Here is a 55,783-nt window from a genome sequence, read left to right on the forward strand (position 1 = left end):
CAAGCTGAATGCACAAATCGTGGCGGACTTTGGCGCGCAGGCGGCGAAGGAAGTGGGGGACTACGCCAAGCAGCAGACGGCGAAGTACGACCTTGCCAAGCTGCAGGAGTCGGCCATCCAGGATGCGCTGAAGAAGGAAGGGAAGACCGAAGACGAGGAACAGCAGCTCAAGGCGCAGCTTGCGCAAGTGCAGGCGGTCATTGCGGAGCAAACGCCGACCTATGAAGCCTGGAAGGAGGGGGGAAGCGCGCGTGTGGCCTTGCACGCGGTGATCGGAGGCCTCACGGGTGATCTGGCCGGTGCGCTGGGGGCGGCAGGAAGTGCCCTGGCAGCGCCGGCGCTGAATGACTTCCAGACTGCGGTCAAGGCCGAGTTGGTGGCCGCCGGCATGGATGCCGAGGGCAAGAAAAACGAAGCCACCTTGGCAGATGGGCTGGCCAAGCTGGCGGCCGGACTGGCCGCGGGTGCCACAGGCGCGGCGTTTGGCACGGCCGGGGGCGTGGCGGGGCTGAATCAGGACTTCAACAACCGGCAACTGCACCCTGACCAGATCAGTTTGGTGAAGGAAGAGGCCAAGAAGCTGGCGGGCCTGCAAGGCCTGGATGAAGCCGAGTGGGAGAAGCGCTTGACGCAGCAACTGCTGCTGCAAAACGACAGCGCTTATGAGGCCGGACGGAACGGGCAGGGCAACGATGCCTTGGCTGAGCAGATCCTGAAGAACCTGGAGCGTGAATCCGGGGTGGTGCTGGATTACCGAGGCACGGATGCGTACAGCGACCACACCGCCAACACGGAACACCTGAACCAGACGATTGGCAGCTACGACCTGGCGGGTGTCCGTCCGTCGGACGGCATCGAGCTGGCCGACGGCACCTGGCAGGCCACCAAGCCTGGCACGACGCCGATGCCCAGTGGCGGCGCCACGGTCACCAAAATCCCGGTGGAGGGGTGCTCCACGCCGTATGGCGCCTGCACTTACACCTTCATGTTTGGGAGCGACGTGGCGTACGTCCGGGTGCCGCAGCCCGATGGAGGGTATCGGCTGTATCAAGCGAGTGAGGCGCAGCAGACCACGCTGGCGGCGCTGCAGTCTAAATACGGGTGGTCGGGTGTTGGCGAGGGGGTGGTTAGCACGCTGGGCGGTCTGGTGAGCTTGACCAAGGAACTGGCTTTGTTCCAAGTGGACACGACGCTGGGGACCGTGCGCACGGTCAGCAATGTGGTGGCGAGCGTGAGCGAAGGCCAGGCCGTGACCCGCGATGTACTGGCCTACGAATCGTCGATGGCCCAGTGGCTGCTCAGCGGGAAGGCCAAGGAGATCACCTTAGGCGATGTGCTGAAGGTGGTGGTGGATGCAACGCCCTTGGGTATCGGGTTCTCGGCCGGAGAAAAGCTGAGCTCCACCGACCCCGAGACGATCAAGGCCGGGGGCAGCGAGATCGGAGCCGCATTGACGTATGCGGCGCTGGGGGCTGCCCTGGAACCGGCGGCGATGGCTGCCAAGGGTCTCGTGCAGAAGGTGGACGGGATCGTTCTGTCCAAAGTGGAACAGGTCGAGGTGCCGGCGCTGTCTCATCTGTCGGAGAAGGTGGATGGGGTGCCGGGGAGCAGTGGCAGCAGTGGCGGCAGTGGCAGTGGCAGTGGCAGTGGCAGTGGCATCGGTGCTGCAGGGAAGGTGGAAGAGAGTCTTCCGGAGGTGAAGGGACCGAGCGGGGCGGAGGAGGTGACACCGGAGAAGGTGGCACCGGAAAAGCAGACCGGTGAGGCAACGCCGGACGCCGCGCCGAAGTGCCTGACGCCGCCGAACTGCTTTGTTGCCGGCACGCTGATCCATACGGTGGATGGGCCCAAAGCCATCGAGACGTTTGTGGGTGGCGAGTTGGTGCTGTCGAGGGATGAGTTCACGCAGGCCCCGGGCGTGCGGCCGGTGGTGGCAACGGTGTCCACCGAGGATCAGCCGATCTTTGAGGTGGTGATCGTTGATGCCGATGGACGGACAGAGGCGCTGCAGACGACGTCGGAACACCCGTTCTGGGTGACGCATGTGCCGGGGGATGGTGAATCGCTAGAAGAAGGAGCAGGAACAGCTCAATGGGTGCGAGCGGCTTCGCTGGAGCCGGGGATGAGGGTGATCGACTTACTGGGTCGAGATTTGACCGTTCATGCACAGAGGGCATTGGAACGTAAGGCGACGGTTTATAACATCGAGGTTCATGAACACCATACCTACCACGTGGGGGGAATGGGGGTGTGGGTTCATAATGCGCCGTGTTGTGAGGTTGGTAATGAAGGAACTGCTGCGAATGGCGGAATATCCGCATCTTTTTCGATCAAGCAACTTGATAAGAAGTTTAAGCACGCTGAGGATTTTGGGCTTTCAACAACAAAGAAGAATCCTGAAACGCTTGAGCAATATCAGGCAGCTCTTGAGGCACACTTAAATGATGCTGCTACTTACCAACATGGTACGTATCAGTATGTTCCGGATTCTGTTGTTTATTTCAACTCAACTACAAACAATGTTATTGTCTTGAGCAAGGGCGGTGAATTTGTTACCGGTTGGAAGTTGACCCCAGGCTCTCCACAGTTTGAGAACTTTCTAAAGAATTGGATTTTGCGATGAGTGATCTGCTACTCCGGATGGCGAAAGCATTTGTTGATAACAAGATTGAACCATCCTCGTTCGTTGAAGATTACATTATTCAATGGAAGCGCGAGAGGGACTGCGGGGAGGGTCTTTTGGATTCTCCGCAAATGAGTGAAGTGCTTTCCAGCATTTTTTGTATAGCGGACATGTTCAATCCGAACGAGGATAAGGAAGACTATGAATTTGATGCGGATCAACTGCGACATGAAATTGGTCGTGTAATAGGTGGTATGACTCCGTGAATTTGGCAGTTCCAAAGACGGCGGTGCGCCAAAATTGCTCGCACCGGAGAAGCAGGCCAGTGAAGCAACGCCGGACGCCGCGCCGAAGTGCCTGACGCCGCCGAACTGCTTTGTTGCCGGCACGCTGATCCATACGGTGGATGGGCCCAAAGCCATCGAGACGTTTGTGGGTGGCGAGTTGGTGCTGTCGAGGGATGAGTTCACGCAGACCCCGGGCGTGCGGCCGGTGGTGGCAAAGGTGTCCACCGAGGATCAGCCGATCTTTGAGGTGGTGATCGTTGACGCCGATGGACGGACAGAGGCGCTGCAGACGACGGCGGAACACCCGTTCTGGGTGTCGCATGTGCCGGGGAATGAACCGCTAGAAGAGGGAGCAGCAACAGCTCAGTGGGTGTGAGCGGCTTCGCTGGAGCCGGGGATGAGGTTGATCGACTTACTGGGTCGAGATTTGACCGTTCATGCACAGAGGGCATTGGAACGTAAGGCGACGGTTTATAACATCGAGGTTCATGAACACCATACCTACCACGTGGGGGTAATGGGGGTGTGGGTTCATAATGCGCCGTGTTGTGAGGTTGGTAATGTTGGAATCGATGGGCGGGCGGACTCGGGGTGGACCTCGCGCCAAATCGAATATATTCGGCTCGTGAGTTAATGCGACGTGTTGAGGAACCCGGGTCATTTCACAATTTCCAGGAATCCTTCAATAAGGATATATTTGCTGGCACACGTACTCAGATCAGCGACAGTTATGTTCTGTGCACGAAGGAAGGAACAATAACGCTTCCAGGTGAGCCGATTTGCGGTTGGGTGCATATAAAAATCGGTGAAGGCAAACGGGTTCGAGAGATTGTTGGGTATACTGAACCCCGTGTCATCGAGGGCACATTTGAGATTGGCGTTAAGCCGTCTGCCTCTGGTCGAACCGAGGTTATTACTCGCAGATGCTTCCGTCCGAAGGGGCCGCAATGAGCATTGAATATTTTTTTGGCGAGCATTCTTTCGCGCTTCTGCCCTTCAACGAAGCAGATGAAGCGTTGGAATGTTTTGCGTACCCCGGTTACTTGCCTGACCGGTGGATGAATGGAGCCAGCATTCGATTCGATGCGGCGCCCCGTGCATCATGGGTCGGTCACTTTCTCTCCGGGCGAGAGTCGCCAAATGCAGTGAGCTTCTGCTGTGATCATCCGGATGGGGTTCATGCTTTGGTTATTGCTGGCGGTATTGCCTATCAAGTAGCACCGGCCAACCCGGCCGATTGGATTGAATTACCCATTCGGCCGGTGATGGGGGGGTGTGCATCGGCGTCGGCCAATGCAGTCGCTCTCTTTGACTATTCCCGTATGCTCGTGCTCTATGCGGATGGAGATTCGTGGACGTCTGCCGCAGTCTCATGGGATGGTCTGAAAAATGTTCGAGAGAGAAATGGTGTGCTGTTCGGCGATGGTTGGGACGCCGCCGAAAATGAGCCTGCGCCGTTTGAGGTGGATTTAAGGACCAGACGTACGCTTGGCGGTGCCGCACCGCCGTCCCGTTGACCGCAAGTTCTCGCCGCAAACTGCATCCGGCAATGCCGGAAATGCTCCGACCCAGAACATAGTCTGAACTGGCCGCTGGTTTGCTAGCTCCGGCGGGGTGGACTTCAGATTCTTCCCTCCTACCGCAAACGTGCCTCTGTGGCGCGGTTATCCCATTAGGGAACGCAGTGCGCGCGTTCGAGGGGCAGATGGCAGCGGGCAACCCGGGCCTATCGAGTGATTCTGCGGAACGCTTGACGCAACTATTTAATTCGAAAGGCAACTAAATATGCACGATCTCTTCGAGATTGGCTTCAGAGAGGCCCTTTCGGATGAGGCGCTGGCGGACTTTCTTTCTATACACTTTCATCTCTCTAAAGAATGCATCGTCTCCGAAGATGAATATTGGGCGGAGGCATGGGAGGGGAAGGAACGAATCGGTATCTCCGTCCAAGCTGCGGCAGACGGATTGAAGGCGAACTTATCTGGCGTCTGCTTTCGGGCACTCGATGACATCGCGCTAGGGAACATGGCGGCCGAAGCAGCCAGCAAGCTGGGTTCTGAGGCGGTAGTCGGGGACTACCGCAAACACGGCGCAGAGGCGCAGGGTAGCTTCCTCGTCTATTTCCCAGACGGCTCCGTGTGGGAGGCTGTGGATGCCTCCCGTGGCTCCGTCAGCGACGTCAAGGTTCTACGCCAAATTTAACTTGGCAATGTAGGCGGTGAAGTCGAAGCTCTGCGGGGACTGGGCGGCACGAACGGCCACGCGCTTGCGGAGACGGTCACTCCTGGCGGTAGCGGACAGGCCTTCGCCGGCCACGGCGTCATGAACCGAACAGACACCCTATTCGGGCAAGGGCAGTTTGTTGCGCCCGCAGTTACGACCGTCGTCATGCCTCGCCTGGGCATAACAATCCGGGATTCGACGGGGCGGCTCTTGGAAAATGTAAGTTCGGTTGATGAGCTGAACCAGGCCATCGCCACCGGCGGGGGCCCTAACGGCCAAATTCTGACTCCTCGAAAGCTGGTCAACGCCATCCAGCCCGCTGGTCACGCAGCACGCGTGACGAGGCTGCGATCGCGACGGTCACGCTCAACCCGGAGCGGGATGTGGTCGTGACAGCCGAGCTTCGGAATCAAGATTTTCAGCCAAGAGTTGCATAACTGAGGCGACAACTACCTTGACGCGCGCCGACCTGCGCGGGGCTTCAGTGCTGCTCGACGTTGGCTGTGAGTTCATCGGATTGCGCTCCATCATGTCTGGCCTGCGGTGCCTGCAGGCCGGGACGGGTTTTCACCACCGCGCCCCGTCGTTCACCATCTGCGCGTCCTGCCCGAGTAGCCGCGTTCTTTGTTCCAGCACGACATGACGCTGGGGACCGTGCGCACGGCCAGCAATGTGGTGGCGAGCGTGAGCGAAGGCCAGGCCGTGACCCGCGATGTACTGGCCTACGAATCGTCGATGGCCCAGTGGCTGCTCAGCGGGAAGGCCAAGGACATCACCTTAGGCGATGTGCTGAAGGTGGTGGTGGATGCAACGCCCTTGGGTATCGGGTTCTCGGCCGGAGAAAAGCTGAGCTCCACCGACCCCGAGACGATCAAGGCCGGTGGCAGCGAGATCGGAGCCGCATTGACGTATGCGGCGCTGGGGGCTGCCTTGGAACCGGCGGCGATGGCTGCCAAGGGTCTCGTGCAGAAGGTGGACGGGATCGTTCTGTCCAAAGTGGAACAGGTCGAGGTGCCGGCGCTGTCTCATCTGTCGGAGAAGGTGGATGGGGTGCCGGGGAGCAGTGGCGGCGTTGCTGCAGGGAAGGTGGAAGAGAGTCTTCCGGAGGTGAAGGGACCGAGCGGGGCGGAGGAGGTGACACCGGAGAAGGTGGCACCGGAAAAGCAGACCGGTGAGGCAACGCCGGACGCCGCGCCGAAGTGCCTGACGCCGCCGAACTGCTTTGTTGCCGGCACGCTGATCCATACGGTGGATGGGCCCAAAGCCATCGAGACGTTTGTGGGTGGCGAGTTGGTGCTGTCGAGGGATGAGTTCACGCAGGCCCCGGGCGTGCGGCCGGTGGTGGCAACGGTGTCCACCGAGGATCAGCCGATCTTTGAGGTGGTGATCGTTGACGCCGATGGACGGAAAGAGGCGCTGCAGACGACGGCGGAACACCCGTTCTGGGTGACCCGTGTGCCGGGGAATCAACCGCTAGAAGAAGGAGCAGCAACAGCTCAATGGGTGCGTGCGGCTTCGCTGGAGCCGGGGATGAGGGTGATCGACTTACTGGGTCGAGATTTGACCGTTCATGCACAGAGGGCGTTGGAACGTAAGGCGACGGTTTATAACATCGAGGTTCATGAACACCATACCTACCACGTGGGGGGAATGGGGGTGTGGGTTCATAATGCGCCGTGTTGTGAGGTTGGCAATGATGGCAGTGCTGCCGAGGCCAGTAATTCATTGGCGTTTAAGCCGGGGCAAGATCTCATTCACTTCAACAAACACGGTGGCGAAATCGCGGACGTGCTTGGTCACCAAAACTACACGCTCGAGCAATATTTGTCTGATGCAAACTCGGTGATTCAAAACGGTAAGTTCGTGCCGGAGTTGAACGGATATGCGGCCATACCCGGAGGAGCTGGTTCGGCAAAAGGTTTGTTTGTTGGTCTCGATAGAACGACTGGTGAAATCACCACGATGCACTTGAAGTCGGTTTCTTGGTTCGGAATGAAGGCACCCAGCCTGGGTTGGCTGGCGCAGCCGAGTAGCGTTCTGACCGACATCGTTGGCCCGAAAACAAACTTGGGTTGGAAATGGCCTTATTGAGCAGGAGTATTTAATGCGTGTTGAATATATCGAATGGATTTCCAGGGAGGCCGAAGAGGCTGAAGTTGTCGTGAGCCACGGCCACTTTTCCTGCCGCGCATTCTCGCAACCCTGCTTGCTTTCGGTGGGCCAAGTATTGGAGCAGCCATTGCACGTTTTTGGCGCAAAGAACATCATGCGGTCTGCCGCTGAAGAACAGAGCATAGAGCTTCAGGTGGAAGGTGGGCTCGCTCACAAAGTAACTGGGATATTCAAGGACTCGCAAAGTAAGCGGATTATTGTTGGCGGAATAGAAATGGTTCTAGATGATTACATTCCTGGTGGTCTTCAAGTCGGCGACATGATTGACTTCGAGTGCGCGCGGATTGACGTTTGGTAGTTTGGCAATGGCGGAAGGCCGACACGCCTCGTGGGCACTTCTCAAAACCTCTCTCACACCTGACACCGGAATCGGTCACCATACAGGCCATGATCACACCCCGCATCAAGCCGTCGGCCTTCTGGCGCCGCCAGGCTTCATCTGACCTATTCGTTCAGGACCGACGTCAGGAGAAGATGGGCAGCTTCATCGCCAACCTCGCGGCGATGGACGAACTGGTGGACTTCGCAGCAGTTGCAGCTCAGGTGGAGGCAGCCTGCCCACGGCCCGACCGCAGCAAGGGTGGTCGCCCGCCGTACTCCACCGAGATCATGGTGCGGCTGGTGTTCATCCAGTCGCTGTACAACTTGAGCGACGAGGAGTGCGAGTACCAGGTGCTGGACCGCATGAGCTTCCAGCACTTTTGCCGGCTTGCAGGCGAGCTGCACATCCCGGACGCACGCACGCTGTGGCGCTTCAAGCAGCAACTGGCCCAGGGTGGCCTGGGCGGGAGGGCCATCTTCGAGGCCGTGAGCCAGCAACTGCAGGCTCACGGCTACATCCCGCGAGGCGGGCAGATCGTGGACGCCAGCATCGTGCAGGCGCCGGTCACGCACACCAAGAGCGAGGAGCGCGAAGCGCTCAATGAAGGGCAGGCCCCTGAGGGCTGGTCCTCCAAGAAGCTGCGCCACACCGACCGCGCCGCCCGCTGGACGAAGAAGCACGGCAAGAGCCACTACGGCGACAAGGTGCATGCCAACAGCGACGCGCGCTACAAGCTCATCCGCAAGATCAAGGTCACGCCGGCCAATGTGGACGACGGCCAGACCTTGAAGGACGTGCTGGACCCCAGCAACACCGGCAAACGCGTGCTGGCCGACCGGGGCTATGACAGCCAGGCCAACCGGGACCTGCTGCGAGAGCAGCAACTGCGAGACGGCATCGGCAGAAGAGCCCGGCCTGGGCAGCAGAAGCGTCAGCGGCTGGATGCACGCAACACGGCCATCAACCGCATCCGGGCCAGAGGCGAGCACGTGTTCGCGGGCCTGCAGCAGTTGGGTGGCAAGGTGGTGCGGGCCACGACGCTGGCTCGCAATGAACTGGCGAACACGCTCCAGTGCGTGGCCTACAACGTCAAGCGACTGGTGTGGCTGGCCGCCCATGAGCCGGCGCATTGAGCGCCGCCAAGGGCGAGGTGCGCCCGCTGAGCCCGCAAAGCGGGAGATGAGGGGCCTGGCGGCCAGCTTCGATGGCTGAAACGGGCTTGTGCGGCCTCAATCCGAGGCTGCGGACATGCTCGCGCCTTCAGGTGCGGCGAGAACGGGGTTATGAGAAGTGCCCACCAGGGGCAGTATTACAAATTCACCTATTCAGGTGGTGCCATCGTGAAGGTTATTGACCCGGCCACCTATCGCGTGACAGGCTGGCCTGAAGGAAACACAACTTTCTACAATCAGGCCGGTCAGCCGATTGTCTACAATCAGGCCACCAAATCGTGGAGTTTGAAGAAATGAGCGCGGAGATTGATTGGGAAGCCGCTGTTGAGCCTGGCCACCGCATGCTCGGTTTGACGTTGGGGATGGATTTCTCTTCCGTTCGCGCGTTGCTGGGGCCTGCCGGCGCTGAGGTCCAGTTTCGCGGCTCCCCTCTATTGATCGTGGACGATCAGCAAGAGGGCGCCATCCATCTCCGAGCGGTAGATTTACTGGGGCTGCCGTATGAATGGCAGAACAGCTTGGTGCGTTTGGTATTTAGTGATGGACGGTTAGTCACCATCACCGCCGACGGCATGATGGGCAATGAATTCTACGCGTACCGGGGCAAATTCAAGGGCAAGGTGGGGCTGGGTTCCAAGGTTTCGGAATTGCAGGAATTCGGCACTTTTGAATTTGATGACGCGGAAGAGGTATTTTTCTCGGATGGCTGGAAAGGGATGGAGGTATCTGGATCCAATGCCTGCGATTTGGAGAAAAGCCCCGACCAGACCATTACTTTCATGAAGGTGTGGTGCAGGTGAGGGGGCTCTATCCCGTTCCGTGTGGAAAGCTGCCCGTCAATGCGAGGCAACCCGTGCCATCGGGATGACGGGCAAGTGGGTGAGCTTTGACATCCGCAGGTAGGCCACGGTGATGAAGTTCTTGGTCGGGCCTGCAAAACCCCGCCGACCCGCATGAACACTGGCTTTGCGGGTGATCGCTGATATCCAGAACTCCCAGTTTGCGTTGCAATGGGGTGCAGTTCCTGGGAGTTTGGAGACCACCGCGATGGCGCCCGAAGATTTCTTCCGAGCGCGCTTGGAGACGATGATCGACATGCGCCATGCGCTGGCGGTGCTGGCCACGCGCATGCCGTGGGAGCAGATCGAGGCATCGCTGGCGCCGCTGTTCTCCCACAAGGAACGTGCCGTTCATGTGGTTGAGGGCGCGGACCTGTTCGGCCCGACGCTGGAGATCGCTGGCGCGGGCGTGAGCCAGCGCGGTCGGCCGCGCCTGCCGATCCGGCTGATGGTGGCGCTCCCGTATCTCAAGCATGTCTATGGCGAGAGCGACTAGTCGGTGGTCGAGCGCTGGGCCCAGGACGTGTACTTCCAGTTCTTCAGCGGCAACCAGTACTTCGAGCCACGCCTGCCCTGTGACGCGACACAAATCGGGCGCTTCCGCCGCGCGCTCGGTGAGGCGGGCGTCGAACAGCTGCTGAAGACGACCATCGAAGTGGCCGTGGGCATGAAGGCGATCAAGCCGGCGGAGTTCGAACGCGTGATCGTTGACTCCACAGTGCAGGAGAAGGCCATTGCGGCCTCCCTGGCCACTGCACACCCTCATGCTTAGAAGCGATAACTGCCGCTCACGTAGAAGAACCGTCCGCGCGGATCCGTATAGCTCGGGTCATAACCCGAAATAAAGAAGTAGGCCTGGTTGGAGAACGGCGGCGAGGTGTCAAACAGGTTCTTCACCCCCGCCCGCAGGGACAAGGCCTTGGTGGCTTCCCAGCCCCCGGACAAGTCCCACAGCGAATACGCCTTCACCTTGTTCTTCTCCACCACCGTGCCGGTGTCCGTATCAATGGCGGAGTTCTGATCGGTGTAGCCGCTGTAGAACGTGTTCGCCAGATTCAGGCTCCAATCCCCCCGCGACCAATCCAGATTCAGCCGGTGCCGCCAGCGCTGCACCACGCCATCGGTCACAAACCGCCCGAGATTGCTGATGTAGGGGTCGCCATCACCCGTTTGCCGCTTGGACGTCAGGGTCCAGGTGCCGACCAGTTTGGCCGAGAAGCGGCCCCATTCCGTCGCCGCCGAGCGCAGTTGCAAGGTCAGATCCAGGCCGGAGGCCTTTTCCCGGCCCCGGTTTTCCTTGCGAAGTTCAATGAAGCAGATGCTGGAGTCGGACGCGTCGTAGTCACATCCGGCCAAGCCTTCATCCTCGTTGTAACGGTGCACCAGGGGTTCGTATTTGTCCAGGTTGGACAGAATCACGTCATCGCCCAGTGTGCTGATCAGATTGCGCTTCTGGATGTTCCAGTAGTCCACCCCCACGCTCCACAATGGTGAGGGGTCGGTCAGGAAACCGATGCTGAACTGGCGCGACTTTTCCGGCTTCAGCTTGGGGTTGGATGACGTGCGGGTTTCCCATGCATCCGCACAGAAACTCAAGTCGTTGTCGTTCTCCGCCATGCATACCGGGTCCGGCAGGATGGAGGTGAAGGACACCTTGGTCGGGCGGTACAGATCGTCCATGGACGGGGCCCGGAATCCAGTGCCGGCCGATGCTCTCAGTGTCAGGTCCGGCATCGGTGTCCAGCGCAGGCCCACTTTCGGATTGGTGGTGGAGCCGATGCGTTGATAGCGGTCATGCCGCAACGACAACTGAGCCTCCCATCCCTTGGCAAACGGCGCCAACAATTCCCCGTACGCGGCCCAGACCTTGCGAGAGTTGTTGGTGAACTGCGCGTCGCCGGGGGAGGAGTCGCCCAGGATGTTGTCGGACATCAACAGGTCGCTGGCCGATGAAGCGGCCTTCTCCCGTCGGAATTCGGCACCCAGCGCCACCGCCAAATCCCCGCCATCCAGCCGAGTCAGCGCGCGGGACACCTTGGCATCCACCGAATCCATCACGCCTCGCGCCCGCCGCACCTCCTGGTCGATGTTCAGGGATTTCAACAGCGCCAGCCCCTCGGCGCTGGATGCGCCAAACGGATTGAGCAGGCCGTCCGCATAGGCCTGCAGCGTGGCGTCTTCCGGGTAATAGCCCCGGACGTCGCGGTCGGAGACCCGGTTCACGCTGTGGTTGTAGCCCCAGTCGTAATCCCAGCCGCTCACGGTGCCGTTCATGCCCACCACCACGCGAGTGCCCGTGCTGGTCAACTGGCTGGCCCGATTGCCGCCTTCAATCATCCGGGTGCGCACCAGGATGCTGCGGTCGTCCGGCAGGGCATCGGCCAGGCCGGTGGCGGCCAGTTCCGGAATCTTGGACACATCCAGTTCCGCATCAATCCGGTTGCTGGTGCCGACATACCAGCTGCGCGCGCGGCTGTACGCGTACTCCACAAACGCCTGGTGGCTGTCGTTGATCTTGAAAACCCCACGGCCCAGGAAGCCGGTTTTCTCGGTTTTGGGATACAGCTCCAGGTCACGCATGTAGTCATACGTGCAGGCATCTTCCCCACCAATGCCGCTAGGCAGATACAGCGTGTGCGGCGGCTGGCAGTTGGGGGCACTGAGGTTGATGGTGCGGTTGACAATGGGCTTGCCGTTGATGGTGAAGCCCACGGACTGGAGATAGTCCCGTTGGTCGCTGCTCAGGCGGATGTTGCCGGGGTAGGTGACGCCGGACAGCAAATGCGGCAGGCGCTCAGGAATTCGCAAGTCGGAAATGAACTGGCGCTGCGAGGTGCGCAAGGCATTGGTGCGCTGGAAGTCCAGCACACCGAAAAGGTTGAAGCCGTCTCGCGAGACGTCCCCATAGCCGCCGGAGATGCTGCCGGTGCGCTTGCCTGCGCCGCCTTCGCCGGAGAAGCCGCCATACGCATCCAGCTGCACGCCCTGGAAGTCCTTTCGGGTGATGAAGTTCACCACGCCGCCGATGGCGTCCGTGCCGTAGAGCGCTGAGGCGCCGTCCAGCAGCACTTCCACACGTTCAATGGCTGCGGCGGGGATGTTGTTCAGATCCACGCCCTGGTCGTCACCCGGCGACGCAAAGTTGGCCATGCGGCGGCCATTCAGCAGCACCAGGGTGGAGGAGGTGCCCAGTCCGCGCAGATTGGCGGAGTTCATGCCCATCTGGTCCTTGAACCCGCCCGTGCCGATGCTCACGCCGTCGGTCAAGCCTTTGCTGGCGGCCGAGACGGTGGCCATCAATTCGGCCGCCGTGGTCACGCCGGCCTTGGTGATGTCCTGGCGGGTGATGACCTGAACGGGCAGGGCGCCTTCATCGGCCAGGCGTTTGATGGCGGAACCGGTGATCTCCACACGCTCCAGCTTGCGCGGCGTGGTGTCGGCGTCTGCAGCGGCGCCCGTGGCTTGGGCCAGCGCGGTGAGCGGCACCAGCAGCGATAGACCCGCCGAGAGCCCCAACGCAGCGGCCAGACGATGCCGGGTGGGGCGATGGCGGCCCGGCTGGCGGCGCGCGCGTGTGTGTGAGTGATTCATGACAAGTCTTCCTGGGAGGCCTATGCCCCGTTTGCATCAGTCTAGAAAGACGTGTCCCGGCAGCACACTGGGAGACATACTGTGAAGTCGCGCGGAAACAACTCGGGTACGTTTGTTGACAGTTGGTGCTGAGCGCCTGTGCTTCCATAGCGATCGCGGCAGTCAATACTGCAGCCGGGACTTCCAGGACACCGTGAAGGCCTGGGGCATGCGCAGTTCGATGTCCCGCAAGGGCAACTGTTGGGACAACGCCCCGACCGAGAGCCTTTGGGGACGACTGAAGACGGCCTGCGTCCATGGCCGCCGGTTCGCCACGCACGAGGAAGCACGCCAAGTCGTCATGGACTGGCTCGCCTTCTACAACCATTCGAGGCTACATTCGGCGTTGGGCTATCTCAGCCCGATGCAGTTCGAGCAACGCTGGCTGGCGGCGCAGTGCAAACCTGCCGCCTGATGATCGGGTTATGCACTCCGATTTCCAGGGGCAACCTCAAGCAGCATCTATTTCAAGCGCAATTTGCTGGTGTCCACGTTCAAGCCTCACAAGTTGCTCAGCGCGGAGACGTTCGGCGCACTGGTTCTGGACTTCCTTACCTTCGGCAATGGCTACCTGGAGCTGCAGCGCAGTCGCACTGGCAAGCCGCTGGAGCTGAAGCACGCCCTTGCGAAGTACGTGCGGCGCGGAACGGATCTGGAGACCTACTACTTCGTGCGCGGCTGGCGGGACGAGCACCAGTTCACCCGAGTTCGACACCAAACAGCCGTTTCGAGCACATTCCGCCGGCTGGATCGTTTGGAATCAACGACTTAGACGCATGCTGTCGATTTATTTGTAGTGGCACGTTTGCCAATGTTGGGTATTGGCATGCCATGGGTGAATTGGCCACACTCTGGCCATGTTCATCAAGCTCACCCGATCTGGTTCGCGCACCTACGCGCAGCTGGTCGAGTCGTTCCGCGATGAGCTTGGCAAGCCCCGCCAGCGCACGGTCGCCACGCTCGGCCGCGTCGATGAGCAGGATGGCCAGGTCGATGCGCTGCTCAATGGCCTGCTGCGCGCCAAGGGCCGCCCCGTCGGCGCGACCGAGAGCCCTCAGGTGAGCTTCGAGTCGGCGCTGTCGCTGGGCGATGTCTGGGCACTGGATGCGCTGTGGCGCGAACTGGGCTTCGATGGCCTGGCCGCCGTCTTCCGGCGCGCCCGCTTCACCACCGCTGTCGAACACGCCATCCGCGTGATGGTCTTCAACCGGCTGTGTGACCCGGAGTCCAAGCTGGGCGTGCTGCGCTGGCTACAGACGGTGAGCATGCCGGGCGTTGACGTCGACAAGCTCAGCCATCAACACCTGCTGCGCAGCATGGACGCGCTGATGGACCACCAGACTGCCGTCGATGACTGCGTGGCCCAGTTGCTGCGCCCGCTCATCGATGAAGACCTGTCGGTCGTGTTCTATGACCTGACCACCATCCGTGCCGAGGGCCTGAGCCAGCAGGATGGCGACGTGCGGCACTTCGGCATGTCCAAGGAGGGCGTCATCGCCCGCCAGTTCATGCTGGGCGTGGTGCAGACGGCTGACGGCATGCCGATCTATCACGAGGCCTTCGACGGCAATGCGGCCGAGGCGCCGACGTTGCAGCCCACGCTCAAGAAGGTGCTGGCGCGCTACCCGCATATCCGCCGACTGGTGGTGGTGGCCGACCGGGGGCTGCTGTCGCTGGACAACATCGAGGCGCTGACGAAGCTGCAGGTGGCGGGTGACCGGCCGCTGGAGTTCATCCTGGCGGTGCCGGGGCGGCGCTATGCCGAGTTCGTCGAGGTCTTGCAGCCCTTTGCCCAGAAGGCCGCGCAGGCCACGGACGAGATCGTCACTGAGGCCCAGTGGCAAGGCCATCGCCTAGTGGTGGCGCACAACCCGGTACGCGCCGCCGAGCAGACCCAGGAGCGCCTGGCACGCATCCATGCGCTGCAGCAGCGCGCCGATCAACTCGCCGGCAAGCTCGACGCGCAGGATGAGGGTAAGGTCCAACGCGGGCGCAAGCTCTCGGACTCGGGCGCCAAGGCGCGCTTCTTCCACGAGGTGAGCGACGCCCATCTGGCGCGCATCATTCAGGTCGACCTGAAGTCCGACTTGTTCACCTACGCCATCGACGAGGCCGCGCTGGCCCGGGCGCAGCTGATGGACGGCAAGCTGATGCTGGTGACCAACGTGCAGGACATGGCCGCCGACGAGGTGGTGAGGCGCTACAAGGCGCTGGCCGACATCGAGCGCGGCTTCAAGGTGCTGAAGTCCGAAATCGAGATCACCCCGGTCTTCCACCGCCTGCCCGAGCGCATCAAGGCCCACGCCAGCATCTGCTTCATGGCGCTGATCCTGTACCGCGTGATACGCCAGCGTCTGAAGCTGGCCGGCAGCGATTTGTCACCCGAAGCCGCCTTGGCGGACCTGCGCCGCATCCAGCGTCACACCGTCAGCATCGACAGCAGCGCGCCCATCCACGGCGTGTCCACCGTTCAACCCCGCCAGGCCCAGGCCCTGGCCGCACTGCGCATCAAGAAACCGACTATCGACACCCAGTTGACGCTGCTGTAGTGGCAATTCCGAAGGGCCAACCTATACGGATCAATCACTTACGGCGGTTGGTGTCGAACTCGGGAGTTCATGCCGGGCTCCGTTTTTCACCTGCGGGAGGCCGACATCAACCAGGAGATCTACGGCCTGCCGGAGTACCTCAGCTCGCTGCAGGCGGCTTGGCTGAACGAGTCGGCCACGCTGTGCCGGCGCCGCTACTACAACAACGGCAGCCACGCTGGCTTCATCCTCTACATCAGCGACCCCGCGCAGCAGCAAGAGGATATCGACGGGATCAGGGAGGCGCTGAAGAACAGCAAGGGCCCAGGGAACTTTAGGAACCTCTTCCTCTACTCGCCGAACGGGAAGAAGGACGGCGTGCAGCTCATTCCAGTGAGCGAGGTTGCTGCCAAGGACGACTTCTTCAACATCAAGAGCGTGAGCCGGGATGATGTGCTTGCGGCCCATCGGATCCCGCCGCAGTTGCTCGGTATCGTGCCCAGCAATACGGGCGGCTTTGGGGCGGTCCTTCCAGCGGCCAAGGTCTTCGCTCGCAACGAGATTGAGCCGTTGCAGACTAGGTTTCGAACGCTAAACGAATGGCTCGGCGAAGAAGTTGTGACTTTTGCGCCATACGCTATTGCTTTGACCACTGACGAGGCAGATTCCTGATGCGACAGTACAAAGGCAACAGACCTATGACAGTGAATTCAACGCTTGAAATACTCAATAGTTAGTTGTTTGTCGATTGTTTGGTGGTGAAATGAATAACCTGCTCGAACAAATGCCCAATGAATAACAAAAAATGTTGGAAAGATTAGATTTGGCACCAGCCACGTCCATCCTAGACTTCCAATTAATTTTGGATCGGGGATTCCATAGGTAGGCAGGCGTGCGACCGCTGCTGCCAATAGGCGGGATCGCCACCCGTGCTTAATGAAAATTTTCAAAGGCTGCTGTGCATCGAATGCGGACTTTGCAGTCTTCCCAAAGTTTCTACTGGGGTATCGAAGGTCCATACTATTCAATCACCCTTATTGAAGAGTTTCCGACAAACTGCGTACTGAGCAGTGCATAGGGTGGGGCACCAGGCTGGCATCGCGCTTCGCGCGACGCGAGCACAGCGCCGGGTTGCGCTGGCGAGCAGCATGCCGCCAATACGCCGACGGGGCGATCTGCAAGACGCGGCAGAGCGACTCGACCCCGAACTGCTGGCGATGCTGGTCGACGAAAGCCTTCAGGACTTGAAGCTGCGGTCGAGCTCCGCCTGGGCGAAAAACGCGCTGGCCAGCTTCAGAATCTCATTGGCCTTGCGCAGCTCGCGCACCTCGCGTTCGAGTTCCTTCACGCGCTGGGCCTCGCTGGTCGTCACGCCCTCGCGCACGCCGGTATCGACCTCTGCGCGCTTAACCCATTCGTTCAGCGTCTGCGGCACGCAGCCGATCTTGGGCGCGATGGACTCGATGGCCGCCCACAGCGACGGATACTCCCCTCGGTGCTCCTGCACCATCCTCACCGCGCGCTCACGCACCTCGGGCGAGAACGTTTTCGATTTGCTCATGGCTCAATCCTCTCAGAGTGTTGAGCCTCCTCAAAATCCGGGGCGGTTCATCAGGCTCCTTGAGTGGAGCCTGAAGTAGCCACGAAGGGCATCCAGTTCTGATTGAGTAGGGCGCCTGTCGCGTTCGTTGCTGCGAGCCAGCATGCCCATATGGGCTAGCGCTTCACGGGCGTCATCGACGACACCTCGCGGTGCCTGAATGCGCCATACCGCGCGAGCCATCTTCAGAACCGATCCGAGGTAGGTCAAGTCGATCGAAGCGGTCACACCCCTGACCCGACGGTCCTCGGTGATGTATTGGATGATCCGCTCGACCGTGAGGGCGTTGACGAGTACCGCACCTAATCCACTCTTTCGTTCGGCCATGCGGTTCAGCACCCAGGTCTTGTTCTTCCCGAAAGGTTTGTTCTTGGAGACTTCCTCTGTGTAACGCTTGATCAGGTCCCCGATGGTCGTCTTGGACGTCGGCGCGACCAGGCCGACTAGACCTGCCTCAAGATCAACCTCCACCGATCGAGCCCAAGCCTCTGCAAGCGCCTTCGTCGCGAAGGTCCTCGTCTGTGTCGGGGCGCCCCGTCGGCGCACCTGGGCACGCCACTTTCCGTTCAGCGGGATAATTGACGCCATTGCTCCTGTGAGCCTCCCTCGTACCTGTGATTGCTACGGCCCTTCGACCGAGGGCGCTTCGTAGCACTATCGTAGCAGTCACAAAGTGTTACCTCGGGGAAATCCGTGCAAATTCGTGCTACGGAAACCTTCTAAAAAATGCCAGAAGTCTTAGATAAATCAATAGCTTGGAGCCCATGGCGCCTGTCCGTTGCGCCCATGCTCGATTGGACCGATCGCCACTGTCGCTACTTCCACCGGCTGCTCACCCGCCACACGCTGCTCTACACCGAAATGGTCACCACGGGCGCCTTGCTGCACGGGGACCAGCCGCGTCACCTGGACTTCAGCGAGCAGGAACATCCCGTGGCGCTGCAACTCGGCGGGTCGGAACCCGCCGACCTGGCCGCCTGCGCCAAGCTGGCTGTGAAGTGGGGGTATGACGAGGTCAACCTCAATTGCGGGTGCCCCAGCGAGCGGGTGCAACGCGGCGCGTTTGGTGCCTGCCTGATGGCCGAACCCGCCCTGGTGGCACAGGGCGTCAAAGCCATGAAAGATGCGGTGAGCATCCCTGTCACCGTCAAGCATCGCATCGGCATCGACAAGATCGAGAGCTACGACTTCGTCCGTGACTTCGTCGGCACCATCGCCGAAGCCGGCTGCGACGTGTTCATCGTGCATGCCCGCAATGCGTGGCTGCAGGGGCTCTCCCCCAAAGAGAACCGCGACATCCCGCCGCTACGCTATGAACTGGTGCACCGCTTGAAGCAGGACTTTCCGGCCCTGACCATTGCCATCAACGGCGGCATCAAGACGGATGACCAGATCGCGGAGCAACTGGCGCATGTCGATGGCGTGATGGTGGGCCGTCAGGCCTATCACGAACCCTGGCAGATGGCCGGATGGGACCAGCGCTTCTTTGGCGCGGCCACCTCGCCGGTCGCTGACCGGCAGGCGGTGGAAGCCTTGTGGCTGGACTATCTGGAGCAGCAGGTGGCCCAGGGGCGCCCCTGGGCCCAGGCCATGCGCCATGCGCTAGGGCTGTGGAACGGCTTGCCGGGCGCGCGGCGCTGGCGGCAGGTGTGGTCCGACCATCGGTTCAAGCATCTGCCGGTGCGCGAAGTGGCCCGTCAGGCCACCCTGGCGCGCGAAGCCGCTGCCGAGCTGGCTCGGCAGCATCCGGCCTTCCAGGCCGAATAAGCGGCTCAATCCCAGGGCGCAGCTTCGGTCGCCAGGTCGGCATCCATGGCCGGCGTGCGGTGCGCCTGCACGCCGTCGGCCCCGGCAGCGCCCGTCTCACCCGAAGCGGCCTTCGGTGCATGCTCCGCCGCAATCTTGGCCGACTGCCCGATGAAGTCCAGCTCGCCGCCCAGACCCTCCACAAGCTCCGGAATCAGCTGGCTCAGCTCTCCCGTCGCCAGCGCGGCGTCCACATCAAACGCTTCGTCCTTGGCTGGTTTGTCCCGGCCATCAAACACCACGTCCAGGAACTTGATGCCCTTGACCTGCAGCGTGTCGGTCAGCGTGAACGACACCCGTTCTTTCCAGGTCAGCGCCAGCCGGGTCGGCATCTTGCCGCTGGTGAGATGGGCCTTCACCTCGTCGGTGTCCAGGTTGTGGCGGGCATAACGCACGGCGGCCTTCATCTCGTCGGCAGCCTTCAGCTCGCAGTCCCGGTCGATGACAAAGTCCTTGGGCGGCACCCCGTCCATCAGCCAGGCCGCCATGCAGGCCGCCGGGGATTCGGCGCTTTGCAGCAGGTGCAGATTCAGCGAGGTGTCGGCCTTCACCAGCAGGGTGATCAGCTCGTCGGCCTTGCCGATGGAGCCGGCATCCACCATCAGCAGGTGCTGCTTGGGCGAGATCCACACCCGCAGGTGGGACTGCAGCGTGAAGGCGCGGGGCAGCAGTTCCAGCTCCACTTGTTCCTTCATGTCGCGCTGCTGCTTCTTGCCGGGGCGGCGGCCGGTTTCCTGCTCGATCTTCTCGGCCAGCTCTTCCACATGCTCGCGCACCACCGAGCCCGGCAGCACGCGCTTCTCCAGCCGCAGGTTCAGCAGCCAGTGGCCATCGATGTCTTCCAGCAGACGCGCGCCGGGTTCGCCGCGCGGCGGTACCCAGCCCGCCGACAGCGCCTGCGTGGCGCCACAAGGCTCGAAGCGTTCCTCCTCCAGCGCGTCTTCCAGCTTCTCGGCGTTGGGCTGCCAGTCATTGGCGATGCGGTAAATGATCAGGTTCTTGAACATGGACGGAACTTCAGATGCGCAAAAACAAAAGGGCCCACGCGGACAACGTGGGCCCCGGCTAAACGTCTCGGGATTGTCTCACCATCCCCCTGGCGTCACGCTCCAGCTTCGCACTTGAAGCGTGCAAGTTGTGCCCAACGGAAACCGTGGGCAGCGTCTCCAAGCTCAATATGGGGTGCTTCTTTGATCAAGAAGCGTCTTCTTCTGCCATTTCCTGCATGACCTGCCGTAGCGCCTGCTCAAAGGCCTCCGGCGGCTGCCCGCCGGAAATCAGGTAGCGCTCGTTCAGCACCACCGCCGGCACCGAACTGATGCCGCGGCTCTGCCACAGGGCTTCCGCCTCGCGCACATCGTCGGCGAACTCGCCGCTGTCAAACACACGGGCAGCTTCGGCGGCGTCCAGGCCGATGGTGCTGACCGTGTCCAGCAGCACGCTCCGGTCGCCCGGGTTCTTGCCACTGGTGTGGTAGGCCGTCAGCAGGGCCAGTTTCAGGTCCCGTTGTGCCTGCGGCGATTGCAAACCGGCCCAGTGCAGCAGGCGGTGCGCATCAAAGGTATTGAAGATGCGGCTGCGGGCGCCTTCGGTGAAGGTGAAGCCCACCGAAGCGCCACGGTCCCGCAGATGCTGGCGGATCTGCTGGCGCTGCTCGGGCGTGGAGCGGTACTTGCGGCTCAGGTGCTCTTCAATGTCCTCACCCTCCGGCGGCATGTCCGGATTGAGTTCAAACGGCTGGAAGTGCAGGTCGGCCTTCACGTCCGGCAGCCGCGTCAGGGCGGTCTCCAGGGACTTCAGGCCGACCGCGCACCAGGGGCAGGCCACGTCGGAAACAAAATCGATGCGCACTGCGGCGGAGCGGGGGGTGTCAGTCATCCCTCCACTCTAGCCGCAGGCTCAAACCAATACACGGTCGCTGGGCTTTGCCAGGTAGAACCATTCGTTGCCGGGTTCGGCCTTGCTGTTGGGGAACACGATGCGTCCGCCGAACGGCGCCAGCACGGGTGTCCCGTCGGCGCGGGTACCGATGCGTTCGCCCTCGGCCACGGGGTCGAAGCTGGCCCAGGCACGCTCGAACTGGTCGTCGACATGCTCACGGTCGATCACCTCATACAGCTGCAATACCTCCACCGGCCGTTGCGGGTCGGCGGCTGCTACGCCGGCGCTGCCCGGGGCCACCATGCCCAACAGCATCAGCGTGCGGAGGATGGCCTTGAACGCCACGTCCGGCCCCTGCGCGTCGTCATGCTGGCCACACTCCAGCGTGATGCCGTATCCGCCCTGGCTGCGCATGTATTCGGTGGTGCCGACGCCATAGTGCGGGTCCTGCTGCAGGGCCATGCGCCGGCTGCCGTCGCTGGCCTTGTCGGCCCGTCGCTTCAGGCCCAGCGCGTAGGTGGACAACCAGCCTTCCACAATGCGGCCGGTGCCCACGGCCCAGGCCAGGGCGGTTTCGGCGGCCTGGTGGCGGAACGGCTCCAGGTCACCATCGTTGTTGCGGGGGCCCAGCATCGCAAAGGCCGGGCCCGGGTTGTTGAAGCTGTGCAGGTCCAGCAGCACGTCGCTGGCCGCGAGCCAGGGGCACAGCTGGTTGGCAATGCGGTCCTCGAAGTCATGCGGGATGGGCGAGGGGCGCAGGTTGCGGTTGAGGTTGCGCTCGCCTTCGCGCCGCTGCAGCCGGTGGGCCAGCGGGTTGACGATGGGAATCAGCGTCAACGTCCCTTTGAGCAGCGTCAGGCTGCCGTCGTCCAGCAGATGCATCACCCGTTGGATGGCGCCCACGCCGGCCACTTCGTTGCCGTGTACGGCGGCGCTCACCAGCAGGCGAGGGCCGGGCTTGAGGCCGGCAAACTGGTGGACGCGCAGATGGGTCGGGTGAGGGGTGGGCAGGGGTGTCTGGCTCATGTCAGGGCAGCGACCAAAAAGAGGGGAGCAAGGGCAGGGGGACGTCACAGGCGGCCATGGTGGCCGGCAGGTCGTTGGCGGGCTGCCCGTCGATCCACCGCGAGAGGCGGTAGAGCGTGGCAAAGCCAAAGGCCGGCGGCGTTTCGCCAGCCCCTGCCAGCAACTCGCCACCACGGCGTACGTTGTCGGCCATCCATGCCGGCAGCCGCAGGTGATACGGGTTGCGGGCAATTTCCCCGTGGTGGCAGGAAAGCGCTCGCACCAGGCAGGCGGTGTCGGCGATGCCGGTTTCCACCAGCAAATTGGGTTCGGGCTGGGTGGCCCAGAATTCGGTCCAGGCCACGACGGTGGAGAGCTTGGACTGGTGCAGCGCTTCGGCCACCAGCCGATGCACACCGATGTGGGTGGGAATGCCGTCCCCGGCATGCGGCACGAGGATCAGGCCGGGGCGCTCGGTTTTCAGCAGCGCCGCCACCAGCGCCACCTGCGCTTGCCACAACGGCGTGCCCGCATCGGCGGCTTCCGGTTTGACCTGTTCAAGACCCTGTTCCGCCAGCAGGCGCACCTCAAAGCCCAGCACTTCGCAGGCGGCCTGGAGTTCCGCCCAGCGCTCGGCACGGCGCCCCTGGCGGCTGCCCAATGTGACCGCGATGTTGGTGACCCGCCAACCCGCTTCGCGTTTCAAGCGCAGGGGCAGGGCGCCCACGATGCATTCGTCGTCCGGATGCGGTGCAAACACGAGCGCATGTGGCCGGTTGGCACCGGTACCAACATCGGCCGCAGAAGCATTCATTGCGCTGCCCGCCAGACTGTCCCGGGGGGCCTGCTGCAACACCTCGCACCAGCGGCGAACCCAGGCCTCCCAGGTGTCGGGGGAACTTGTGCTGGTCAGGGAGTGTTGGAGCTCAGGCATTACAAGGGAACCGTACGAGGGTCGAATCCCAAATGGTATTACATTGGTAGTAAGCCTACAGGATCTTGGGCCAGATCCGGGCGCCGTTCTTCGGTCCGGCGGTATGGCTTTTTGTCGGCCGGCTATAAGGCGAAGATCAGGCCGCTGACCCACCCGAACGCTGCGGCCAGGTGGCCAGCACCACACCGCCCAGCGCCAGCCCGTAGGCCAGCGCCTGCAGGCCGGACATCGTTTCCCCCAGGAACAGCACACCGATCAGCGCGGTGGAAATGGGCAGGAACACCATGAACACACCGGCCTTGGGCGCACTGACATGCCGCAGGCCCTGCATCCAGAGCCATACCGTCACCATGCTGGCGGCGACCGCGTAAAACAGCAGCAGGCCCCAGTGCTTGAGATCCACGGCGCCAAAGTCGAAGTCCAGCGCCTGCCACAGGCCCAGCGGTGTCACCAGCGCCAGGCCCCAGAGGTTGATCAGCGCGCTGATGCGTTTGGCGGACAAGGCCTGCGTCAGCTGTTTCCCGATCACCACATAGCTGCCTTCACAAAGCACCGCACCCAGCAACAGCAGGGCGCCCCACTGGCTCTGGGCGGTGTTGTGGTCCTGCTTGTGCAGGGCCACCATGGCAATGCCGGAAACCGCCAGCGCGATGCCGGCCAGCACCCGGCCCCCGATGCGCTCCCGCAAAAACACAAACGACAGCAGCGCCACCGCCGCCGGAATGCCGGCCATGATCACCCCCGCCACCACGGCGGAGCTGTGCCGCACGCCGAACAGCAGGCAGATCGAAAACAGGAAGTTGCCGAAGAAGGACTCCAGAAAGAGCAGGCCCTTGGTGCGGCGGGACAGCGGCGCTTCTCCGGGCGTGCGCACCAGCCACGGCGCCATGATCACCGCCGCCATGCCAAACCGCAGCCAGGCCAGCAGGAACACCGGAAAAGCCGCCACCAGCAGCTTGGAGAGACCCACATAACTGCCGATCAGGCTGGTGCTGGCAGCCAGGCAGCCGTAGGCGAGCCAGGGCACGGCATGGGCAGCGCGGGCGGGGGGCACGGAAGCAGCGCGTGGCGCCGACGGGCGGGCCGAAGAGGGGGAACTTTGCATGGGGACCGCCATCATGCCTGATGGCGCGTCAGGGCCCGATCAAGTCAGCCGGCGAATCGCCGTGCGAATCGCGTCCACCATGCGGTCCAGATGGTCCCGGCTGGCGATCAGCGGCGGGGAGAGCGCAATGATGTCGCCGGTGGTGCGCACCAGCACGCCCTGTTCCCAGCAATCGAGGAAGACGCTGAACGCCCGTTTGGTGGGCTCGCCGGGTCGCGGCGTCAGCTCCACGCCACCGACCAGCCCGAAATTGCGCACATCGATCACATGCGGTTCACCCTTGAGTGAATGCAGGGCCTGGGCAAAGTGGCTCTGCATGTCGGCGGCGCGGGTCAGCAGGTGGTCGTCGGCATAGGTGTCCAGCGTGGCCAGCCCGGCGGCGCAGGCCAGCGGGTGCGCGGAATAGGTGTAGCCGTGGAAAAACTCGATCAGATGATCCGGCCCCTGCATGAAGGTGTCGTGGATGGACTGGCGGGCGAACACCGCACCCATGGGCACGCAGCCATTGGTGAGCCCCTTGGCCACCGTCATCAGGTCGGGGGTGACGCCGAAGGTCTGGGCCGCAAACGGCTGGCCGGTGCGGCCGAAACCGGTGATGACCTCATCAAAGATCAACAGGATGCCGTGGCGGTCGCAGATCTCGCGCAGCCGCTTCAGATAGCCTTCCGGCGGCAGCAGCACACCCGCCGACCCGGCAATCGGCTCCACGATGACGGCGGCAATGGTGGACGCGTCATGCAGTGCCACCAGCCGCTCCAGGTCGTCCGCCAGTTCCGCCCCGTGGGCCGGCAGGCCGACACTGAAGGCATTGCGGGAGATGTCCAGGGTGTGGCGGATATGGTCCACGCCCGCCAGCAGCGTGCCAAACATCTTGCGGTTGGCCACCATGCCGCCCACCGACATGCCGCCGAAGTTCACACCGTGGTAACCGCGCTCGCGGCCGATCAGCCGGGTGCGCTGGCCTTCGCCCCGGGCACGGTGATAGGCCAGGGCGATCTTGAGCGCCGTCTCCACCGCTTCCGACCCGGAGTTGGTGAAGAAGACCTTGTTGAGGCCCTCCGGGGTGATGTCGGTGAGCCGGGACGCCAGCTCGAAGGCCTTGGGATGGCCCATCTGGAACGGGGGCGCAAAATCCAGTTCGGCCGCTTGTTCCTGGATGGCCTTCACGATGCGGGGGCGGTTGTGACCGGCATTCACACACCACAACCCGGCGATGCCATCCAGCACCTGGCGGCCCTTGTCGTCGGTGAAGTACATGCCATCCGCGCCAGTCAGCAGGCGGGGAGATTCCTTGAACTGCCGGTTGGCAGTGAAGGGCATCCAGTAGGCATTCAGATCAGTTGGCTTGGGGTGACTCATGGGCATTCGTCCTCAGGGATGGTCGAAGTCTAGAGAAGGCGGCGCGCAATCGGGGAGCGTTGTGATGTCAGGGAAACCCGGCTGTACGCAATTTCCTGCGGTCATCACTCCGTGGATTCGCAGAAAATGCGGTGCATGAGCGCTGCCCCCACATTGGATTCGATTGACCGTGCCATCCTGTCCGCCTTGCAGCAGGATGCGCGCCTTTCCAACCAGGCCCTGGCCCAGCAGGTCCACCTGTCCCCATCGGCCTGTCTGCGGCGGGTGAAGCGGCTGGAGGAGGAGGGGGTGATCGACCGGGTGGTCGCCTTGCTCAATCCCAAGGCCATCGGCAAGCCGGGCACGAGTTACACGATCATCAATGTGGAGCGCATGACACCGGCGGCCCTGGCGGAATTCGAGCAGGCGGTGAAGGACTCACCGGACATCCTGGACTGCTTTTATGTGGCCGGCAGCAACGACTATCTGCTGCGCTTCGCCTACCGCGACGCCGAAGATCTGGAACGGCTGCACACGCAGGTGCTGATGCAACTGCCGGGCGTGGCGCGCGCCAATTCGATGCTGGTGCTGCGCACGGTCAAGCGCAGCACCGCGTTTGTGCTGGACTGAGGCTCAGGCTCAGGCCGCCCGGGGCCGCAGCACCCGCAGCATCGGCAGCAACTGAATCAGCAGCATCGCCCCCAGGATCAGCCCGCAGCCCAGCAGGCCCGCCGGGGAGAGGCGGTCGCCCATCAGCACATAACCGAAGGCGGCGGTGAACAGCGTTTCGGACGACAGGATGATGGCGGCATCCGCCGCATGCGCATAACGCTGGGCGACGACCTGCGCGGTGAAGGCGACGCCGACCGACAGCACGCCGGTGTAGAGCAGCGGCACCAGCGCGGCCTGGATGCCTTCCCAGCTCCAGGTCTCGAACCCCAGCCCCCAGGCCAGCCCCACCAGGCCGCAGAACAGGAACTGCCCGCCGGCCACGGTGTAGGGCGAATTCATCCGGTCGGCCACGGCCCCGATGAGCAGTACATGCACCGCCCACGGCAGCGCGGACGCAATCACCCAGGCATCGCCCAGGCCGATCTGCAACTCATGCGCGCCGGAGAGCAGGAAGGCGCCCACCAGGCAGGCCAGCGCGCCCGGCCACACCGACCAGTGCGGCCAGTGGCGCAGCAGCAGCCAGCCCAGCAGCGGCACCAGGGGCACATACAACGCGGTGAGAAAACCGGCATTGGTGACGGTGGTGTATTGAATGCCGATCTGCTGCAAGGCCGCGCCGATGGTCAGCAGCAGCCCCAGCCCGAGAATCCGGCCACCGTCGGCAGGAGTGAGCTGCCGGGCGCCGGGCGCGCGACGTTCGTGGATGATCAGGGGCAGCACCACCAGCGCTCCGATCAGAAAGCGGATACCGGTGAACATCATCGGCCCCAGCACCTGCATGGCGTGGGACTGTGCGACAAAGGCGGAGCCCCAGATCACGGCCACGAGGGTGAGCAGGAGGTTGGCTTGGATACGGGTCATCAGAAAGTGAACAGAGCGCTGGTGTGTGGGGCGGCTGGAGCACGCTAGGGGGTGGGCAACTGCAAAGCCGTCAGCTCCTCTTCGCTGAAGCCGGCCGCTTTGCGCGCCTCCAGGTTGAAAGGGGCTCGCAGGCGAGGTGCATCGTAGGCTGCGACCAGCCCAGCGTAAGTGGCGATTGGATCCAGGTCGCGTTGCTCGCAGACGTAGCGATACCAACGATTGCCCAGCGACACGTGCCCGATTTCATCCCGCAGGATGATGTCCAGGATGGCGCCAGCTGCCAGGTCGCCCGCGCCGACGAGTTTCGCCTTGACAGCCGGGGAGGCGTCCAGGCCCCGCGCTTCCAGCGTACGCGGCACCAGGGCAATGCGGGCGAGCAGGTCGCCCTTGGTGCGCTCGGCCATGTCCCACAGGGCGTTGTGCGCGTCGAAGCTTCCATAGTCAAAGCCGAAGGAGCGCAGGTGGTCCCGTAACAGGGTGAAGTGGTAGGCCTCTTCCTTGGCCACCTGCAGCCAGTCCGTGTAGAACGAGGCCGGCATGTCCGGAAAGCGCCAGAGGATGTCGATGGCCAGGTCGATGGCATTCAGCTCGATGTGGGCCAGCGAGTGGATGAGCGCGGCGCGCCCCTGCGGAGTTCGCATGGACGGGCGGGTGAGCGCCGTGTGCGCCACCAGCACGGGGCGGGCGGGACGGCCCGGAATGCCCGGCGGCTCGTCCAGGCGCAGGGCGGTGTCCACCGGCAGGTCGGCGGGAAGGGCCAGGGTGCGCGCGGCTTTGGTGTCGGCGTCCTGTTCAAGAAGGATCGCGAGGGCGGCTTCGCGAAGACCAATATTCATCCGGGGATTATCGACCGGCTCGGGTGTGCGTGCGGTAGACACGTGGGGAGCGGTCTTCGCACCCTGGCACCGTGGCACCGTGGGCCGGTGAAGCCCTTGCCCTTGCCCTTGCACCGGGCTACTGTCCCTGGGGGCAGTGGTGAATGGGTGAAGCCCTAAAATGGCGGGTTTTGCATCGTCGGCAAGCCGCAGGGCGACAGGGGGCGTGCGGGGGCCAACGCGGTGGGCCCGAGCGGCGGGCACGATGCACGCGATGCGCACGATGCAAGCGATGCACGCGATGCAAGTGACAGCCAGCGTCATCCCGAGATATTGACTCGAATCGATTGAAGGACATCCATGAGTGAACTGCACAAGTTCCTGTTTGAAGGCCTGCCGGTGCGCGGCATGCTGGTGCGGCTGGACAGCAGCTGGAAGGACCTGCTGAGCCGCCGCAAGGAGCCCTTGCCGCCGGCGGTCCGTGATCTGGTGGGTGAAATGGCCGCCGCCGGGGTGCTGATGCAGGCCAACATCAAGTTCAGCGGTGCGCTGATCTTCCAGGTGATGGGAGATGGGCCGCTGAAGCTGGCCGTGGCCGAGGTGCAGCCGGACATGAGCTTCCGCGCCACCGCCAAGACCCGCGATGAGGTGCCGGACACGGCCACCCTGCAGCAGATGCTCAATGCCCATGGGCAGGGCCGTTGCGCCATCACCCTGGACCCCAAGGACCGGTTGCCGGGCCAGCAGCCTTATCAAGGCATGGTGTCGCTGGTGGGGCCGGAGGGCGAGCCGCTGAACAAGCTGGCGGAGGTGTTGCAGCATTACATGCGCCAGTCCGAGCAACTGGACAGCACCCTCGTGCTGGCCGCCAATGGCGAGATGGCGGCGGGCCTGTTGATCCAGCGCCTGCCCATCGAAGGCGAAGGCAACCTGGAAGCCGGTGCCAGCTCCGGCGTGGAACGCGAGCTGATGGAAGACGCCTACAACCGCATCAGCATGCTGGCCGCCACGCTCACCAAGGACGAACTGCTCACGCTGGACAGCGACACCATCCTGCGCCGCCTGTTCTGGGAAGAGACGGTGCGTCGCTTCGAGCCACAGACGCCGCGTTTTGCCTGCACCTGCTCCCGCGAGCGCGTGGGCCGCATGCTGCTGGGCCTGGGGCGCCAGGAGGTGGACGAGGTGCTGGCCGAGCTGGGCGGGGTGGAAATCGGCTGCGAGTTCTGCGGCAACCACTACAAGTTTGATGCGGTCGATGTGGGCGAGCTGTTCACCGATCCGCAGTACCAGGCGCCTGGAAGCGGGCAGATTCAGTAAGGCGCCTGCGCTGAGCCCCTCAAAGCACAACGGCCCCTCGAGCGTATCGAGGGGCCGTTGTTGTTTCAGGAGGGGCTCAGTCGTCGTTGTCGCCTTCGTCCACCCGCACCGTGCGGTTGAGGGCGGTGGGTGTCACCGGCGTGTTGCCGTGACTCTTGAAGTAGGCTTCCAGTGCCTGCACGTCGTTCAGGCCCACCTGAATCAGACGGCCCTTGGCCAAGGTCACGAAGCCGTCGCCGCCAGCCTGCAGGAAGCTGTTGATCACCACCCGCACACGCTGGTCCGGCCGGATCGGCTGGCCGTTCAGCGTCAGGCTGCCCGGCACCACGCGCTGGCCCACCGGGCGGCGCTTGTCCCATTCATACCGCAGGCCTTCGGACACCTGCAGGGGCATGAAACGGGTGTCGTTGGCCTGCCACTGCTCTTCCAGCGCCTGCTGGAGCTGGGCGCCGGTGTACTCCATCACCACCAGCATGTTGCTGAAGGGCAGGGCGGCGAACAGGTCGCCAAAGGTGGCGACGCCATCCGGACGGCGGACGATGCTGGTGCGCACGCCCCCGATGTTGGCCAGGGCCATCTGGGCGCCACCCGCCTCCGGGCGCGCGTGGCCGCCAGCATCGAGTCGGCCACGGCCTGGCCGACGGTGGAGCCGCCGCCCCGGTCCTTGTCGTTGCCTTCCTTGCTCAGCGTTTGGGCCAGCAGGCCCACCGGCCGCTCGATCAGCGGGCCGGCCAGCTTCTGGTAGGACTCGATCAGGGCTGTCTGGCGAGGGTCCTTGGCCGTTTCCGGGCGCACGATCAGGTTGTCCGCGCGCGCCTCCGTCAGGCGGCCCGTGGCGCGGTCCAGCGTGAGGTCGATTTCGCTGACCAGGGTGCCGTACTTGTCGCCGCTGGTCACCAGCCGGCCATCAATGCGGCAGTTGTAGGCGCGATGGGTATGGCCCGACACCACCAGACCCACATGCGGATCGAGTTTCTTGACGATGTCCACGATGGGGCCGGAGATGCCGGGGCATTCGTTGTAGCCGCCGGTGGGTGCGCCGCCTTCATGGATCAGCACCACCACCGTCTGCACCCCTTGTTTCACCAGCTCGGGCACCAGTTGATTGACCGTCTCCGCTTCATCGCGGAATTCCAGGCCCTTGACCCCGCTGGGGCTGACCAGTTCCGGCGTGCCCTTCAGCGTCAGGCCGATGAAGCCGATCGGCACGCCTTCAAAGCGCTTGATGCGGTAGGCGGGCAGCACCGTCTTGCCGGTGGCCGTGTCCACCGTGCTGGCGGCCAGGTATTGGTATTGGGCGCCGGTGAACGGGGTGGGGCCTTTGCAGCCATCCTTGGGGTGGCAGCCGCCGTTCTGCTTGCGCAGCAATTCGGTCAGACCCTGGTCGAACTCATGGTTGCCGACGGCCGACAAGTCCAGGCCCATCAGGCCCAGCGACTGGATGGTCGGCTCGTCATGGAACAGGGCCGACAGCAGCGGGCTGGCACCCACCAGATCCCCGGCCGCCACAAACACATGGTTGGGGTTCTTGGCCTTGAGTTGTTGCACCAGCGTGGCCATTCGCTCGGCACCACCGGCCTGGATGCTGATCATGCCGTCAGGGTGAGCCGGGTCCTTGATCCGGATGCCACCCGGCGAGGGCAGCAGGTTACCGTGGAAGTCATTGATGGCCAGCACCTTCACCGCCACGCTGCTGCCCGACGAGGCCGGGGCCTGGGTGGCAGTGGTCGTGCTGGCGGTGGTCGGGCTGGCGGTCTGGACAACGCCTTGAGGCGCGGGCACCGTGGACATCGAACCGCAGGCGGCCAGCCATGCGGCGCTCAATGCTGCCGGTAGCACCGGCAGCAGGCGGGAAAGACGAGCGATCATCAACAGCCTCCAGGCGAAAATTTAGCGTCCGCAAACATTTGCGAGCGCGTCGCGGCGCGGATTGTGCCTGCGCTGATGTGTCAGCGGCGTTGCAGACGGGAGGCGTGTTCGCATGCTGCGTCGTCGCAGTGTTCACAGCGCCATTCACCGCCCAGGCTGTCGTCCCGTTGCATCAATCGGCTGAACAGTCCGTCGCCGGCCGACACCCGCGGGCGCAGCAGCGGGCCCAGCGCGTTCAGCGCCTGGGCGAGGCGGTCCGGCCCTTGTCCGCCGACCACGCTGTAGTCCAGGCCGGCGGTGCGCAAGGCCCGCCGCAGCAACTGGTCGGTGGGGGCCTGGGCATGGGGACCGTCCCGTTGAGGGTCGGCCGCCCAGGGCAGGTCCAGGGCCATCAGCAGATTGGCCTGCATGGCGGCCTGTTGCTGCAGGGCCCAGGCATACAGGCTGCGGTCCTGGAACAGCAGGTCGCTGTAGACGGCGGTCATCAGCGGGGTGGTGTCGTGCAGGACGATGTCATGGTCCCGCGCGGCCGCCTGGCCCCGTGCATGCTGCTCAACGGCGATCGCCATCTGCTCCTGCGCTTGAGGGGTGCGGCCCTCCCGGTCGCACCATTCGCGCAGGTATTCGCTGACCAGGGCTGGCCGCAGGCGCGTGTTGAGGCGCAGATGCTCCAGCAGGGCCTGGCCCAACTGGCTTTTGCCGGTGCTTTCTGCACCCAGCAGCGCGATGTGCAGCGTCATTGGCGGCGCGCCATCGGCCCTCAGGCCGTCACCGGCGTGCTGAGCTGCCGCTGCCAGGCGCGCCAGCCGGCCACCGACATCGGCACAAACACGGCATAGAGCACCACAGTCAGCCAATAGCCCTTGAAGGCGAACAGGGCGATGCTGATCAGATTGACCACCACCCACACCGGCCAGTTTTCCTGGTACTTGCGGCCCAGCAGCCATTGGCCGGTGATGCTGGCCACCGTGGGGAGCGCATCCCAGTAGGGCAGGGGTGAATCGGTGCGGTGTTCCAGAAACAGTCCCAGCAGCGGCCAGGCTGCCAAGGTCACCACCAGCGCCATCCAGCGGCCGCGCCAGCCCAGGGTGCGCACATGCAGGGTGCCGCCGTCGGCGGTGCGCCCGCGCAGCCACTGCCACCAGCCCCACAAGGCCAGCACAGCAAACAGCAGTTGGAGTGTGGCCTCTCCATAGAGTTTCCCGCTCCAAAATAGCAAGAAGTAGAGCAGGGAGCTGGTGAGGGCCAGGGGCCAGGCCAGCACCTGCACCCGCATGTTGCAGACCACCATCCACAGGGCCAGCACAAAGGCCACAAGTTCCAGCCAGCTGATGGGGCTGCCCAGGGCGGTAAAAGCAGGGGAGAGCGCCAGATCGAGCAGCGCTTGCAAAGGATCAACCATGGCCTTCAGCGTCGCAGCGGAACAAACACTTCGTCCGGCTTGACCATGCCCAGTTCCATGCGGGCCTTTTCTTCGACCATTTCCAGGCCTTCCCGCAGGTCCAGCAGTTCCGCCTGCAACTGCTCGTTGCGGGCGCGGGCCTTGTCGTTGGCCTCCAGTTGCTGCTGCAGGTCGGCCCGCAACTGCACGCCGCGGGCCAGGCCGCCTTTGCCCAGCCAGAGCTGAGCCTGGATGGCGACCAGGAAGGCGGTGAGGACGATGGCCAGGGCTTTCACGGCCCGAAGTTTAGCTGGAGTGCGCAGCAAGCCTTGAGGGTGTGGCTACCGCATTTGGGTGGGCCATGCACAAATGCAGGCGGGGTGCGGTGCGGGCGCAACGTACGGGCGGACGGCGGACGAAAAAAAGCGCCTCCGCACAGGGAGGCGCCTTCTGAAGCCAGTGATCAGCGCAGGTTGTAGAACGCAGCGCGGCCGGGGTAGACGGCGATGTCGCCCAGGTCTTCCTCGATGCGCAGCAGCTGGTTGTACTTGGCCATACGGTCCGAGCGCGACAGCGAGCCGGTCTTGATCTGGCCGGCGTTCAGGCCGACGGCGATGTCCGAAATGGTGGAATCTTCGGTTTCGCCGGAGCGATGCGAGATGACGGCGGTGTAACCGGCGCGCTTGGCCATTTCGATGGCGGCGAAGGTTTCGGTCAGGGTGCCGATCTGGTTGATCTTGATCAGGATGGAGTTGGCAATTCGCTTGTCGATGCCTTCCTTCAGGATCTTGGTGTTGGTGACGAACAGGTCATCACCCACCAGTTGGACCTTGTCGCCCAGGCGCTCGGTCAGGTGCTTCCAGCCGTCCCAGTCGCCTTCGGCCATGCCGTCTTCGATGGAGATGATGGGGTACTTGTCGACCCAGGAGGCCAGCATATCGGTCCACTGCTCGGCGCTCAGCTGCACGCCGCCTTCGCCTTCCAGCACGTATTTGCCGTCCTTGTAGAACTCGCTGGCGGCGCAGTCCAGGGCCAGGGCGATCTGCTCGCCGGGGGTGTAACCCGCCTTGTCGATGGCTTCCAGGATCAGCTGCAGACCGGCTTCATGGCTTTCCACATTGGGTGCAAAACCGCCTTCGTCGCCGACGGCCGTGGGCATGCCCTTGCTGTCGATGATCTTCTTGAGCGCGTGGAAGACTTCGGCACCCCAACGCAGGGCTTCGCGGAAGCTGGGAGCGCCCACCGGGACGATCATCAGCTCTTGCAGGTCCAGGGAGTTGTTGGCGTGAGCGCCGCCGTTGATGACGTTCATCATCGGCACCGGCAGTTGCACACCGCCCATGCCGCCGAAGTAGCGGTACAGCGGCAGGCCGGATTCTTCAGCGGCGGCACGGGCCACAGCCATGGAGACGGCCAGCATGGCATTGGCGCCCAGGCGGCTCTTGTTCTCGGTGCCGTCCAGGTCGATCAGCGTCTTGTCCAGGAAAGCCTGCTCGGAGGCGTCCAAACCCAGCACCGCTTCGGAGATTTCGGTGTTGATGTGTTCCACCGCCTTGAGCACGCCCTTGCCCAGGTAGCGGTTCTTGTCGCCGTCACGCAGTTCAATGGCTTCACGGGAGCCGGTGGACGCGCCCGACGGCACGGCCGCACGGCCCATCACGCCGGATTCCAGCAGCACGTCGCACTCGACCGTGGGGTTGCCCCGGCTGTCGAGAATTTCGCGTCCGACGATGTCAACAATCGCGCTCATGAAACAGTCTCCAAAGTAAAAAAACTTATGCGCCGCGCATGGTGCCAGCGATCGGTTACCACCGCTGAACAATCGACACCCGGCGGAGCCGAGTGGGCGTCAGGCCCCCGATGTCAGCCCGGGATCTCAGCCCGCGATGTCAGACGCCGTCCACCACGATCATGCGCATGACGCCGGCGTTTTCGCGCAGGGTCTTGGCATGCTGGTAAGTGTCGGACTGGTAGAAGCGCTTGGCGGCCTCGCGGTCGCTGAACTTCAGCACCACCAGGCGGCTGGGCGTCCAGGGCCCTTCCAGCACTTCGAACTCGCCCCCGCGCACCAGCACTTCTGCCCCATGCTCCTTCATGGCCTTGGTGCTCCATTCGCGGTAGGCCGCCATCTGGTCGGCATCGGTCACGGTCACGTCGGCAATGATGAAAGCGGGCATGGGGGAGGTCTCCGTCAGGTGAGGTCAGGCAGATTTGCCGCCGTGGCCGCTTTTGCCCTTGTGCTCGAGCGCGGCCTTGATGAAGGCGGTGAACAGCGGATGGCCGCCCCAGGGGGTGGACTTGAATTCCGGGTGGAATTGCACGCCCATGTACCAGGGGTGGACATTGCGCGGCAACTCCACGATTTCAGTGAGTTTCTCGCGCTGGGTGATGGCGGAAATCACCAGGCCGGCGTCCTGCAGGCGGTCGAGATAGTGCTCGTTGGCTTCGTAGCGGTGACGATGGCGCTCGGTCACGACCGGGCCATAGATCTCATAGGCCAGGGTACCAGGCTTGACGTCTGAGCTCTGGGCGCCCAGTCGCATCGTGCCGCCCAGGTCGGACTTCTCGTCACGCTTCTGGATGGTGCCGTCGGCGTCCTGCCACTCGTCGATCAGGGCGATCACCGGATGCGGGGCTTCCGGTTCGAATTCGGTGGAGTTGGCGCCATCGAGATGGGCCAGATGGCGCGCATATTCAATGGTGGCCACCTGCATGCCCAGGCAGATGCCGAGGTAGGGCGTGCGGCTCTCGCGGGCATATTGGGCCGCGCGGATCTTGCCTTCCACACCCCGCTTGCCGAAGCCGCCGGGCACCAGAATGGCGTCGTACTTGCCCAGCTGGTCGACGTGCTCTTCGTCCAGCGTTTCCGAGTCCACGTATTCGATGTTCACGCGGGCATGGTTGTGGATGCCGGCGTGGCGCAGGGCCTCGTTGAGCGACTTGTAGCTGTCCGACAGGTCGGTGTACTTGCCGCACATGGCGATGGTGACTTCGGTCTTGGGATTCTCGACCTCCTGCACCAGGGTGTCCCAACGCTTCAGGTCGGTCGACTTGGTGTTGAGCTGCAGCTTGGTGCAGATGAGCTGGTCCAGACCTTGTTCATGCAGGACGCGCGGCACCTTGTAGATGGTGTTGACGTCCCACATGGAGATCACGCCATATTCCGGGACGTTGGTGAACAGCGAGATCTTTTCGCGCTCGTCGTCCGGGATGCGGCGGTCGGCACGGCAGAGCAGGGCGTCCGGCTGGATGCCGATTTCGCGCAGCTTCTGCACCGTGTGCTGGGTGGGCTTGGTCTTGAGTTCGCCGGCAGCGGCGATCCAGGGCACGTAGGTCAGATGCACAAAGGCCACATTGGTGGGGCCCAGCTTGAGGCTCATCTGACGGGCGGCTTCCAGGAACGGGAGCGATTCGATGTCGCCGACCGTGCCGCCAATCTCAACGATGGCCACATCCACCGCGTCCGGCGTGCCGTGACCGGCGCCGCGACGGATGAATTCCTGCATCTCGTTGGTGATGTGGGGAATGACCTGGACCGTCTTGCCGAGGTAGTCCCCCCGACGTTCCTTCTCCAGCACCGACATATAGATCTGGCCGGTGGTGAAGTTGTTGGTGCGCTTCATCCGAGTGGTGATGAAGCGTTCGTAGTGGCCGAGATCCAGGTCGGTTTCGGCGCCGTCGTCGGTCACGAACACTTCACCATGCTGGAACGGCGACATCGTTCCGGGATCCACGTTGATGTAGGGATCCAGCTTGATCAGGGTGACTTTGAGGCCGCGGGACTCGAGAAGCGCCGCGAGAGAGGCGGATGCGATGCCCTTGCCGAGGGAGGACACGACACCGCCGGTGACGAAGACGTACTTGGTCATTGTCTTGCAGCGCTTTGGTTCTTCCTGGGGACCACTCCACAAGGAACACCCAAAAACGCCGTGGTGGTAAAGCGGCATTATATGCGTGTCCCAAGGCCTCCCCCTGGGCGGGGGCATGGGCCTGCGGGTGAGGCCGTGCTGTCAGGCGGCAGCGGTGCCGCCGGCCGGTGTGGGGCTCCGCGGCACGGGGTGTTGCATCTCATCGATCAAGGCCAGCACCAGCGCGGCGGTGTCATCCGGACGCTCGAACGGGTAGAGATGGGTGCCTTCGAACCAGCGAAACAGATGCTTTGCCAGTGCCTTGGAGCCGGCCGCACCGGCCTGGCGCAACTCTTCCGACTGCGTGCCGCCGATGAACGCCAACGGGCAGCGGGGCGGGTGGTTGCGCAGCACGCGGGGCAGGTTGTGGGGCAGGGTGTTGTAGATGCGGGTTTCGATGTCGCGGCTGAAGCCGAGCTTGATGCGACCGTCCTCCAGGCGGTCGAAGCCGCTGTCCACGTAGTCCTGCAGCACCCGGGGGTCCCAGCGGGCGAATTTGCTCTTGGAGGCGAAGTGCGCGTGAACGTCGTCCAGGCTGGGCCATTCATGGCGTCGGGTGCGGGACACCTTGCCGGGCGACACCCGGTGGATGAACCGGGCGGCCTTGGCCACCTGCACGCTGTGGGCGCGCCAGCCATCGACCACCGGGGAGTCCAGCATCACCAGGCCGGCCGCGATGGACGGCTTCTTGCAGGCCGCCAGCAGTGACACCATGCCGCCCAGAGAGTGGCCGACCAGCACCACCGGGCCGGTCGGTTTCACGTCTTCCTGGATGAAGTGCAGCAGTTCGTCGCGCAGATGCGGCCAGTTGCTGGTGACCGGGAAACGAGGATCGTGGCCCATGCGCGGCAAGGCATGCACGGTCCAGCCCGCCGCGCGCCAGTGCTCAAACAGCACCCGGTAGCAGCCCGCCGGGAAGCCGTTGGCATGAGAGAACACGAGGGTGCGTGTCGGCAGCCCGCCGCCGTGAGTGGACGGGGCTGCGGCCGGCGCGACAGTTTGGCCCGCAGAGGCCGGTGGTGTGGGGTGAAGGTGGGCGGTGCTCATGAAATTGGAGGTCAGTCCTTCAGCAATGCCCCGCCATCAGTGGCGCTGGCTGGCCATGGATTTGAGCTGATACAGCATCGCATGCGCCTCGCGGGGGCTGAGCGCATCCGGGTCCACGTCGTGCAGGGCCTCCAGCAAGGGTGATGCCAGCTCGGCGGCGGCGGCCGGTGCGGGTTCTGGCGGCGCTGCAAACAGGTCGATCTGTGTCTCGCCTTCGCTGGCGCGTGCCTCCAGTGCCTCCAGCGCGGCACGGGCCTGTCGCACCACGGGTGACGGCATGCCGGCCAGACGGGCCACCTGGACACCGTAGCTGCGGCTGGCGGGGCCGGGCTGGATCTCGTGCAGGAAGACGATGTCTTCGCCACTCTCCACCGCCGACACATGCATGTTCACTGCCTGCGGATGCTTGGCCGGGAATTCGGTCAGCTCGAAGTAGTGGGTGGCAAACAGGGTGAAGGCCCGGCACTTGTCGTGCAGGTGGGTGGCAATGGCGCCGGCCAGGGCCAGGCCGTCGAAGGTGGAGGTGCCACGACCGATCTCGTCCATCAGCACCAGCGACTGTTCCGACGCGCTGTGCAGGATGGCGGCGGCCTCGGTCATCTCCAGCATGAAGGTCGACTGGGCATTGGCCAGGTCGTCGGCAGCGCCGATCCGGGTATGGATGGCGTCGATCGGGCCCAGGCGGCAGGCGGTGGCGGGCACGTAGGAGCCGATGGCCGACAGCAGGGCGATCAGCGCCACCTGCCGCATGAAGGTCGACTTGCCGCCCATGTTCGGGCCGGTGATGACCAGCAGCTTGGTGCGGGCGTCCAGCCGGCAGTCGTTGGCCATGAATTCGCCGGCGCCGGTTTCGCGCAGGCGGGCTTCCACCACAGGATGGCGGCCGCCCTGGATGTCGATGCAGGGATGGCTGACGAAGTCCGGGCGGCACCAGTTGAGCGTGGCGGCGCGTTCGGCCAGGGCGGCCAGCACATCCAGCGCTGCCAGCGAGCGGGCCAGACGGCCCAGTGTGGGCAATTCTTCGGTCAACTGGTCGATGACGGCTTCGAACAGCAGCTTCTCACGGGCCAGGGCACGTTCCTGGGCGGACAGCGCCTTGTCCTCGAAGGTCTTCAGCTCCGGGGTGATGAAACGCTCGGCATTCTTGAGGGTCTGGCGGCGCTGATAGTCCATCGGGACCTTGTCCAGACCGCTGGTGGTGACCTCGATATAGAAGCCGTGCACTTTGTTGTATTGCACCCGCAGGTTGCTGATGCCGGTGCGGGCGCGCTCGCGGGTTTCGAGGTCCAGCAGGAAGGCGTCGCAGTTGTTCTGGATGTCGCGCAGTTCGTCCAGCTGTTCATCAAAACCGGTGGCGATGACACCGCCGTCGCGCAGCAGCACGGCTGGTTCTTCGGCAATCGCGCGGGTGAGCAGTTCGGCCAGATGGGGTGAGGCGCCGAGGCCTTGCGAGAGGTCTTGCAGCAGCAATGCCCCCATCGGCACGGTCTGGGCCAGCTCAGGCAGGATCTGCAGCGTCGCCCGCAGGCCGGCCAGTTCACGCGGGCGCACCTGGCGCAGGGCCACACGAGCGGCGATCCGCTCCACATCGGAGACTTGGCGCAGGGCTTCGCGCAGCGGCTCGAAGCCGGTGGTCAGCAGTTCGGCAATGGCGTCCTGGCGGGCCTTGGCGGGCGCCCGGTCGCGCGGGGGGTGCAGCAGCCAGTGGCGCAGGGCGCGGCTGCCCATGCCGGTGCGGCAGGTGTCCAGCAGGGAGAGCAGCGTGGGCGAGGTTTCGCCGCGCAGCGTCTGCGTCAGTTCCAGATTGCGCTGGGTGGCGGGGGGCAGGTCCAGCAGGTCCGTCGCGCGCTGCACCTGCAGGCTCTTGACATGCGCCAGCGCGCGGCCCTGGGTGTGCTCGGCATACGAGAGCAGGGCAGCGGCGGCGGCATGGGCAGCGGTCAGTTCCTGGGCGTTGAGGCCTTGCAGGCTGGCCACCGACAGCTGCTCGCACAGCTTGCGCTGGCCCAGCTGGGTATCGAACTGCCAGCTCGGGCGGTTGGTGATGGGCAGGCGTGCGGCGAGCACGGCGGCGGGGTGTTTGTCCCGGTCCACCAGGACTTCTGCGGGGGAGAGCCGGGCCAGCCAAGAACCGAGATCACGCTCATCACACTGGGCCAGGCCCAGTTGGCCTTGGGTGAGCGACAACCAGGCCAGGCCGAAGGTCTTGCCCTGGCTGGTGACGGCCAGCAGGATGGAGTCCTGCTTGTCGGCCAGCAGTTCGGTGTCGGTCACGGTGCCGGGGGTAACCACGCGGACCACCTTGCGCTCCACCGGGCCCTTGCTTGCACCGACTTCGCCGACCTGCTCGGCAATGGCCACGGCCTCACCGAGCTTGATCAGCTTGGCCAGATAGGCTTCCAGCGCGTGGACCGGAACACCAGCCATCACCACCGGTGCGCCGGCGCTCTGGCCGCGGGTGGTGAGGGTGACGTCCAGCAGCTGATTGGCCTTGCGCGCGTCGTCGTAGAAGACCTCGTAGAAGTCTCCCATGCGGTAGAGCACCAGCGTCTCCGGGAACTCAGCCTTGATGCGGAGGTATTGCGCCATCATCGGCGTGTGCTGGCTGAAATCGTCGGGGGCGGCGGCGCTGCTCATCGGGCTTGAAAAATGAACAAAGCCCTCGGACCGAGGGCTTGTGGTGGGTCTACGGAGCGAGAGTGTAGGGCAGCGGTGACCCCCCTCGGGCGAGAGGCCTGCCAAAGTCGCCCTTCGGGAGGTGGCGAGAACCGGTTCCCAGGGGGTGCAGGGGCAGGGCACAGGGGGGGGGCGCAGGGGTCCAATGAAAAAGCCCTCGCAGAGAGGGCTTTTCGAGATTGAGATCAACCGTGCCGCGCGGGCTCAGCCTTGTGCATCGGGATTGCCATTCGACTCGGCCTTCTTGATGCGCACCGGGGCCCGCTTCTTGGGGGCGGCGTCCGCACCTTCGGCGGTGGTGGAGGTCTTGGTGGCCTTCGGTTTGGCGGTGCCGCCGCCCGGCTGTGCGGCCTGAGCGTCGGCTTCCAGATCGTCGGCGGTGATCACGCGGGAATAGGGGGCCAGCGTCTGCACCACCTGACCGTAGATCTTGGGGCTGCCGGCAATGATCTCGCGCTGGAACAGGAAGTCCGGTTCGCCCGTGAAATTGCCCACCAGGCCACCCGCTTCGGTGACGATCAGCGACCCTGCAGCCACATCCCACGGATTCAGGCCGGTTTCAAAGAAGGCGTCGTAATGGCCGGCGGCCACGTAGCAGAGGTCCAGCGCCGCTGCGCCCGGACGACGCACACCCGCGCACTGGGTCATGATCTCTTCAAACATCTTCATGTAGCGCTTGAAGTTGTCGCCCCGGCGGAAGGGGAAGCCGGTGCCGATCAGCGCATCACTCATGCGGGTGCGGCGCGACACGCGCAGGCGGCGGTCGTTCAGGAAGGCGCCACGGCCCTTGGTGGCATAAAACAGGTCGTTGCGGGTGGGGTCATACACCACGGCCTGCTGCACCACGTTGCGGTGGGCCAGGGCGATGGACACACAGTACACCGGGAAGCCGTGGATGAAGTTGGTGGTGCCGTCCAGCGGATCGATGATCCACTGATATTCAGAGTGACGGGCGCCATGGGTGCGGCCGGATTCTTCGGCCAGGATGCCGTGGTCGGGGTAAGCCGACAGCAGGATCTCGATGATGGCCGCCTCGGCGGCCTGGTCCACCTCGGTCACGAAGTCGTTGGGCGACTTGGTATTGATCTTCAGGATGTCCAGATCCATGGAGGCGCGGTTGATGAGGGCGCCTGCTGCACGGGCCGCCTTGATGGCGACGTTGAGCATGGGATGAAGAGCGGCTTGCGTCATGCGGGACGATTCCTGAACTTAGATGGTGACCTTGGATGGTGACCTTTGAAGGTGACCTTTGAAGGTGGCTTCCGGGGTGGACTGACGAAGGAAAAGAGCGCCGCGCCAGACCAGCGAGTGGCCGCGCGGATAATCTGCCATTTTGGCACAGAGTTCGTGGTTTCCCCTATGTCGCAGCCGTCCCCCCCTTCCGAGCGCGCCGAAAACGGCACAAATCCGGCCGCCGACCCGACTCGCTTCGTGCTGATCGAGACCAGCCACCCGGGCAATGTCGGCGCCACCGCGCGGGCCATGAAGGTGATGGGCTTCAAGGATCTGGTGCTGGTGCGGCCCCGGTTTGCCGACGTGCTCAGCCAGGAGGACACCGTCGCCATGGCCAGTGGCGCCGCCGACATCCTGGCCCGCGCCCGCATCGTGGACCGGCTGGAAGACGCGCTGGACGGCTGCACCTTCGTGTGCGCCACCGCCATGACCCCGCGCGACTTCGGCCCGCCCACCCGGGTGCCGCGCGAGCTGTTTCACGAACTCGCCACCACGCCGGAGGGCCGCGGCCAGCGGCTGGCCCTGGTGTTTGGCTCCGAGCGCTACGGCATGAGCAACGAGGATGTGTACCGGGCCCATGCGGTGCTCTCCATTCCGACCCATCCCATCTACGGGTCTCTCAACCTGGCTCAGGCCGTGCAACTGCTGGCCTACGACTGGCGTCAGGCGCTGGGCGGGTATGAGGTGCAGGCGCGCACGGCGGATCCGCAACGGGCCGATGCCCAGGCGGTGCAAGGGCTGTTGCGGCATCTGGAGGGCAGCCTGGTGAAGCTCGGGTATCTGGACCCGGCGTCGCCGAAGAAGCTGATGCCGCGGCTGAACCAGCTGTTCAATCGCGCCGGGCTGACGCAGGAGGAAGTCCACATCCTGCGCGGCATCGCCCGGGCGATCGACAAGCAATGTGACGCGCCCAAGGGTTGATCCGCAAGAAGGGCAAGAAGAAGTCCCTGCGCCGCCGTGGCGCATTCACTTGGCTAAACTGTTTGCCCCTTGTTCCCCTGGCCACGCTCCGGGGTGCGTGCCGGTTTCCCTCTTATCAACCCTGTTTCGGACAGCCCAGGTGCTGCCACTGCCATGTTCCAACGTCTTCGCGAAGACATTGCCTGCATCCTCGAACGCGACCCTGCCGCCCGCTCGGCCTGGGAAGTGCTGACCTGCTACCCGGGTCTGCATGCGATCGTTCTGCACCGCTTCGCACATGGCTGTTGGGTCCGTGGCTTCCGGTGGCTGGGGCGTTTCACCTCCCACGTGGCGCGCTTTCTCACGGGCATCGAGATCCATCCCGGCGCCACCATCGGCCGGCGGGTCTTCATTGACCACGGCATGGGCATCGTGATCGGTGAAATGGCCGAGATCGGGGACGAATGCACCATCTACCAGGGCGTCACCCTGGGGGGCACCTCGCTGGTCAAGGGCGCCAAGCGGCATCCCACGCTGGAGCGTGGCGTCATCGTGGGCGCCAACGCCTGTGTGCTGGGCGGCTTCACCGTGGGGGAGGGTGCCCGTGTGGGCTCGGGCGCGGTGGTCACCAAGCCGGTACCGGCAGGCGCCACGGCGGTCGGCAACCCGGCCCGGATCATCGAGGCCAAGGCCGATGCCCGCCGCGAAGAGGCGGCCGCTCGGATGGGCTTTTCCGCCTATGGGGTGAGCCAGGGCGATGACCCGATGGCGCAGGCCATGAAGGGCCTGATCGACAATGCCTCCTCCCACGAGCATCAGATCGCCCTGCTGTGGCAGGCGATCACCCAGCTCTCGGAGAGCCAGCGCAAGGACTGTGTGCCCGCCGGGGCACAGCAGGACGAGCGATTTGATGCAGGCGAGCTTGAACGGCTCGTGAAATGACAAGGGCGCCCCGCAGGGCGCCCTTGTCCTGACTCATCAGTGATGACATCAATGATGATGGCCGTGCGCTCCATGCGCATGGCGGTGTTCGATCTCTTCCTGGGTCGCGGCCCGCACTTCACGCACCTTCAGGCTCACCTGCAGATGCTGGCCGGCCAGCGGATGGTTGCCGTCCAGGTGGACCGTGTCGCCCTTGATCTTGGCGACGGTGAAGACGCGGAAATCACCTTCTTCACCGGCGCGCACTTCCAGTTGGCCACCGATCTTCACGCCGGGCGGGAAGTCCTTCTTGGGGATGGTGATCTGCAGGCTTTCATCGCGTTCGCCGAAGCCGTTCTCCGGCGTCAGTTGCAGCGTGGCCTGGAAGCCTTGTTCCTGGCCTTCCAGCGCCGCTTCGATGGCCGGCAGGGTGTTGCCGTAGCCACCGATCAGCAGTGCCATCGGCTCGTCCGTCTTCTCGATGACGCGGCCGATCTTGTCGGCCACCTTGATGTCGACGGTGGCGATGGTGTCCTTGGTGATTTTCATGATGTGTCGGGGGGTGATCAGCCCTGGCGCACGGGCCGTTGGGCAGTTTTGGGGCGGAAGGCGGCGCAGACCTCATCCCGGGTTTCCAGGTAGGGGCCACCGATGAGGTCGATGCAGTAGGGGACGGCGGCAAAGATGCCCTTGGCCGCCGGATGGCCGCCCAGCGTCTCGGCAATCGCCTTGGGTTGGCCGGGCAGGTTGATGATCAGCGTCTGGCCGCGAATCACCGCCACCTGGCGGGACAGGATGGCCGTCGGCACAAAATGCAGCGAGATCTGGCGCATCTGTTCGCCAAAACCCGGCATGTCGCGGTCGGCCACGTCCAGGGTGGCCTCCGGCGTCACATCCCGCAGGGCCGGACCGGTGCCGCCGGTGGTGAGCACCAGGTGGCAGCCTGCGTCATCCACCAGCTCGCGCAGCGTCTGGGCGATGAGCGCCCGTTCATCCGGAATCAAGCGGGCTTCGAACTGGATGGGATTGATCAGCGCGCTGGTCAGCCACGTCTGCAGGGCCGGGACGCCCTGGTCGGTGTAGACCCCGCTGGAGGCCCGGTCGCTGATGGAAACGATGCCGATGCGAACCGGCTCGGGAGGCGCCAGTTCAGTCATCGTGGCGGGCCTCGTCCGCATCATCAGCCTCACGGGGCGCATCGGCATCCGCCTCGTCCCCAGCGCCTGACAGGCCGTTGGCGCGGGCCTCGGCCAGCACATGGGCCTTGACCATCTGGAACAGCTCCCGCCAGGCGCGGCCATTGCGCTGTTCCGGGGCCTGGGCGCGGTCCTTGCGGGCGGCGCGGATGAGGCTGCGCAGTTGCTGCACATCCACCTCGTCAAAGGTCTGCAGGTACGCCTGCAGCGCCGAATCTTCTTCCACCAGCCGCACGCGCCAGCGTTCGGCCTGATGCAGTTGCAGGCTGTCCTGGGCGCGCCCCAGCTTGAATTCGGCCACCGCTTCGCGAATGGGGGCGGGGTCCACATGGCGCATCAGCTTGCCGATCAACTGCAACTGGCGGCGTTTGCCTTCATGGGCGCCCTTGATGCGGCGGGCCTCGGCCAGCGCGTCCATCAGCGGTTCCGGCAGGTTCAGGGCGGCGACGCGCTTGTCGGGCAGGGACAGCAGTTCCACGCCCAGCGCCTGCAGCGCGGCCATGTCCCGCTTGAGCTGGCTCTTGCTGGGGCGTTCGTCGTCGGGATCTTCGTATTCGTCGTACATGAGGCAATCTGTGGGGGCCCGGTTCGGCGCGCAAGACCGCGAGGCGGTGGCGTGAATCCGGGCAGGGCCGGCCAGGGCAGGCGCAGGGCCCGTATGATAGTTCTTTGCACCAGATTCGAGATCTCATGAGTCAAGCCCAACAAGGATTTGCCTACAGCCAGGACCACTTCCGTCAACTGATCGAGGATGTTCTCGCCGAGGCGAAACACCTGGGCGCTTCGGATGCCGGCGCGGAAGTCTCGGAAGGATGCGGGCTGTCCGTGTCGGTGCGCCGTGGCGCGCTGGAAAATGTGGAGCGCAACCGCGACAAGTCCCTGGGCGTTTCCGTCTACCTCGGCCAGCGCCGGGGCAATGCCAGCACGTCGGACTTCTCGCCCAAGGCGCTGAAGGACACCGTCCGTGCCGCCTTCGATATTGCCCGCTTCACCGCCGAAGACGAATTTGCCGGTCTGCCGGCCGAGGATGAACTGTCGCTGGACGAGGCCAGCCGCCCGGCGCTGGACCTGTTCCACCCCTGGGACATCACCGCCGAAGCCGCCGCCGAGCTGGCCCTGCGATGCGAACGTGCCGCACTGGATACCGACCCCCGCATCACCAATTCGGAAGGCGCCGCCGTCTCGGCCCAGCAATCCCACTTCTTCACCGGCAACAGCCGGGGCTTCCGGGGCGGTTACGCCAGCTCGCGGCATTCGCTGTCGGTGGCGCCGATCGCTGGCCGTGGCGCCGGCATGGAGCGGGACGCGTGGTACAGCTCCATGCGGGACGCCGCCGATCTCTCCAGCCCGGAATGGGTGGGGCGTTATGCCGCCGAGCGGGCCCTGGCCCGGCTCAAGGGCCGCAAGGTGAAAACCGCCAATGTGCCGGTGCTGTTCGAATCGCCGGTGGCGGCGGGTCTGCTGGGGGCGCTGGTGCAGGCCACCAGCGGCGGGGCGCTGTACCGCCGCGCCACCTTCCTGCTGGACAGCCTGGACCAGCCCATCCTGGCCCCGCACATCGACGTGGTGGAAGACCCGCACATTCCCAAGGGCAAGGGCAGCGCGCCGTTTGATGATGAAGGAGTCATCACCCGTCCGCGCACGGTGGTGGAGGGCGGCACCCTCAAGGGCTACTTCCTCTCCACCTATTCCGCCCGCAAGCTGGGCCTGCGCACCACCGGCCATGCTGGTGGGTCTCACAACCTGACGATGCGCAGCCGTTGCACCGCGCCTGGTGATGACCTGCCGACGATGCTCCGTCGGCTGGGCACCGGCCTGTTCGTGACGGAGCTGATGGGGCAGGGCGTCAACTACGTCACCGGCGACTACTCCCGGGGCGCCAGCGGTTACTGGGTGGAGAACGGCGAGATCGCTTTCCCGGTGAACGAGGTCACCATTGCCGGCAATCTGCGCGAGATGTTCCAGCAGATTGTTGGCATTGGCGCGGATACCTACAACCTGGGCAGCAAGACGGTCGGTTCCATCCTGGTCGCCAACATGAAGCTGGCCGGCTCCTGAGTCTGCGGGGGACGCTGCCAAGGTGGACTGCGTGAGGGCTCTTTGATCGTTCGTTAGGGCCTGTTAGCACTACGGCAAGGGCCAAAGCCAGCATTGGCGCGGACTTGCGTCGGTTGCTGCTGGCGATCTAGCCCTTGAGACGGCTGTGCTGCGCGTTGGCGTTCTGGATGTGCCAGCGGCCGCGCCCCCGTTCACCGGCGCTCAGGTTCAGTGCCTCCTGCTGCACCCGCAACTCGCTGGCCGCCGCAGCCAGCGCCGCCGAACCGTGCTTGCACAGGATCGCGTCGGCGCGGATATGGGGCTTGAGCGCCTGACTCATGCAGTGCCTGGACACCGTGTCCAGATAGAAGTCAGCCGTGGCGCCCGATTGGTATCGGGCCACCAGGACGGGGATCAAGTCCTCGCCGCGATGCACTCGCGACACCTGACCGGCGCGCTAACGAGCCGACGACCCCGGTTGCTGGCCCTTGCTGGAGCGCAGGAAGAAGGTCTCGTTGGCTTCGATTACACCAGTGAGCGCGGCAGCCCAGACGGGCTGTACCAGGCGCAAGAATCGATGGCGCCAGCAAAACGACGTAGAAGCTGACACCTTGCGCCGCCTTACGCTCGCGCAAGCCCTGCAGCAACACTTCTTGCTGCTTCAGCCACTTGGCCGTCATGCCCAAACTGGCCTGCGGCGCCGTGCTCAGGGCATTGAAGGTGCGTTGGCAGGCGCGGCATTTGTAGCGTCGCAAGCCACTGGCGCTGCCATTGCGAACAATCCGATCACCCCCTCAATGCGGGCACGCGGGAAGCGTCGTGAGCCGCGACTCCACGAGCGCAAGAACTTGCTCGATGTCATCGTCGGCGCTCAAGGCCTTGAGAAGTTTGGCCTTCTGTCGCGTCGTCAGGCTTGCCACCCCACCCAGCCACTGCTTGAACGCCATCGGGGCCATCGCCTGCTCCACCGCCCTCAACCTGGGAAGACAGGGCAAGTCTGTCCGCAGGGTATCTGGACCGCCAGGAAGTTGATCGGTGCGGCTTTCCTGCGGAAGCTAAAGAGCGAGCAACTCCCCAGCTTGCCGGAGGATGCGGATCGTCGCACAAAAACGGTGAGACCGTTTCGACGAGCGGCCCCATCGGCCTGGAGAAGGGTGCTTTCAATCGTTACAAGAGCTTTCGTACGAAAGTTATGAGCACACCTACCGGACGCGCCGAGTGCCTATCGAGTGGATAGCGTTGGCTCCTTCACGCAAGGAATGCTGGGGAGACTAGGTGAGACACTGCGAAGTTATGCACAGGATCATGGCGCTGCATCGGCAATCATGGGGCGACCGATTCGATGACGTGACCTATCTGACGCTGGACGGCGATGAACGCAAAGGCCGTGATTTTGGCGATTTCCAATGCGGATGTGGCATCTTTGAGAAGCTCAATATTGAGTTGGGAGACTGTGAAAAGCCATTTGACATGGTGTTCAAGGTATTGGACGAGCAATCAGGCAAACCGTTGACGGGCGTGCCCTACCGCATCACCCTGGACAATGGCCGAATGTTTTTTGGCACCACCGACACGCTGGGCAACACGGTGAAAGTTTCAGCCACGTATGCCGCACAGGCAAACATCGAGGCCCCCTACTACGAAGAGGGATCCGGTAGCGGCACTTCATGCGTCGCAAACGAACCTTGCGGCTGCTGATCGTCAGTGACTGCCAGTATCAATTCCGAACTAATTCCATATGGCCACCTCATTTGCCACGCTCACCCCGACGGCAAACACCGCACCCACTGCTGTCAACATTCCAGCCCGGGAATTGAGTGGCGCTCAATGGGTGGCTCGATTCCCGGGTAGTAACGCAATTTCTGACTGCATCCAACCGTTCGCCGGAAATCTGCAGTCGTTCGTGAACGCGATGCGCGACGCAGGAGCAACTGTCACCATCTCCGCGACTTACCGCCCTCCCGAGCGAGCGTATCTCATGCATTGGTGCTACCTCATCGTCAAGGAGGACTTCGACCCGCGCAATGTGCCTCCTATGGCAGGCATCAACATTCGATGGGATCACTCGGCCACTGACGGTTCATACGACGGCAGCGCCTCCGTGAATGCAGCGAAAGCGATGGTTAATGGCTTCGGCCTGCAAAACCTGCAAACTCCCCCGGCCTTGAACACACGTCATACTGCCCGCAATGCGGTTGACATGACCATCAGCTGGTCTGATGATTTGACGATCAAGAAGGCTGACGGCACCGCCGTCACGATATCTACCACGCCCAAGACCGGGATGAACGCAGATCTGAAGGCCGTGGGTGCCAGCTACAACGTGATGAAGTTTGTGGGCGGCGCCTCAGATAAACCTCACTGGTCTGACGATGGTCACTGAATTTACCCTCACTCCTCGTCGGACCGCCGCAGCGCTTGCCGTAGTGGCTGGCCTCCTTTGCGCCTCGTGCACCAGCATGCCGACCGCTCAGCCCTCCGCAGATCCTGTAGCGCTCAAGGCTTTTCTGGAGCGCCGGGAGGTGTGTGACCACCTGCGCGGCGAAATTCCCGAGCCAGGTGATCAGGAAGCCATTGACGAGGTGATCGCCTCGATCAACAAGTACTGCGACGGGACAGATGCGGAGCTGGCTAGGCTCAAGCGCGCCCATGGCGGAGATGCCACCGTCAAGAAACAGCTCGACGCGCTAGAGCCCTGCATCGAGCAGAAGTCCAGATGTCGCGGTGGGGTGGCAACCCGCTGACCTGGGAGACCACCCTCCCACTGTCGCGCCCCCGGGCACGCCTCGATTGACGAACCCGATGCCCGTGAGGAATTCTCCTGAACACAACTACATCAGGAGACTTGCCTCATGGAACGTCGTTCCTTCGTCAAGGGTGCCGGCATGGCTGGCGTGCTGGCGGCGGGCACCGCCCCCGCCATCGTTCATGCCCAGGCCCAGCTGCGCTGGCGCATGGCCTCCAGCTTTCCCAAGCAGCTCGACACCATCTACGGCGGTGGCGAGGTCTTTGCCCGGAAGGTGAGTGAACTCAGCGGCGGCAAGTTCCAGATCAGCGTGCATGCGGCCGGTGAGCTGATGCCAGCCTTTGAAGTGGTGGACGGCGTGCAGAAGGCCACGGTGGAAATTGCCCACACGGTGCCGTATTACTTCTTTGGCAAGGACGAGACCTTTGCCATCGGCGCAGCCATTCCCTTTGGCCTGAACTCCCGTCAGATGACGGCCTGGACCTTCCAGGGCAATGGGCTCAAGCTCATGCGCGAGTTCTATCGCAACTACAACATCATCAATTTCCCGGGCGGCAACACCGGCGCCCAGATGGCCGGCTGGTACCGCAAGGAAATCAAGTCGATGGCCGACATCAAGGGCCTGAAGTTCCGCATTGGCGGCTTCGCCGGCCGGGTGATCGAGCGCATGGGCGGTGTGCCGCAGAACCTGCCGGGGGGCGAGCTGTATTCCGCGCTGGAAAAAGGCACCATCGACGCCGCCGAATGGGTGGGCCCCTACGACGACCTCAAGCTCGGCTTCCACAAGGTGGCGCAGTACTACTATTACCCGGGCTGGTGGGAAGGCGGGCCACAGGTGGATTTCTACATCAACACCAAGGCCTACGAAGGGCTCTCGCCTGAATACAAGGCGATTGTGGAGGCCGCGTCCGCCTTCACCCATGTGGACATGCAGGCCAAGTACGACGTGCTCAACCCGGGTGCGCTCAAGCAACTGGTGGCCGCCAAGACCAAGCTGATGCGTTTCCCTGCCGACGTGATGGCCCAGGCCTTCAAGGAGTCCATGGCCTTGTACGGCGAGCTGTCGGCCAAGAATCCCAATTGGAAGAAGGTCTATGAGGACTATGCGACCTTCCGCCGCGACCAGAACCTCTGGTTCCGCTTCGCCGAATTCGGGTTCGACGAGTTCATGCAGAGGCAGCGGTTCTGACGGGCTGTTGTCTGCCGGCCTTCAGCCTGCGCGCTCCTTGCCATCCAGCACCTCGCGGGCATCTTCCTCATCGTCCACCAGCAGCACCTGCACACCGGACAAGGCATCTTCGGACAGCGCCATCGGCTCGGTGACCGCCGGCCGCACCTGCGGCTGCCCGACCAGTACCGGCAGGCTCAGCTCGAAGGTAGCGCCCTGGCCATGGCCCGGGCTGGCCGCGAGGATGCGGCCGTGGTGCAGTTCGGCAATGGCGCGTGCAATGGCCAGGCCCAGGCCGCCGGCCTTGCGATCCGAAGCGACTTGCCCTTGAGAGTGTCAGGGTCGGGCACGCGGGTTGCCTGCGGCGCGCCCTTGCGCGGATGGCACTCGAGCGTGCGGTGAGCATGCAGTGAGCATGCGGCGCTGTCGTTTTCTGGATGGCATGAACGTTCGGTAGACCACGCTCACGCCTGTTGCACCGCAACGCTCTCCACCGACACCACCGCCACCGCCACCGCCACCACCGGCCTGCACTCGCAGGCCTCGGATTCTGATCAACACCGCCTGAGCCCGCTGCGATGTCCCTCACTTGGGCGCCCGAGGTGCCAAGGTCGCTTGCACGGATTGACCTCCTTGTCCTGCGGCCCCTATGCTGGCGGAATATGAAAGCGCTTTCAAGCGCTGGCGACGACTGACCCTGCAAGCACCTCAGAAAGCCGAGCATGACGGAGACAACCCCTGGCACCAATTCACGCCTGAACTTCACCCTGTCCGCCAAAGGGGACGACCTGGCCAGCAGCCAGCGGATGGCCCTCCAGCCCAGCCTGGCGTTGAGGCCGGTGGATGCGCTGCTGACCGACCCCGACCTCGCCCGCATGCCCAAGCTGGTGGTGAATACCCATCGGCGCTTCCAGCGCATCGAGGGCTTCGGCGGGGCCTTCACGGAGGCTGCAGCCACCACCTGGCAACAACTGCCCCCGGCCGTGGCGCAGGCCCTTCTGCGTGCCTACTTTGACACGGAGGCCGGCCACGGCTACACCTTCAACCGGGTCCACATGAACAGCTGCGACTTCTCCCTGGGCCACTACGCCCACGCGGCGGTGCCGGGGGATGCCGCCCTGGCCCACTTCAGCATCGAGCGGGACCGCCAGGCGCTGCTGCCGATGATCAAGGCCGCCATGGCGGTGGCCGGTCGGCCAATGAAGCTGTTGGTGTCACCCTGGAGCCCGCCGGCCTGGATGAAGAGCAACGGCGCCATGAACAACGGCGGCATGCTGCTGCCGGAGCATGCCGCCACCTGGGCCCAGTGTTATGTGCGCTTCATCCAGGCCTATGAGGCGGAAGGGGTGCCGATCTGGGGCGTGTCGGTGCAGAACGAGCCGGATGCGACCCAGCGTTGGGATTCCTGCATCTACACCGCCGAGCAGGAGCGGGACTTCGTTCGCGACCACCTCGGCCCGGCGCTGCATGCCGCCGGGCTGGCGCACATCCGCATCGTCGTCTGGGACCACAACCGCGACCAGATGGTGCAACGGGCCGACGTGGTCTACAGCGACCCCGAGGCCGCGAAATACGTCTGGGGTTGCGGCTTCCACTGGTATGTGGAGGACCATTTCGACCATGTGGGCCTGCTGCATGACGCCTATCCGGACAAGCAACTGCTGTTCACCGAAGGCTGTCAGGAGGGCGGGCCGCACCTGGGCGAATGGGCGCCCGCAGAGCGGTATGCGCGCAGCATCATCAGTGATCTCAACCACTGGACGGTGGGCTGGATCGACTGGAACCTGCTGCTCAACGAGACTGGTGGCCCCAACCATGTCGGCAACTTCTGCAGCGCGCCGATGCTGGCGGACCGGGAGCGCGGCGAACTGATGCCGCAAGCGTCCTACGACTATCTGGGGCATTTCAGCCGGTTCATCCATCCCGGCGCGCAGCGGGTGCTGTGCTCGGCCAGCAGCGAAGATCTGGCGTGTACGGCAGCGGTGAATGAATCGGGCAGCGTGGCGGTGGTGGTGCTCAACCGCAGCGAACGGGCGCACCGGTTCGTGCTGCGCATCGACGGCCTGGCGACGGTGGTCTCGCTGCCGGGGCGAAGCATTGCGAGCTTCGAAGACGGCCTTCAGTCCTGACGCTGCTGAAGCCGGTGGATCAGGTGGCTGCGCAGATTCGACGCGCCTTGTGGCGTCAGCGGCGCCAGCGCATGCCTGGCGTGTTCAGGGATGTGGGCGGCGGTCTCCGCGCCTGCATGGAACACGTAGTGATCAAACAGGCCCTGCCACGCGCGCCGTTGCGGCTCCGGCAGTTCCCGCAGGGAGAGCAGGGCCATCATGAGGGTCAGCACGGGTGGGTCCATGTGGGCGGGCGACTGCCGCCACCAGTAATTGATCAGCAGATTGAAGGGCTCCAGCGCTTCCACCTGATGCCACCACATGCTGGGGATGTAGAGCGCATCACCGGGCCCCAATTCAGCCACCTGGGCGTGTTGCAGCGCCTGCGCAAAGCGCGGGAACCGTTCCAGGTCCGGATGCTTGAGGTCCACCAGGCTCACCGGCTGGCCGGCCGGCGTGAAGTCGATCGGCCCGACATAGAGGTTGGGCAGTTGCTCCGGCGGGAACAGTGTGAAGCGCCGACGGCCGGCCGCCACGCAGGCCATGTTGTCAGGCAGGTCGTAATGCGGGGCGATGCGGCTGCGGTTGCCCAGCCAGAGGCTGGCCAGCGCATCCGGTGCTGACCCTGCGTCGCCGGCCAGCGCCGCCAGATCAAGGTCGTTGTGGGCGCGGAATCCCGGCAGGCAGTCCTCCAGCGTCGTGGAGCCGACGTAATAGCAGGGGGGGCGTTCGTCACTGCGGCAACGCAGCAACTCGGTGAGCAAGGCCGGCAGCGGCGCATCCGCCCGGCCGAAGTTCATGCCGGTGAGGTCGTCGTTGTAGAAGATCCGACCGTCGATCTCCGGCGGGCCGGTCATGATGGCCACCGGCGCGCCGCGCCAGCAACCGTGCAGGTAGTCCGCCACAGCCTCGTCCGAGGTCAAGGCCGCGTGTACCACCGGCCAATGGGACACCAGCCCGCGCAACACCACCGGTTGCGCGGCTTCGGTCAGGCCGGCGGGGACCCGGCCGGGGGTCAGGTCGCGGAGTTCCTGGATGGGCTGCATGTCAGGCGCGGGGTCAGCAAAACAGCGATGGGGGGGGCGCTTCCGCCCCGGCCATCGCCGAGCCCAGGGTCAGAACTTGTAGCGAAGCCCCAGCATATAGCGGCGGCCGGTCTGGGTGACCGAGAACACTTCCTGCTCGGTGCGGCCATGCTGGCGCAGGATGGAGTCGCCCAGGTTGATCACTTCCGCCTGCATGCTCAGCTTCTCGGTGAAGTTGTAGCCCACGCTGAGGTCCACCTGTGAATAGGGTTCGGTGTAGATGGGCGCCGAGCGGCCCAGCTGGTTGCCATCGTTCACCGCAGCCAGGAATTTGTCGCGCCAGTTGTAGGCCACCCGCACGCTGAACCTGGCGTTTTCATAGAAGCCCACCAGGTTGGCCGAATCGCTCAAGCCCACCAGCGCATATTGCTGGGTGAAGCTCATCGGGTCGTACTTCAGGCCGGAGCTGACCTTGGTGTAGTTCGCCGCCACACCGAAGCCGGAGTTGCCGAAGGCATGCTGCACATTCAACTCGAAGCCCTTGAGGCTGTTGGACTGGGTGTTGGCCGGCACGGTGATCTGGAAAGTGGCCACCGGATCGTCCGGTTGGCCAACGATGGTGCCCAGCGCATGGCCGTTGCTCTCGCCGGTTTTGGTGACGCCGGGCTGGCCGTTGTAGCGGTTCAGGATGTAGTCGCGGATGCAGGTGATGTCGCTCCCGCAGCCGCCGGTGGAAGCGGCCTCGTTGTAGTAACGGCCGCCGACCGGGGTGTGCAGGTTGAAGGGGGAGGCGGTCTCCAGGGTGGAGCCGATGTAGTTGCTGATGTTCTTGCGGAACACACCGGCGGCCACATAGCTGGAGCGGGCGTAGTAGTACTCCAGCGAGAAGTCGATGTTCTTCGACTTCAGCGGCTTCAGGTTGGGATTGCCCTGCGAGCCGGTGCCACCGGACAGGCGTGCCAGGTCATTCAGCGTCTGGCCGCCCTGGATGGCGTCCCAGCCGGGCCGGCCGATGGTGGTGCCGTAGCTGGCGCGCAGTTTCACCTTGTCGGTGAGGTCCGCTTCCCAGTCGATGCTGGGCAACCAGTAGCTGTACTTGCCGCTGAGCGAAGTGAAGCCGGGGTCGCCCTTGAGAACGGTCAGCTCATTGTTGGAGCCCCAGGTGATGCCGGTGGCAATCGGCACCAGTGCGCTGGAATTCACTTTGGTGCGCTCGTAGCGCATGCCCAGCGTGGCGCTCATCGGCACGCCCAGTTCCCAGTCCCGGGTGTACTCGCCGTAGACGCTGGTGGATTTCTCGGTGGTGCGGCGGTCGGTGGAAAAGACGTCGGAGGCCAGGTACTTCGACGCGTCGCCCCAGGCGTCCGAGGCCAGCTGACGCACGGTGCCGAAGTCGAAGGTGTAGAACTGGGTGAACAGGCGAGGGTCGTTCACGCCATTGATCTGGCCGAAGTAATTGCGCAAGTCCTGCGGAATCCAGACCGAGTCCGGATAGTTCAGGAAGCCGTTTTCGGTGCCGCCCCAGTTGTCCAATTGGACATTGGAATAGGCCGAGCGGTTGCGCACCTTGGACAGGCCAAGACCGAAGTCCAGCTTGGACGCGTCATCAATGGTCCAGCTGCCGCGAATCTGCTGCTGGTCGACCGCCGACTTCATGTAGCTGTTGCGGAACGACGAGCCCGTGACCTGCTGCAGTGAAGCATCCCGCTGCGTGGTTGGCATGATCAGGATGGGCAGGTCATTGGAGAAGTCCACCGTGGTGATGCCGCGGTTGAAGCTGGCCGTGCCGATGACGTTGTTGGTGCCCCAGGGGCCATCCGCGCCGGATTCGGCGGTGGAGTGATGCGCATCGAATTCGAAGCGCAACTTGCTCGAAGCCTTCCAATCGGCATTGAAGCCCAGCGACTTGTTGGTGTTCTTGGTGGCGAAGTCTCCGCCGGACATGGCCAGGTCGGCGGTGCCCGAGGTCACCAGCTCGGTGTAGGTGATGGGGGCCGAGACCGGACCGTTGGTCCAGGAGCTGCTGGACGGGCCGAAGCTGAACCAGGCCGACATGTCGTTGCGGCGCGTATGCAGCTTGTTCTGCGAGGCGGTGTAGTCCAGCGTGGTGGTCAGGTCGCGGGTGGGGGCGAACTGGAACGTGATCTGGCCGTTGGTGCGTTCGCGGCGCACCCCGTTCATGTTGTAGTTGACGTTCTGCGGCAGCGAATAGACGTCGGACGCGCCAGGCCGGTTGGTGATGCGGTCGGCCCCGGTCTGGCCGGGCAAGGGGATGGCACCGTTGCCGGTTTCATCGCCCTTGAACGGCAACCAGCCGTTGGGTACCCCGGCGCTGTTGTAGCCCGCATCACGCCGCTGGAAGCTGCCGGACACGGCCAGGCCGAAACGGCCTTCATCAAAGGTGGTGCTGTAGATGCCGGAGACTTCCGGCGTGATCT

General features: G+C 63.9%; 53 protein-coding genes, 6 pseudogenes and 1 other annotated feature (2 of these 60 running past the window's edge). Of the genes and pseudogenes, 26 read left to right on the plus strand and 33 right to left on the minus strand.

Translation table 11 applies throughout. The features are described 5' to 3' along the window. The 10 genes and pseudogenes from OU995_RS16595 to OU995_RS16640 all read left to right on the plus strand — a co-directional run. Positions 1-2,623, plus strand: the end of a protein-coding gene (locus OU995_RS16595) for a hemagglutinin repeat-containing protein (protein WP_267831118.1). Its footprint begins 11,807 nt before the window's first position; only the last 2,623 of its 14,430 coding nucleotides appear in the window; its start codon lies off the left edge, out of view; the stop codon is at positions 2,621-2,623. Further along, positions 2,620-2,889 carry a colicin immunity domain-containing protein gene (locus tag OU995_RS16600; RefSeq protein ID WP_267831119.1) on the plus strand — a complete coding sequence of 90 codons (270 nt, stop codon included), beginning with the start codon at positions 2,620-2,622 and terminating at the stop codon, positions 2,887-2,889. The genes OU995_RS16595 and OU995_RS16600 overlap by 4 nt, the downstream gene beginning before the upstream one ends. 136 nt (positions 2,890-3,025) lie before the next feature. Further along, a pseudogene (locus OU995_RS16605) lies at positions 3,026-3,544 on the plus strand (polymorphic toxin-type HINT domain-containing protein). Positions 3,545-3,857: 313 nt separating this feature from the next. Beyond that, on the plus strand, positions 3,858-4,427 hold the full coding sequence (locus tag OU995_RS16610; protein WP_267831120.1) for a hypothetical protein: 570 nt from the start codon (positions 3,858-3,860) through the stop codon (positions 4,425-4,427). Between the two features lie 268 nt (positions 4,428-4,695). Next, the gene (locus tag OU995_RS16615; protein ID WP_267831121.1) at positions 4,696-5,112 is read left to right on the plus strand and encodes a hypothetical protein; all 417 of its coding nucleotides are present in this window, start codon (positions 4,696-4,698) and stop codon (positions 5,110-5,112) included. A 660-nt stretch (positions 5,113-5,772) separates the two neighbouring features. After that, complete coding sequence (locus tag OU995_RS16620; protein WP_267831122.1) at positions 5,773-7,224, plus strand: polymorphic toxin-type HINT domain-containing protein; 1,452 nt, start codon at positions 5,773-5,775, stop codon at positions 7,222-7,224. Positions 7,225-7,237: 13 nt separating this feature from the next. Then, positions 7,238-7,603, plus strand: a complete 366-nt coding sequence (locus OU995_RS16625) for a hypothetical protein (RefSeq protein ID WP_267831123.1) — start codon at positions 7,238-7,240, stop codon at positions 7,601-7,603. An 89-nt stretch (positions 7,604-7,692) separates the two neighbouring features. After that, positions 7,693-8,760, plus strand: a complete 1,068-nt coding sequence (locus OU995_RS16630; protein WP_267831124.1) for an IS5 family transposase — start codon at positions 7,693-7,695, stop codon at positions 8,758-8,760. Positions 8,761-8,910: 150 nt separating this feature from the next. Beyond that, on the plus strand, positions 8,911-9,096 hold the full coding sequence (locus OU995_RS16635) for a hypothetical protein (RefSeq protein ID WP_267831125.1): 186 nt from the start codon (positions 8,911-8,913) through the stop codon (positions 9,094-9,096). Then, complete coding sequence (locus tag OU995_RS16640) at positions 9,093-9,599, plus strand: hypothetical protein (protein ID WP_267831126.1); 507 nt, start codon at positions 9,093-9,095, stop codon at positions 9,597-9,599. Before OU995_RS16635 ends, OU995_RS16640 begins: the two co-directional genes overlap by 4 nt. Positions 9,600-9,635: 36 nt before the next feature. Here OU995_RS16640 and OU995_RS16645 read toward each other — a convergent pair whose 3' ends face one another. After that, the gene (locus OU995_RS16645) at positions 9,636-9,896 is read right to left on the minus strand and encodes a hypothetical protein (RefSeq protein WP_267836426.1); all 261 of its coding nucleotides are present in this window, start codon (positions 9,894-9,896) and stop codon (positions 9,636-9,638) included. Between OU995_RS16645 and OU995_RS16650 the strand changes: the two are divergent. Continuing rightward, a pseudogene (locus OU995_RS16650) lies at positions 9,847-10,377 on the plus strand (transposase); the annotation flags it as partial. The gene OU995_RS16645 and the pseudogene OU995_RS16650 sit on opposite strands and share 50 nt — an antisense overlap. A 29-nt stretch (positions 10,378-10,406) precedes the next feature. On the opposite strand, the gene OU995_RS16655 reads toward OU995_RS16650, so the two are convergent. Continuing rightward, complete coding sequence (locus OU995_RS16655) at positions 10,407-13,229, minus strand: TonB-dependent receptor (RefSeq protein ID WP_267831127.1); 2,823 nt, start codon at positions 13,227-13,229, stop codon at positions 10,407-10,409. Between the two features lie 136 nt (positions 13,230-13,365). Here OU995_RS16655 and OU995_RS16660 point away from each other — a divergent pair. The 4 genes and pseudogenes from OU995_RS16660 to OU995_RS16675 form a co-directional block, all read left to right on the plus strand. Beyond that, positions 13,366-13,683 (plus strand): annotated as a pseudogene (locus OU995_RS16660) (integrase core domain-containing protein); the annotation flags it as partial. A 69-nt stretch (positions 13,684-13,752) separates the two neighbouring features. Continuing rightward, entirely contained in the window at positions 13,753-14,040 is a 288-nt protein-coding gene (locus OU995_RS16665; protein ID WP_267831128.1) for a hypothetical protein, read from the plus strand. A gap of 85 nt (positions 14,041-14,125) precedes the next feature. Continuing rightward, positions 14,126-15,817, plus strand: coding sequence for an IS1634 family transposase (locus OU995_RS16670; protein ID WP_267831129.1), 1,692 nt, complete (start codon positions 14,126-14,128; stop codon positions 15,815-15,817). 63 nt (positions 15,818-15,880) lie between these two features. Beyond that, a pseudogene (locus OU995_RS16675) lies at positions 15,881-16,468 on the plus strand (phage portal protein); the annotation flags it as partial. 410 nt (positions 16,469-16,878) lie between these two features. Here the strand turns inward: OU995_RS16675 and OU995_RS16680 are convergent. Both OU995_RS16680 and OU995_RS16685 read right to left on the minus strand, forming a co-directional pair. Further along, positions 16,879-17,357: pseudogene (locus OU995_RS16680) on the minus strand (transposase); the annotation flags it as partial. Next, positions 16,963-17,079: a sequence feature (AL1L pseudoknot), on the minus strand. (Overlaps the previous pseudogene by 117 nt.) A 30-nt stretch (positions 17,358-17,387) precedes the next feature. After that, positions 17,388-17,984, minus strand: coding sequence for a hypothetical protein (locus tag OU995_RS16685; RefSeq protein ID WP_267831130.1), 597 nt, complete (start codon positions 17,982-17,984; stop codon positions 17,388-17,390). Between the two features lie 198 nt (positions 17,985-18,182). On the opposite strand from OU995_RS16685, the gene dusA reads away from it, so the two are divergent. Further along, complete coding sequence (gene dusA / locus OU995_RS16690; RefSeq protein ID WP_420714736.1) at positions 18,183-19,163, plus strand: tRNA dihydrouridine(20/20a) synthase DusA; 981 nt, start codon at positions 18,183-18,185, stop codon at positions 19,161-19,163. 5 nt (positions 19,164-19,168) lie between these two features. On the opposite strand, the gene OU995_RS16695 is transcribed toward dusA, so the two are convergent. The 6 genes from OU995_RS16695 to OU995_RS16720 form a co-directional block, all read right to left on the minus strand. Next, on the minus strand, positions 19,169-20,209 hold the full coding sequence (locus OU995_RS16695) for a recombination-associated protein RdgC (RefSeq protein ID WP_267831132.1): 1,041 nt from the start codon (positions 20,207-20,209) through the stop codon (positions 19,169-19,171). Positions 20,210-20,396: 187 nt separating this feature from the next. After that, positions 20,397-21,080 carry a DsbA family oxidoreductase gene (locus tag OU995_RS16700; RefSeq protein ID WP_267831133.1) on the minus strand — a complete coding sequence of 228 codons (684 nt, stop codon included), beginning with the start codon at positions 21,078-21,080 and terminating at the stop codon, positions 20,397-20,399. A 21-nt stretch (positions 21,081-21,101) separates the two neighbouring features. After that, positions 21,102-22,109, minus strand: a complete 1,008-nt coding sequence (locus OU995_RS16705) for a succinylglutamate desuccinylase/aspartoacylase family protein (protein ID WP_267831134.1) — start codon at positions 22,107-22,109, stop codon at positions 21,102-21,104. A 1-nt stretch (position 22,110) separates the two neighbouring features. Continuing rightward, positions 22,111-23,022, minus strand: a complete 912-nt coding sequence (locus OU995_RS16710) for a PIG-L deacetylase family protein (protein ID WP_267831135.1) — start codon at positions 23,020-23,022, stop codon at positions 22,111-22,113. Between the two features lie 136 nt (positions 23,023-23,158). Continuing rightward, positions 23,159-24,127, minus strand: coding sequence for a DMT family transporter (locus OU995_RS16715; protein WP_267831136.1), 969 nt, complete (start codon positions 24,125-24,127; stop codon positions 23,159-23,161). Positions 24,128-24,166: 39 nt separating this feature from the next. After that, positions 24,167-25,486: an aspartate aminotransferase family protein gene (locus OU995_RS16720; protein WP_267831137.1), complete on the minus strand. Its 1,320-nt coding sequence runs from the start codon at positions 25,484-25,486 to the stop codon at positions 24,167-24,169. 135 nt (positions 25,487-25,621) lie between these two features. Between OU995_RS16720 and OU995_RS16725 the strand changes: the two genes are divergently transcribed. Further along, on the plus strand, positions 25,622-26,095 hold the full coding sequence (locus tag OU995_RS16725) for an Lrp/AsnC family transcriptional regulator (RefSeq protein ID WP_267831138.1): 474 nt from the start codon (positions 25,622-25,624) through the stop codon (positions 26,093-26,095). Between the two features lie 9 nt (positions 26,096-26,104). On the opposite strand, the gene OU995_RS16730 is transcribed toward OU995_RS16725, so the two are convergent. Then, the gene (locus tag OU995_RS16730; RefSeq protein ID WP_267831139.1) at positions 26,105-26,998 is read right to left on the minus strand and encodes a DMT family transporter; all 894 of its coding nucleotides are present in this window, start codon (positions 26,996-26,998) and stop codon (positions 26,105-26,107) included. Between the two features lie 44 nt (positions 26,999-27,042). After that, positions 27,043-27,834 carry a ferritin-like domain-containing protein gene (locus OU995_RS16735; protein WP_267831140.1) on the minus strand — a complete coding sequence of 264 codons (792 nt, stop codon included), beginning with the start codon at positions 27,832-27,834 and terminating at the stop codon, positions 27,043-27,045. A 339-nt stretch (positions 27,835-28,173) separates the two neighbouring features. Here OU995_RS16735 and OU995_RS16740 point away from each other — a divergent pair, with 339 nt between their 5' ends. Further along, positions 28,174-29,130, plus strand: coding sequence for an Hsp33 family molecular chaperone HslO (locus OU995_RS16740; protein ID WP_267831141.1), 957 nt, complete (start codon positions 28,174-28,176; stop codon positions 29,128-29,130). A 76-nt stretch (positions 29,131-29,206) separates the two neighbouring features. Here the strand turns inward: OU995_RS16740 and OU995_RS16745 are convergent, their stop codons facing one another. The 11 genes from OU995_RS16745 to OU995_RS16795 all read right to left on the minus strand — a co-directional run bounded on the left by OU995_RS16745 (position 29,207) and on the right by OU995_RS16795 (position 41,202). Continuing rightward, positions 29,207-29,683 (minus strand): 5'-nucleotidase C-terminal domain-containing protein, encoded by a 477-nt coding sequence (locus OU995_RS16745; RefSeq protein WP_267831142.1) that lies wholly within the window; start codon positions 29,681-29,683, stop codon positions 29,207-29,209. Further along, complete coding sequence (locus tag OU995_RS16750; RefSeq protein ID WP_267831143.1) at positions 29,593-30,999, minus strand: metallophosphoesterase; 1,407 nt, start codon at positions 30,997-30,999, stop codon at positions 29,593-29,595. The genes OU995_RS16745 and OU995_RS16750 overlap by 91 nt, the downstream gene beginning before the upstream one ends. A gap of 80 nt (positions 31,000-31,079) precedes the next feature. Next, complete coding sequence (locus OU995_RS16755; protein WP_267831144.1) at positions 31,080-31,739, minus strand: ATP-binding protein; 660 nt, start codon at positions 31,737-31,739, stop codon at positions 31,080-31,082. Positions 31,740-31,759: 20 nt separating this feature from the next. Beyond that, on the minus strand, positions 31,760-32,401 hold the full coding sequence (pnuC, locus tag OU995_RS16760; RefSeq protein ID WP_267831145.1) for a nicotinamide riboside transporter PnuC: 642 nt from the start codon (positions 32,399-32,401) through the stop codon (positions 31,760-31,762). Positions 32,402-32,406: 5 nt separating this feature from the next. Next, on the minus strand, positions 32,407-32,676 hold the full coding sequence (ftsB, locus tag OU995_RS16765) for a cell division protein FtsB (RefSeq protein ID WP_267831146.1): 270 nt from the start codon (positions 32,674-32,676) through the stop codon (positions 32,407-32,409). A gap of 167 nt (positions 32,677-32,843) precedes the next feature. Continuing rightward, positions 32,844-34,130 carry a phosphopyruvate hydratase gene (eno, locus tag OU995_RS16770; protein ID WP_267831147.1) on the minus strand — a complete coding sequence of 429 codons (1,287 nt, stop codon included), beginning with the start codon at positions 34,128-34,130 and terminating at the stop codon, positions 32,844-32,846. Positions 34,131-34,269: 139 nt separating this feature from the next. After that, entirely contained in the window at positions 34,270-34,557 is a 288-nt protein-coding gene (locus OU995_RS16775) for a DUF1330 domain-containing protein (protein WP_267831148.1), read from the minus strand. A 24-nt stretch (positions 34,558-34,581) separates the two neighbouring features. After that, on the minus strand, positions 34,582-36,249 hold the full coding sequence (locus tag OU995_RS16780) for a CTP synthase (RefSeq protein ID WP_267831149.1): 1,668 nt from the start codon (positions 36,247-36,249) through the stop codon (positions 34,582-34,584). Positions 36,250-36,390: 141 nt separating this feature from the next. Beyond that, on the minus strand, positions 36,391-37,335 hold the full coding sequence (locus OU995_RS16785; RefSeq protein ID WP_267831150.1) for an alpha/beta hydrolase: 945 nt from the start codon (positions 37,333-37,335) through the stop codon (positions 36,391-36,393). 36 nt (positions 37,336-37,371) lie between these two features. Further along, positions 37,372-39,972: a DNA mismatch repair protein MutS gene (gene mutS / locus OU995_RS16790; RefSeq protein ID WP_267831151.1), complete on the minus strand. Its 2,601-nt coding sequence runs from the start codon at positions 39,970-39,972 to the stop codon at positions 37,372-37,374. A gap of 243 nt (positions 39,973-40,215) precedes the next feature. Next, the gene (locus OU995_RS16795; protein WP_267831152.1) at positions 40,216-41,202 is read right to left on the minus strand and encodes an inositol monophosphatase family protein; all 987 of its coding nucleotides are present in this window, start codon (positions 41,200-41,202) and stop codon (positions 40,216-40,218) included. Positions 41,203-41,370: 168 nt separating this feature from the next. Here OU995_RS16795 and OU995_RS16800 point away from each other — a divergent pair, with 168 nt between their 5' ends. Together OU995_RS16800 and cysE are read left to right on the plus strand one after the other, a co-directional pair. After that, positions 41,371-42,165 (plus strand): RNA methyltransferase, encoded by a 795-nt coding sequence (locus tag OU995_RS16800; protein ID WP_267831153.1) that lies wholly within the window; start codon positions 41,371-41,373, stop codon positions 42,163-42,165. 153 nt (positions 42,166-42,318) lie between these two features. Beyond that, positions 42,319-43,086, plus strand: coding sequence for a serine O-acetyltransferase (gene cysE, locus OU995_RS16805; protein ID WP_267831154.1), 768 nt, complete (start codon positions 42,319-42,321; stop codon positions 43,084-43,086). 48 nt (positions 43,087-43,134) lie between these two features. On the opposite strand, the gene OU995_RS16810 is transcribed toward cysE, so the two are convergent. Genes OU995_RS16810 through yjgA form a run of 3 tightly spaced genes read right to left on the minus strand, consistent with a single transcriptional unit; the run spans position 43,135 to position 44,826 of the window. Then, positions 43,135-43,614 carry an FKBP-type peptidyl-prolyl cis-trans isomerase gene (locus OU995_RS16810; protein ID WP_267831155.1) on the minus strand — a complete coding sequence of 160 codons (480 nt, stop codon included), beginning with the start codon at positions 43,612-43,614 and terminating at the stop codon, positions 43,135-43,137. 17 nt (positions 43,615-43,631) lie between these two features. Next, entirely contained in the window at positions 43,632-44,222 is a 591-nt protein-coding gene (gene mog / locus OU995_RS16815; protein ID WP_267831156.1) for a molybdopterin adenylyltransferase, read from the minus strand. Further along, positions 44,215-44,826: a ribosome biogenesis factor YjgA gene (gene yjgA / locus OU995_RS16820; RefSeq protein WP_267831157.1), complete on the minus strand. Its 612-nt coding sequence runs from the start codon at positions 44,824-44,826 to the stop codon at positions 44,215-44,217. The genes mog and yjgA overlap by 8 nt, the downstream gene beginning before the upstream one ends. 125 nt (positions 44,827-44,951) lie before the next feature. Between yjgA and pmbA the strand changes: the two genes are divergently transcribed. After that, positions 44,952-46,319, plus strand: a complete 1,368-nt coding sequence (gene pmbA / locus OU995_RS16825) for a metalloprotease PmbA (RefSeq protein WP_267831158.1) — start codon at positions 44,952-44,954, stop codon at positions 46,317-46,319. A 127-nt stretch (positions 46,320-46,446) separates the two neighbouring features. On the opposite strand, the gene OU995_RS16830 is transcribed toward pmbA, so the two are convergent. Genes OU995_RS16830 through OU995_RS16835 form a run of 3 tightly spaced genes read right to left on the minus strand, consistent with a single transcriptional unit; the run spans position 46,447 to position 47,254 of the window. Then, positions 46,447-46,716 (minus strand): hypothetical protein, encoded by a 270-nt coding sequence (locus OU995_RS16830; protein WP_267831159.1) that lies wholly within the window; start codon positions 46,714-46,716, stop codon positions 46,447-46,449. Beyond that, positions 46,670-47,080, minus strand: coding sequence for a transposase-like zinc-binding domain-containing protein (locus tag OU995_RS27590; RefSeq protein ID WP_420714887.1), 411 nt, complete (start codon positions 47,078-47,080; stop codon positions 46,670-46,672). Before OU995_RS27590 ends, OU995_RS16830 begins: the two co-directional genes overlap by 47 nt. 12 nt (positions 47,081-47,092) lie before the next feature. After that, positions 47,093-47,254: a hypothetical protein gene (locus OU995_RS16835; RefSeq protein ID WP_267831160.1), complete on the minus strand. Its 162-nt coding sequence runs from the start codon at positions 47,252-47,254 to the stop codon at positions 47,093-47,095. Positions 47,255-47,603: 349 nt separating this feature from the next. Between OU995_RS16835 and OU995_RS16840 the strand changes: the two genes are divergently transcribed. The 4 genes from OU995_RS16840 (at position 47,604) to OU995_RS16855 (ending at position 50,233) form a co-directional block, all read left to right on the plus strand. Beyond that, positions 47,604-47,996, plus strand: a complete 393-nt coding sequence (locus OU995_RS16840) for a hypothetical protein (protein ID WP_267831161.1) — start codon at positions 47,604-47,606, stop codon at positions 47,994-47,996. Between the two features lie 40 nt (positions 47,997-48,036). Further along, entirely contained in the window at positions 48,037-48,681 is a 645-nt protein-coding gene (locus OU995_RS16845; RefSeq protein WP_267831162.1) for a hypothetical protein, read from the plus strand. A 76-nt stretch (positions 48,682-48,757) separates the two neighbouring features. Then, positions 48,758-49,042, plus strand: a complete 285-nt coding sequence (locus OU995_RS16850; RefSeq protein WP_267831163.1) for a hypothetical protein — start codon at positions 48,758-48,760, stop codon at positions 49,040-49,042. Between the two features lie 108 nt (positions 49,043-49,150). Beyond that, positions 49,151-50,233, plus strand: a complete 1,083-nt coding sequence (locus OU995_RS16855) for a TRAP transporter substrate-binding protein (protein WP_267831164.1) — start codon at positions 49,151-49,153, stop codon at positions 50,231-50,233. A gap of 21 nt (positions 50,234-50,254) precedes the next feature. Here OU995_RS16855 and OU995_RS16860 read toward each other — a convergent pair whose 3' ends face one another. After that, on the minus strand, positions 50,255-50,380 hold the full coding sequence (locus OU995_RS16860; protein WP_267831165.1) for a hypothetical protein: 126 nt from the start codon (positions 50,378-50,380) through the stop codon (positions 50,255-50,257). A gap of 30 nt (positions 50,381-50,410) precedes the next feature. Next, positions 50,411-50,515 (minus strand): annotated as a pseudogene (locus tag OU995_RS27595) (hypothetical protein); the annotation flags it as partial. A 419-nt stretch (positions 50,516-50,934) separates the two neighbouring features. On the opposite strand from OU995_RS27595, the gene OU995_RS16865 reads away from it, so the two are divergent. Then, positions 50,935-52,341: a glycoside hydrolase family 30 protein gene (locus OU995_RS16865; RefSeq protein WP_267831166.1), complete on the plus strand. Its 1,407-nt coding sequence runs from the start codon at positions 50,935-50,937 to the stop codon at positions 52,339-52,341. On the opposite strand, the gene OU995_RS16870 is transcribed toward OU995_RS16865, so the two are convergent. Both OU995_RS16870 and OU995_RS16875 read right to left on the minus strand, forming a co-directional pair. Further along, positions 52,332-53,366, minus strand: coding sequence for a cupin-like domain-containing protein (locus OU995_RS16870; protein ID WP_267831167.1), 1,035 nt, complete (start codon positions 53,364-53,366; stop codon positions 52,332-52,334). The two genes, OU995_RS16865 and OU995_RS16870, sit on opposite strands and share 10 nt — an antisense overlap. 69 nt (positions 53,367-53,435) lie before the next feature. Beyond that, a protein-coding gene (locus OU995_RS16875) for a TonB-dependent receptor (protein WP_267831168.1) crosses the window boundary here: on the minus strand, positions 53,436-55,783 show its 3' portion. It continues 703 nt past the right edge of the window; the window shows 2,348 of its 3,051 coding nt (coding positions 704-3,051); the start codon falls outside the window, past its right edge — the gene reads right to left on this strand; its stop codon occupies positions 53,436-53,438.

The organism is Roseateles sp. SL47, from assembly GCF_026625885.1.
Lineage (GTDB): Bacteria > Pseudomonadota > Gammaproteobacteria > Burkholderiales > Burkholderiaceae_C > Roseateles.

What these genes read in the sequence shown, in the direction of transcription:
- OU995_RS16600 (WP_267831119.1), top strand. Translation starts at nt 2,620, where the DNA reads ATGAGTGATCTGCTACTCCGGATGGCGAAAGCATTTGTTGATAACAAG.
- OU995_RS16610 (WP_267831120.1), top strand. Translation starts at nt 3,858, where the DNA reads ATGAGCATTGAATATTTTTTTGGCGAGCATTCTTTCGCGCTTCTGCCC.
- OU995_RS16615 (WP_267831121.1), top strand. Translation starts at nt 4,696, where the DNA reads ATGCACGATCTCTTCGAGATTGGCTTCAGAGAGGCCCTTTCGGATGAG.
- OU995_RS16620 (WP_267831122.1), top strand. Translation starts at nt 5,773, where the DNA reads ATGACGCTGGGGACCGTGCGCACGGCCAGCAATGTGGTGGCGAGCGTG.
- OU995_RS16625 (WP_267831123.1), top strand. Translation starts at nt 7,238, where the DNA reads ATGCGTGTTGAATATATCGAATGGATTTCCAGGGAGGCCGAAGAGGCT.
- OU995_RS16630 (WP_267831124.1), top strand. Translation starts at nt 7,693, where the DNA reads ATGATCACACCCCGCATCAAGCCGTCGGCCTTCTGGCGCCGCCAGGCT.
- OU995_RS16635 (WP_267831125.1), top strand. Translation starts at nt 8,911, where the DNA reads ATGAGAAGTGCCCACCAGGGGCAGTATTACAAATTCACCTATTCAGGT.
- OU995_RS16640 (WP_267831126.1), top strand. Translation starts at nt 9,093, where the DNA reads ATGAGCGCGGAGATTGATTGGGAAGCCGCTGTTGAGCCTGGCCACCGC.
- OU995_RS16645 (WP_267836426.1), bottom strand. Translation starts at nt 9,896, where the DNA reads ATGTCGATCATCGTCTCCAAGCGCGCTCGGAAGAAATCTTCGGGCGCC.
- OU995_RS16655 (WP_267831127.1), bottom strand. Translation starts at nt 13,229, where the DNA reads ATGAATCACTCACACACACGCGCGCGCCGCCAGCCGGGCCGCCATCGC.
- OU995_RS16670 (WP_267831129.1), top strand. Translation starts at nt 14,126, where the DNA reads ATGTTCATCAAGCTCACCCGATCTGGTTCGCGCACCTACGCGCAGCTG.
- OU995_RS16685 (WP_267831130.1), bottom strand. Translation starts at nt 17,984, where the DNA reads ATGGCGTCAATTATCCCGCTGAACGGAAAGTGGCGTGCCCAGGTGCGC.
- dusA (WP_420714736.1), top strand. Translation starts at nt 18,183, where the DNA reads ATGCTCGATTGGACCGATCGCCACTGTCGCTACTTCCACCGGCTGCTC.
- OU995_RS16695 (WP_267831132.1), bottom strand. Translation starts at nt 20,209, where the DNA reads ATGTTCAAGAACCTGATCATTTACCGCATCGCCAATGACTGGCAGCCC.
- OU995_RS16700 (WP_267831133.1), bottom strand. Translation starts at nt 21,080, where the DNA reads ATGACTGACACCCCCCGCTCCGCCGCAGTGCGCATCGATTTTGTTTCC.
- OU995_RS16705 (WP_267831134.1), bottom strand. Translation starts at nt 22,109, where the DNA reads ATGAGCCAGACACCCCTGCCCACCCCTCACCCGACCCATCTGCGCGTC.
- OU995_RS16710 (WP_267831135.1), bottom strand. Translation starts at nt 23,022, where the DNA reads ATGCCTGAGCTCCAACACTCCCTGACCAGCACAAGTTCCCCCGACACC.
- OU995_RS16715 (WP_267831136.1), bottom strand. Translation starts at nt 24,127, where the DNA reads ATGCAAAGTTCCCCCTCTTCGGCCCGCCCGTCGGCGCCACGCGCTGCT.
- OU995_RS16720 (WP_267831137.1), bottom strand. Translation starts at nt 25,486, where the DNA reads ATGAGTCACCCCAAGCCAACTGATCTGAATGCCTACTGGATGCCCTTC.
- OU995_RS16725 (WP_267831138.1), top strand. Translation starts at nt 25,622, where the DNA reads ATGAGCGCTGCCCCCACATTGGATTCGATTGACCGTGCCATCCTGTCC.
- OU995_RS16730 (WP_267831139.1), bottom strand. Translation starts at nt 26,998, where the DNA reads ATGACCCGTATCCAAGCCAACCTCCTGCTCACCCTCGTGGCCGTGATC.
- OU995_RS16735 (WP_267831140.1), bottom strand. Translation starts at nt 27,834, where the DNA reads ATGAATATTGGTCTTCGCGAAGCCGCCCTCGCGATCCTTCTTGAACAG.
- OU995_RS16740 (WP_267831141.1), top strand. Translation starts at nt 28,174, where the DNA reads ATGAGTGAACTGCACAAGTTCCTGTTTGAAGGCCTGCCGGTGCGCGGC.
- OU995_RS16750 (WP_267831143.1), bottom strand. Translation starts at nt 30,999, where the DNA reads ATGATCGCTCGTCTTTCCCGCCTGCTGCCGGTGCTACCGGCAGCATTG.
- OU995_RS16755 (WP_267831144.1), bottom strand. Translation starts at nt 31,739, where the DNA reads ATGACGCTGCACATCGCGCTGCTGGGTGCAGAAAGCACCGGCAAAAGC.
- pnuC (WP_267831145.1), bottom strand. Translation starts at nt 32,401, where the DNA reads ATGGTTGATCCTTTGCAAGCGCTGCTCGATCTGGCGCTCTCCCCTGCT.
- eno (WP_267831147.1), bottom strand. Translation starts at nt 34,130, where the DNA reads ATGAGCGCGATTGTTGACATCGTCGGACGCGAAATTCTCGACAGCCGG.
- OU995_RS16775 (WP_267831148.1), bottom strand. Translation starts at nt 34,557, where the DNA reads ATGCCCGCTTTCATCATTGCCGACGTGACCGTGACCGATGCCGACCAG.
- OU995_RS16780 (WP_267831149.1), bottom strand. Translation starts at nt 36,249, where the DNA reads ATGACCAAGTACGTCTTCGTCACCGGCGGTGTCGTGTCCTCCCTCGGC.
- OU995_RS16785 (WP_267831150.1), bottom strand. Translation starts at nt 37,335, where the DNA reads ATGAGCACCGCCCACCTTCACCCCACACCACCGGCCTCTGCGGGCCAA.
- mutS (WP_267831151.1), bottom strand. Translation starts at nt 39,972, where the DNA reads ATGAGCAGCGCCGCCGCCCCCGACGATTTCAGCCAGCACACGCCGATG.
- OU995_RS16795 (WP_267831152.1), bottom strand. Translation starts at nt 41,202, where the DNA reads ATGACGCAAGCCGCTCTTCATCCCATGCTCAACGTCGCCATCAAGGCG.
- OU995_RS16800 (WP_267831153.1), top strand. Translation starts at nt 41,371, where the DNA reads ATGTCGCAGCCGTCCCCCCCTTCCGAGCGCGCCGAAAACGGCACAAAT.
- cysE (WP_267831154.1), top strand. Translation starts at nt 42,319, where the DNA reads ATGTTCCAACGTCTTCGCGAAGACATTGCCTGCATCCTCGAACGCGAC.
- OU995_RS16810 (WP_267831155.1), bottom strand. Translation starts at nt 43,614, where the DNA reads ATGAAAATCACCAAGGACACCATCGCCACCGTCGACATCAAGGTGGCC.
- mog (WP_267831156.1), bottom strand. Translation starts at nt 44,222, where the DNA reads ATGACTGAACTGGCGCCTCCCGAGCCGGTTCGCATCGGCATCGTTTCC.
- yjgA (WP_267831157.1), bottom strand. Translation starts at nt 44,826, where the DNA reads ATGTACGACGAATACGAAGATCCCGACGACGAACGCCCCAGCAAGAGC.
- pmbA (WP_267831158.1), top strand. Translation starts at nt 44,952, where the DNA reads ATGAGTCAAGCCCAACAAGGATTTGCCTACAGCCAGGACCACTTCCGT.
- OU995_RS16835 (WP_267831160.1), bottom strand. Translation starts at nt 47,254, where the DNA reads ATGGCCCCGATGGCGTTCAAGCAGTGGCTGGGTGGGGTGGCAAGCCTG.
- OU995_RS16840 (WP_267831161.1), top strand. Translation starts at nt 47,604, where the DNA reads ATGGCGCTGCATCGGCAATCATGGGGCGACCGATTCGATGACGTGACC.
- OU995_RS16845 (WP_267831162.1), top strand. Translation starts at nt 48,037, where the DNA reads ATGGCCACCTCATTTGCCACGCTCACCCCGACGGCAAACACCGCACCC.
- OU995_RS16850 (WP_267831163.1), top strand. Translation starts at nt 48,758, where the DNA reads ATGCCGACCGCTCAGCCCTCCGCAGATCCTGTAGCGCTCAAGGCTTTT.
- OU995_RS16855 (WP_267831164.1), top strand. Translation starts at nt 49,151, where the DNA reads ATGGAACGTCGTTCCTTCGTCAAGGGTGCCGGCATGGCTGGCGTGCTG.
- OU995_RS16865 (WP_267831166.1), top strand. Translation starts at nt 50,935, where the DNA reads ATGACGGAGACAACCCCTGGCACCAATTCACGCCTGAACTTCACCCTG.
- OU995_RS16870 (WP_267831167.1), bottom strand. Translation starts at nt 53,366, where the DNA reads ATGCAGCCCATCCAGGAACTCCGCGACCTGACCCCCGGCCGGGTCCCC.